At 71.5% G+C, this 57,671-nt stretch carries 40 protein-coding genes and 2 tRNA genes (2 of these 42 only partly in view); 30 read left to right on the top strand and 12 right to left on the bottom strand.

The window, feature by feature from the left end; all coding sequences use genetic code 11:
* The 4 genes from AB0E78_RS04775 to obgE all read left to right on the top strand — a co-directional run.
* Positions 1-160, top strand: the final stretch of a protein-coding gene (locus tag AB0E78_RS04775; RefSeq protein WP_361828235.1) for a phospholipase D-like domain-containing protein. It extends 1,190 nt beyond the left edge of the window; only the last 160 of its 1,350 coding nucleotides appear in the window; its start codon lies beyond the left edge, outside the window; the stop codon is at positions 158-160.
* A 164-nt stretch (positions 161-324) separates the two neighbouring features.
* Entirely contained in the window at positions 325-645 is a 321-nt protein-coding gene (gene rplU / locus AB0E78_RS04770; RefSeq protein WP_361828232.1) for a 50S ribosomal protein L21, read from the top strand.
* A gap of 11 nt (positions 646-656) precedes the next feature.
* Positions 657-911 (top strand): 50S ribosomal protein L27, encoded by a 255-nt coding sequence (gene rpmA, locus AB0E78_RS04765; protein ID WP_160505003.1) that lies wholly within the window; start codon positions 657-659, stop codon positions 909-911.
* 134 nt (positions 912-1,045) lie between these two features.
* The gene (gene obgE, locus AB0E78_RS04760; protein WP_361828229.1) at positions 1,046-2,485 is read left to right on the top strand and encodes a GTPase ObgE; all 1,440 of its coding nucleotides are present in this window, start codon (positions 1,046-1,048) and stop codon (positions 2,483-2,485) included.
* Positions 2,486-2,615: 130 nt separating this feature from the next.
* Here obgE and AB0E78_RS04755 read toward each other — a convergent pair whose 3' ends face one another.
* The gene (locus AB0E78_RS04755) at positions 2,616-4,706 is read right to left on the bottom strand and encodes a hypothetical protein (protein ID WP_361828226.1); all 2,091 of its coding nucleotides are present in this window, start codon (positions 4,704-4,706) and stop codon (positions 2,616-2,618) included.
* A gap of 283 nt (positions 4,707-4,989) precedes the next feature.
* On the opposite strand from AB0E78_RS04755, the gene proB reads away from it, so the two are divergent.
* The 5 genes from proB (at position 4,990) to AB0E78_RS04730 (ending at position 9,941) form a co-directional block, all read left to right on the top strand.
* Positions 4,990-6,117, top strand: a complete 1,128-nt coding sequence (gene proB / locus AB0E78_RS04750; RefSeq protein ID WP_361828223.1) for a glutamate 5-kinase — start codon at positions 4,990-4,992, stop codon at positions 6,115-6,117.
* Positions 6,118-6,288: 171 nt separating this feature from the next.
* The gene (locus AB0E78_RS04745) at positions 6,289-6,771 is read left to right on the top strand and encodes a hypothetical protein (RefSeq protein ID WP_361828221.1); all 483 of its coding nucleotides are present in this window, start codon (positions 6,289-6,291) and stop codon (positions 6,769-6,771) included.
* A 74-nt stretch (positions 6,772-6,845) separates the two neighbouring features.
* Entirely contained in the window at positions 6,846-8,156 is a 1,311-nt protein-coding gene (locus tag AB0E78_RS04740) for a glutamate-5-semialdehyde dehydrogenase (RefSeq protein WP_361828218.1), read from the top strand.
* A gap of 78 nt (positions 8,157-8,234) precedes the next feature.
* Positions 8,235-8,807 (top strand): hypothetical protein, encoded by a 573-nt coding sequence (locus AB0E78_RS04735; RefSeq protein WP_361828215.1) that lies wholly within the window; start codon positions 8,235-8,237, stop codon positions 8,805-8,807.
* Positions 8,808-8,873: 66 nt separating this feature from the next.
* Complete coding sequence (locus AB0E78_RS04730; RefSeq protein ID WP_361828212.1) at positions 8,874-9,941, top strand: hypothetical protein; 1,068 nt, start codon at positions 8,874-8,876, stop codon at positions 9,939-9,941.
* Positions 9,942-10,023: 82 nt separating this feature from the next.
* On the opposite strand, the gene AB0E78_RS04725 is transcribed toward AB0E78_RS04730, so the two are convergent.
* Positions 10,024-11,145 (bottom strand): M48 family metallopeptidase, encoded by a 1,122-nt coding sequence (locus AB0E78_RS04725; RefSeq protein ID WP_361828209.1) that lies wholly within the window; start codon positions 11,143-11,145, stop codon positions 10,024-10,026.
* A 100-nt stretch (positions 11,146-11,245) separates the two neighbouring features.
* On the opposite strand from AB0E78_RS04725, the gene AB0E78_RS04720 reads away from it, so the two are divergent.
* The 7 genes from AB0E78_RS04720 to AB0E78_RS04690 all read left to right on the top strand — a co-directional run bounded on the left by AB0E78_RS04720 (position 11,246) and on the right by AB0E78_RS04690 (position 15,768).
* On the top strand, positions 11,246-11,575 hold the full coding sequence (locus AB0E78_RS04720) for a hypothetical protein (RefSeq protein ID WP_361828574.1): 330 nt from the start codon (positions 11,246-11,248) through the stop codon (positions 11,573-11,575).
* 84 nt (positions 11,576-11,659) lie between these two features.
* Entirely contained in the window at positions 11,660-11,821 is a 162-nt protein-coding gene (locus tag AB0E78_RS04715) for a hypothetical protein (RefSeq protein WP_361828207.1), read from the top strand.
* A gap of 63 nt (positions 11,822-11,884) precedes the next feature.
* Complete coding sequence (nadD, locus tag AB0E78_RS04710; RefSeq protein WP_266867029.1) at positions 11,885-12,523, top strand: nicotinate-nucleotide adenylyltransferase; 639 nt, start codon at positions 11,885-11,887, stop codon at positions 12,521-12,523.
* A gap of 16 nt (positions 12,524-12,539) precedes the next feature.
* Positions 12,540-14,312 carry an LCP family protein gene (locus tag AB0E78_RS04705; protein WP_361828203.1) on the top strand — a complete coding sequence of 591 codons (1,773 nt, stop codon included), beginning with the start codon at positions 12,540-12,542 and terminating at the stop codon, positions 14,310-14,312.
* A 134-nt stretch (positions 14,313-14,446) separates the two neighbouring features.
* Positions 14,447-14,893 (top strand): ribosome silencing factor, encoded by a 447-nt coding sequence (gene rsfS, locus AB0E78_RS04700; RefSeq protein WP_361828200.1) that lies wholly within the window; start codon positions 14,447-14,449, stop codon positions 14,891-14,893.
* Complete coding sequence (locus AB0E78_RS04695) at positions 14,890-15,531, top strand: histidine phosphatase family protein (protein ID WP_361828197.1); 642 nt, start codon at positions 14,890-14,892, stop codon at positions 15,529-15,531. Before rsfS ends, AB0E78_RS04695 begins: the two co-directional genes overlap by 4 nt.
* A 164-nt stretch (positions 15,532-15,695) precedes the next feature.
* A tRNA-Ala gene (locus AB0E78_RS04690) sits at positions 15,696-15,768 on the top strand.
* On the opposite strand, the gene AB0E78_RS04685 is transcribed toward AB0E78_RS04690, so the two are convergent.
* Positions 15,760-16,653 carry a helix-turn-helix transcriptional regulator gene (locus AB0E78_RS04685; protein ID WP_361828194.1) on the bottom strand — a complete coding sequence of 298 codons (894 nt, stop codon included), beginning with the start codon at positions 16,651-16,653 and terminating at the stop codon, positions 15,760-15,762. The two genes, AB0E78_RS04690 and AB0E78_RS04685, sit on opposite strands and share 9 nt — an antisense overlap.
* Before the next feature lie 112 nt (positions 16,654-16,765).
* Between AB0E78_RS04685 and AB0E78_RS04680 the strand changes: the two genes are divergently transcribed.
* The 3 genes from AB0E78_RS04680 (at position 16,766) to AB0E78_RS04670 (ending at position 18,747) form a co-directional block, all read left to right on the top strand.
* Complete coding sequence (locus AB0E78_RS04680; protein WP_361828192.1) at positions 16,766-18,232, top strand: MFS transporter; 1,467 nt, start codon at positions 16,766-16,768, stop codon at positions 18,230-18,232.
* Positions 18,233-18,318: 86 nt separating this feature from the next.
* Complete coding sequence (locus AB0E78_RS04675; protein WP_361828189.1) at positions 18,319-18,510, top strand: hypothetical protein; 192 nt, start codon at positions 18,319-18,321, stop codon at positions 18,508-18,510.
* A 3-nt stretch (positions 18,511-18,513) separates the two neighbouring features.
* Positions 18,514-18,747, top strand: coding sequence for a hypothetical protein (locus AB0E78_RS04670; protein ID WP_016643127.1), 234 nt, complete (start codon positions 18,514-18,516; stop codon positions 18,745-18,747).
* On the opposite strand, the gene AB0E78_RS04665 is transcribed toward AB0E78_RS04670, so the two are convergent.
* Positions 18,716-19,951, bottom strand: a complete 1,236-nt coding sequence (locus AB0E78_RS04665; protein ID WP_361828187.1) for a glycosyltransferase 87 family protein — start codon at positions 19,949-19,951, stop codon at positions 18,716-18,718. The genes AB0E78_RS04670 and AB0E78_RS04665 overlap by 32 nt on opposite strands.
* Positions 19,952-20,062: 111 nt before the next feature.
* Here AB0E78_RS04665 and AB0E78_RS04660 point away from each other — a divergent pair.
* Positions 20,063-20,135 (top strand) — tRNA-Ala (locus tag AB0E78_RS04660).
* 75 nt (positions 20,136-20,210) lie between these two features.
* Here AB0E78_RS04660 and AB0E78_RS04655 read toward each other — a convergent pair.
* The gene (locus AB0E78_RS04655; protein ID WP_361828185.1) at positions 20,211-21,806 is read right to left on the bottom strand and encodes an NADH-ubiquinone oxidoreductase-F iron-sulfur binding region domain-containing protein; all 1,596 of its coding nucleotides are present in this window, start codon (positions 21,804-21,806) and stop codon (positions 20,211-20,213) included.
* On the bottom strand, positions 21,803-23,044 hold the full coding sequence (locus AB0E78_RS04650; protein ID WP_361828182.1) for a ferric reductase-like transmembrane domain-containing protein: 1,242 nt from the start codon (positions 23,042-23,044) through the stop codon (positions 21,803-21,805). Before AB0E78_RS04650 ends, AB0E78_RS04655 begins: the two co-directional genes overlap by 4 nt.
* Before the next feature lie 414 nt (positions 23,045-23,458).
* Between AB0E78_RS04650 and leuS the strand changes: the two genes are divergently transcribed.
* The 6 genes from leuS to AB0E78_RS04620 all read left to right on the top strand — a co-directional run bounded on the left by leuS (position 23,459) and on the right by AB0E78_RS04620 (position 34,127).
* On the top strand, positions 23,459-26,362 hold the full coding sequence (gene leuS / locus AB0E78_RS04645; RefSeq protein WP_361828179.1) for a leucine--tRNA ligase: 2,904 nt from the start codon (positions 23,459-23,461) through the stop codon (positions 26,360-26,362).
* 131 nt (positions 26,363-26,493) lie between these two features.
* Positions 26,494-27,243 (top strand): hypothetical protein, encoded by a 750-nt coding sequence (locus AB0E78_RS04640; RefSeq protein ID WP_361828176.1) that lies wholly within the window; start codon positions 26,494-26,496, stop codon positions 27,241-27,243.
* 99 nt (positions 27,244-27,342) lie between these two features.
* On the top strand, positions 27,343-28,188 hold the full coding sequence (locus AB0E78_RS04635) for a DegV family protein (protein WP_361828173.1): 846 nt from the start codon (positions 27,343-27,345) through the stop codon (positions 28,186-28,188).
* 1,166 nt (positions 28,189-29,354) lie between these two features.
* On the top strand, positions 29,355-30,299 hold the full coding sequence (locus AB0E78_RS04630; RefSeq protein ID WP_361828171.1) for a ComEA family DNA-binding protein: 945 nt from the start codon (positions 29,355-29,357) through the stop codon (positions 30,297-30,299).
* 59 nt (positions 30,300-30,358) lie between these two features.
* Positions 30,359-33,004, top strand: a complete 2,646-nt coding sequence (locus AB0E78_RS04625) for a ComEC/Rec2 family competence protein (protein WP_361828168.1) — start codon at positions 30,359-30,361, stop codon at positions 33,002-33,004.
* A gap of 196 nt (positions 33,005-33,200) precedes the next feature.
* Positions 33,201-34,127, top strand: coding sequence for a YceI family protein (locus AB0E78_RS04620; RefSeq protein WP_361828564.1), 927 nt, complete (start codon positions 33,201-33,203; stop codon positions 34,125-34,127).
* A gap of 23 nt (positions 34,128-34,150) precedes the next feature.
* Here the strand turns inward: AB0E78_RS04620 and AB0E78_RS04615 are convergent, their stop codons facing one another.
* The gene (locus AB0E78_RS04615) at positions 34,151-34,396 is read right to left on the bottom strand and encodes a hypothetical protein (protein ID WP_361828166.1); all 246 of its coding nucleotides are present in this window, start codon (positions 34,394-34,396) and stop codon (positions 34,151-34,153) included.
* Positions 34,397-34,552: 156 nt separating this feature from the next.
* On the opposite strand from AB0E78_RS04615, the gene holA reads away from it, so the two are divergent.
* Positions 34,553-35,539, top strand: coding sequence for a DNA polymerase III subunit delta (holA, locus tag AB0E78_RS04610; RefSeq protein ID WP_361828164.1), 987 nt, complete (start codon positions 34,553-34,555; stop codon positions 35,537-35,539).
* 352 nt (positions 35,540-35,891) lie between these two features.
* Here holA and ccsB read toward each other — a convergent pair whose 3' ends face one another.
* A complete protein-coding gene (gene ccsB / locus AB0E78_RS04605) occupies positions 35,892-36,980 on the bottom strand; it encodes a c-type cytochrome biogenesis protein CcsB (RefSeq protein ID WP_361828161.1) in 1,089 nt (362 codons plus the stop codon).
* Between the two features lie 517 nt (positions 36,981-37,497).
* On the opposite strand from ccsB, the gene AB0E78_RS04600 reads away from it, so the two are divergent.
* The 3 genes from AB0E78_RS04600 to AB0E78_RS04590 all read left to right on the top strand — a co-directional run bounded on the left by AB0E78_RS04600 (position 37,498) and on the right by AB0E78_RS04590 (position 41,134).
* A complete protein-coding gene (locus AB0E78_RS04600; protein ID WP_361828159.1) occupies positions 37,498-38,796 on the top strand; it encodes a PLP-dependent aminotransferase family protein in 1,299 nt (432 codons plus the stop codon).
* Positions 38,797-38,954: 158 nt separating this feature from the next.
* Complete coding sequence (gene hppD, locus AB0E78_RS04595) at positions 38,955-40,061, top strand: 4-hydroxyphenylpyruvate dioxygenase (RefSeq protein ID WP_361828157.1); 1,107 nt, start codon at positions 38,955-38,957, stop codon at positions 40,059-40,061.
* Positions 40,058-41,134 carry an alpha-hydroxy acid oxidase gene (locus AB0E78_RS04590; RefSeq protein ID WP_361828155.1) on the top strand — a complete coding sequence of 359 codons (1,077 nt, stop codon included), beginning with the start codon at positions 40,058-40,060 and terminating at the stop codon, positions 41,132-41,134. The genes hppD and AB0E78_RS04590 overlap by 4 nt, the downstream gene beginning before the upstream one ends.
* Before the next feature lie 203 nt (positions 41,135-41,337).
* Here the strand turns inward: AB0E78_RS04590 and AB0E78_RS04585 are convergent, their stop codons facing one another.
* The 4 genes in view from AB0E78_RS04585 to AB0E78_RS04570 are tightly spaced (at most 47 nt apart) and all read right to left on the bottom strand, a layout consistent with a single transcriptional unit that may run on beyond the window.
* Positions 41,338-42,669: a hypothetical protein gene (locus AB0E78_RS04585; RefSeq protein ID WP_361828153.1), complete on the bottom strand. Its 1,332-nt coding sequence runs from the start codon at positions 42,667-42,669 to the stop codon at positions 41,338-41,340.
* 47 nt (positions 42,670-42,716) lie between these two features.
* Positions 42,717-42,965: an MbtH family protein gene (locus AB0E78_RS04580; protein ID WP_361828150.1), complete on the bottom strand. Its 249-nt coding sequence runs from the start codon at positions 42,963-42,965 to the stop codon at positions 42,717-42,719.
* Positions 42,962-47,035 (bottom strand): amino acid adenylation domain-containing protein, encoded by a 4,074-nt coding sequence (locus tag AB0E78_RS04575; RefSeq protein ID WP_361828148.1) that lies wholly within the window; start codon positions 47,033-47,035, stop codon positions 42,962-42,964. Before AB0E78_RS04575 ends, AB0E78_RS04580 begins: the two co-directional genes overlap by 4 nt.
* A protein-coding gene (locus AB0E78_RS04570; protein WP_361828146.1) for a non-ribosomal peptide synthase/polyketide synthase crosses the window boundary here: on the bottom strand, positions 47,032-57,671 show its 3' portion. 6,820 nt of this gene lie beyond the right edge of the window; only the last 10,640 of its 17,460 coding nucleotides appear in the window; its start codon lies off the right edge, out of view — the gene reads right to left on this strand; it ends in the stop codon at positions 47,032-47,034. Before AB0E78_RS04570 ends, AB0E78_RS04575 begins: the two co-directional genes overlap by 4 nt.

The following is a 57,671-nucleotide window of genomic DNA, read 5'->3' as shown; positions in this document are numbered from 1 at the left end:
CGACGAGGCGATCGTGAAGGTCGACGACGACTCGGTGCACGACGCGTACCGCGGTCACTTCGACCGGATGCGGACCATCGCCTGGCCGGGCAAGGCCGACAGCACCGATCTGTGCAAGGGCGTCAAGCCGCTGCCGCCGGACGGTGAGAAGCCGGTTTGACCCTTGTGGCCCAGCCCCGTAATCTTGAGCGTCGGCGTGTCAATAGACACGCTCAACCCCTGTAAACCTAATTTCCTTCCGGCGCCTGGCGCCCGGGAGAGGCCGACCGTGCAAACGGCCGGCTGGACTGCGGGGGTCCCGTTCCGAGCGAGAGAGAGTTCCGCGTGTACGCCATCGTGCGCAGCGGTGGTCGCCAGCACAAGGTTGCTGTCGACGACATCGTTGAGGTTGACAAGATTCCCACCGCCAAGGTTGGCGACACGGTCGAGCTCTCGACCCTGCTCGTTGTCGACGGCGAAGCCGTCACCAGCGACCCGTGGGTGCTTGCCGGCATCAAGGTCACGGCCGAGGTCGTGGACCACCACAAGGGCGTCAAGATCGACATCCTTCGGTACAAGAACAAGACCGGCTACCGCCGTCGCCAGGGTCACCGCCAGCAGTACACGGCGATCAAGGTCACCGGTATCCCCACGGCTGCGAAGTAAGGGACTGAGACATGGCACACAAGAAGGGCGCATCGTCCACTCGGAACGGGCGCGACTCCAATGCTCAGCGGCTCGGCGTGAAGCGCTTCGGCGGTCAGACCGTCAACGCCGGTGAGATCCTGGTCCGCCAGCGTGGCACCCACTTCCACCCCGGCTCGAGCGTCGGCCGTGGCAAGGACGACACGCTGTTCGCGCTGGCTGCCGGTGCGGTCGAGTTCGGCACCCACCGCGGCCGCAAGGTCGTGAACATCGTTCCGGTCGCCTGAATCAGGCTTCCGTAGAACAGGTTCTTCGCGAGGGCGGACCTCACTTCCCTGTCGGGAAGCGGGTCCGCCCTTCGCGTGTTACACCTAGGGGCATTTCGCCCCTGACATCCCGTAAGTTTCTGGAGGCACATCCCATGACCACCTTCGTGGACCGCGTCGAGCTGCACGTCGCCGCGGGTGCCGGAGGCCACGGCTGTGCCTCCGTCCACCGTGAGAAGTTCAAGCCGCTCGGCGGCCCCGACGGCGGCAACGGCGGCCGTGGCGGTGACGTGATCCTGGTGGTCGACCAGTCGGTCACGACGCTGCTCGACTACCACCACTCCCCGCACCGCAAGGCCACCAACGGCGCCCCCGGCGCCGGTGACAACCGCTCCGGCAAGGACGGCCAGGACCTCGTCCTGCCCGTGCCGGACGGCACCGTCATCCTCGACAAGCAGGGCAACGTCCTCGCCGACCTCGTCGGCCAGGGCACGACCTACGTCGCCTCGCAGGGCGGCCGTGGCGGCCTCGGCAACGCGGCGCTCGCCTCGGCCCGCCGCAAGGCGCCCGGCTTCGCGCTGCTCGGTGAGCCGGGCGATGCCGGCGACGTCGTCCTGGAGCTCAAGACCGTCGCGGACGTCGCGCTCGTCGGCTACCCGAGTGCGGGCAAGTCCTCGCTGATCTCGGTTCTCAGCGCCGCCAAGCCGAAGATCGCGGACTACCCCTTCACGACGCTCGTCCCCAACCTCGGTGTGGTGACGGCCGGTTCGACCGTCTACACCATCGCCGACGTGCCCGGTCTGATCCCGGGCGCGAGCCAGGGCAAGGGCCTCGGCCTGGAGTTCCTGCGGCACGTCGAGCGCTGCAGCGTCCTGGTGCACGTCCTGGACACGGCGACGCTGGAGTCCGACCGCGACCCCGTCTCCGACCTCGACATCATCGAGGACGAGCTGCGGGAGTACGGCGCGGGCCTGGAGAACCGTCCGCGCGTCGTCGTCCTCAACAAGATCGACGTACCGGACGGACAGGACCTCGCGGACCTCGTCCGGCCCGACCTGGAGGCCCGCGGCTACCGCGTCTTCGAGGTGTCGGCCGTGGCGCACAAGGGCCTCAAGGAGCTGTCCTTCGCGCTCGCCGAGGTAGTGGGCGCCGCGCGTGCCGCGAAGCCGAAGGAAGAGGCGACCCGCGTCGTCATCCGTCCCAAGGCCGTGGACGACGCGGGCTTCACCGTCAAGCTCGGCGACGACGGCATCTACCGCGTGCGCGGCGAGAAGCCGGAGCGCTGGGTCCGTCAGACGGACTTCAACAACGACGAGGCCGTCGGCTACCTCGCGGACCGTCTCAACCGCCTCGGCGTCGAGGACGCGCTCATGAAGGCGGGCGCGGGCAGCGGCGACGGCGTCGCCATCGGCCCCGAGGAGAACGCGGTCGTCTTCGACTGGGAGCCCTCGGTGATGGCCGGTGCGGAGATGCTGGGCCGCCGCGGCGAGGACCACCGCCTGGAGGAGCCCCGTCCCGCGGCTCAGCGTCGCCGGGAGCGGGACAGCGAGCGGGACGAGGCGGAGAAGGCGTACGACGACTTCGAGCCGTTCTAGGCGGGGGCGCCCAGAGCAGTGCAGTACTGAGAAGGCCCCCGGAGCTTCGGCTCCGGGGGCCTTCTCTTGTTCGTACGCCGTGCGGGTGCGTGGGGCTTGTCGCGCAGTTCCCCGCGCCCCTTACGGGGCTTTATGCAGTGACCGAGTCCTCTGCGCCGTTCTGTTCGGCCGGGTCGGACTCCATTTCTTCTGCCGCGTCCTCGGCCGCGCGCTGGCCGGGGATTTCCGCGTCGATGCGGGTGGCCATGCGGATGCGGCGTTCGTCGGCCTTGGCCGAGAGCGCGAGGGCCGCCGCGTTGAAGCGGACCAGCGAGGGCGGGTCCGAGGGGCCCAGGAGGTGCTCCTTGAGGGCCGCGCGGGCCTCGGCGTGGGTGTCCTTCTCCGGGGAGCGGACGGCCTCCAGGAGGGCCGGGACGCCGTCGGCGGTCGGGGAGAGGATCGTAGCCGCGCTCACCGTCGGGAAGCCCGCGCGGAAGTCCGCCTCGGACATGCCGGACGTGTTGGCGACCGCGTACGGCTTCTCGCTCGTCAGCCAGTCGGAGACGACCGAGGAGACGTCGCTGATCAGCAGGTCCGCCTGGTTGAAGCAGGAGAAGATCGCGGGGCGCGCGGTGGTGATGATCTGGTGCTCCCACTCGGGGAACGACGCCCAGTACGCGGCCTCCCAGGCCGCCGTCGCCTCGGCGACGGCCGTCTGCTGGTCGCCGTCCGGCGTGCCCTGGAGCATCATGCGCTCCATCTCGTCCACGCTCTTGCGGAACGCCGTCGAGGTCAGCTGGTCCAGCTCGGCGGTGCGGCGCGACAGTTCGGCCAGGGCATCCTGGCCGGGACGCTCGCCCGAACGCTTGACGGCGGCCTCGCGGATCATCGTCTTGATGCGCTCGTTGGCGGCGCCCGCGCGCGGGTCCTGCGAACCGGTCATCGGGTGCGGCTTGTAGATGAGCCGGACGCCGGGGTCGGCGAGGAGGTGCCGGACGATGTTCTCGCCCGCGAGGGTCACCGACGTGTTGCCGGGGTTGCCGTCCCAGCCCTCCCAGGTGGGGGCGTACAGCACGGTCGTGAACGGGCCCGTGGGGGCGCCCGTGGACCGCAGGATCGGGGACAGCTGGGGGCGGCCGACCTCGACCACGTCCTTGTCGTCCACGCCGACGTCGGCGGCCTGGTAGCGGTCGCGCGCCGCGGGGCCCGCCACCCACACCTCGTCGTACGCCTTCGCGTACGGGTTGCAGGAGGACAGCTTGTCGCTCTCGCCGTGGTTGATGAAGGCGTGCTTGATCGTCGGGATGCGCAGGACCTGCGAGGTCTTCGCGGCGTTCGCCGGGTGCAGCATCATCTTCAGCGTCGAGGTCTCCAGGGAGAACATCGTCGCGACCTTCGGGAAGCAGATGATCGGGACGTCCGTCGCGTCGATCTTCTGCACCATGAACCGCTCACGCAGCACGATCAGCGGCTTGCCGTCGAGCTTGGAGAGCGTGGAGAGCCACATGTTCGCCTGGTACGCGGACGTGGCGCCGCCGGAGAAGTACATGGCGACGGACGGCTGGTACTCGGCCAGCCAGTTGTCCAGCCACTCCATGACCTTCTCGTCGTTCTTCGCACGCTTCTTGGGCAGCAGCCACGTGGCGAGGTAGATCGCGCCGAGGCCCATCAGGGCGATGGAGATGCCGAGGCCGATGCCGCCCCAGTACGCGTCCGTGGTGCCCGCGGTGGCCATCAGGCCTGCCGTGGCGGGGATCGAGAACGTGAGCAGGCGGTGGGCCTGGCGGCGCGAGAGGATCCGCGGCGGGGCCTTGGTCAGGTGCAGCGCGGACGTGTCGATGTTGCGCGTGACGATCGGCAGCTGGCGGCGGCGGCGCACCAGTATGGCGGTGGCCTGGCAGCCGAAGTGCAGGAAGTAGAAGGCAAGCAGCGAGATGGTCAGCGGCGACTGCTCGGCGAGCGGCTCGATGCCGTCGATGCGCAGCAGGCCGACCAGGATCAGCATGTCGCGCAGGAGCTGCCTGACGGTGACATCGAACCGGATCTTGCCAAGGAGGGAGAGGAGCCCCGGCTGCTTGTACTGCAGATAGACGTCGAGCGCGAGGTTCGCCGCCGATGCGGCGATGAACACCGGTACGTACGGGACCAGCGCGCTGACGAGCTGGGCCGTGAAGAGCGCGAACATCGCGAACAGCGCGGTGAGCTGCACGATGCGGCGGGGTGCGAGTCCGGCAGAGGGCACGGGCTTGGGCTCCTGGCGGGGGATCGGATGGGGGTGATGGGGGGAAGGCAGGGAAGTCGACCACTGACCGTATGACGTGCGGTGGTCCTGTAGCAATCTTCCGTGACGACAATCACCGGATAAAGGGGCAAAGGTACTGAACCATCGGGCGAGGAATCACCTCGGGGGAGTCTTCGGTCCGTCCCTCGAAATGGATGGGCGGACCACGTGCTCACTCGCGTAGATTGCTGGTCCGGCAGGGATCCGGCAGGGATCGGGATCTTCGGGATCATTGGGGAAGCACGTGGCTGGGGCAAGGCAGGGCATCGCAGAGGCCCACAGGATCGTCGTCAAGGTCGGGTCCTCGTCCCTGACCACCGCGTCCGGGGGCCTGGACGCGGACCGCGTCGACGCCCTCGTCGACGTGCTGGCCAAGAGCCGCAGCGGCGGCGAGCGCGAGGTCGTGCTCGTCTCGTCCGGTGCCATCGCCGCCGGGCTCTCGCCGCTGGGCCTGCGCAGGCGCCCCAAGGACCTGGCGAGGCAGCAGGCGGCCGCCAGCGTCGGCCAGGGGCTTCTGGTGGCCCGCTACACCGCTTCCTTCGCGCGCTACGGCGTACGCGTCGGGCAGGTGCTCCTGACCTCCGACGACATGGCACGGCGTGCCCACCACCGCAACGCCTCCCGCACCCTCGACCAGCTCCTGGCGATGGGCGCGCTGCCCGTCGTGAACGAGAACGACACGGTGGCGACGGACGAGATCCGCTTCGGTGACAACGACCGGCTGGCCGCCCTCGTCGCCCACCTCGTCCACGCCGACCTCCTCGTCCTGCTCTCCGACGTGGACGGCCTCTACGACGGCGACCCGGCCAAGCCCGGCACCTCCCGGATCTCCGAGGTGACGGGCCCCGCCGACATAGCGCACGTCCAGATCGGCAGCGCGGGCAAGGCGGGCGTCGGCACCGGCGGCATGGTCACCAAGGTCGAGGCCGCGCGGATCGCCGCGGCGGCCGGGATCCCGGTGGTCCTGACCTCCGCGAGCCAGGCCGCCGACGCCCTCGCGGGCCGCGACACCGGCACGTACTTCCACCGCACGGGCCGCCGCACCGGCGACCGGCTCCTCTGGCTCCAGCACGCCTCCGAGCCGCAAGGCGCGCTCACGCTCGACGAAGGGGCGGTGCGCGCGGTCGTCGAGGGGCGCAAATCGCTGCTGCCCGCCGGCATCGCGGCGGTCGAGGGCGACTTCGCCGCGGGCGACCCGGTCGAGCTGCGGGACACCGCGGGGCGGGCCGTGGCGCGCGGTCTGGTGAACTTCGACGCCAAGGAGCTCCCGCAGCTCCTCGGCCGTTCCACGCGGGATCTCGCGCGGGAGCTCGGACCGGCGTACGAACGGGAAGTGGTGCACCGGGACGACCTGGCGCTGCTGCACGACTAGCTCCGCGCGCCCCGGCCGAAAACAGCCGCGAACGCCGTGCGACGACCGGCCCCTGCGAGGTGAAACTCCCCAAAACCGCCCCGCGGAGGCGCTTGGCCTGCTCAACTTTGTTCCAGACACTTCCGCACGACCATTGCGTATCCGCACCACCATTGCGTAGAGGAGGCCGTCGTGAGACGAGTGCGCCCGGGGGCTCCGTCCCGCGCGCCGGCCGAGCGGTCCCTGACCAGCGTTGCCGCGGGGGCGACGTACACCGGTGACACGCAAGCGGCGGGCGAGACGGACGAGAGTCAGGAGGGCGAGACGGTGGACGCGCCCCGTCTGTGGCACGTCACCCTGAGTGTCTCGGGGAGCGAAGCCCCGCTGAAAGAGGTCAGGCGTGGCCTCGAACAGCTCGCTCACGACCACCCCTTTCTGCTGACCAGCAGGTATGCGCCCGACCACGCGGAGATCCGGTACTGGGAAGAGGCCCGCGACCTGCACGACGCGGCCGCCGTCGCGCTCCGGCTCTGGGGCGAGCACCGGCAGAGCGCGCAGCTCCCGCCCTGGGAGATCGTGGGGCTCGAGGTCATCGACCGCGACACGTACCACCAGCGCATCGCGGAGGGGTACGGTCCGCTCCCGGCGACCCCGGTGGGCGTGCACCCTTTTTGAGCCGTCGTGAGCACGGTGGTCTCGGCTGCTGAAACAGCGGGTGGACCCCGGCCGCCGCCTATTACGCTGCGGGCATGACGTCCCTCACCCCTCCGTTCTCGGGCCTGCCGTACGACAACCTCTCGCCCGTCGCCCAGGCCGCCTACCGCGCCCGTGGCGCCGCCGCGACGCTCGCGCCGCTGCCGCGTGCCGCCAAGGATGACGCGCTCCTGGCGATCGCCGACGCCCTTGAGGTGCGCACCGCCGAGATCATCGAGGCGAACGGCAAGGACACCGCCCGTGCCCGCGAGGCGGGGACGAGCGAGTCCATCGTCGACCGTCTGACGCTCACCCCGGAGCGGGTCCGCGCCATCGCCGCCGACGTGCGCGAGGTGGCGGGCCTGCCCGACCCCGTCGGCGAGGTCGTCCGCGGCTCGACCCTGCCGAACGGCATCGACCTGCGCCAGGTCCGCGTCCCGCTGGGCGTCGTCGGGATCATCTATGAAGCCCGCCCGAACGTCACCGTGGACGCCGCCGCCCTCTGCCTGAAGTCCGGCAACGCGGTCCTCCTGCGGGGCTCGTCGTCGGCGTACGAATCGAACACCGCGCTCGCCCGGGTCCTTCGCGACGCCGTCCACGGGGCCGGCCTGCCCGCCGACGCCGTCCAGCTCGTGCCGGGCGAGAACCGCGACTCCGTACGCGAGCTGATGCGCGCCCGCGGCCTCGTCGACGTCCTCATCCCGCGCGGCGGCGCCTCGCTGATCAAGACCGTCGTCGAGGAGTCCACCGTCCCGGTCATCGAGACCGGCACCGGCAACTGCCACGTCTACGTGGACGCCGAGGCCGACATCGACATGGCCGTCGACATCCTCATCAACTCCAAGGCCCAGCGCCCCAGCGTCTGCAACGCCGCCGAGACGCTCCTGGTGCACGCGGACATCGCCGACGCCTTCCTGCCGCGCGCCCTGGACGCCCTCGCCGAGGCCGGGGTCACCGTGCACGCCGACGAGCGGGTCATCGGGTACGTAGAGGGCACAGGCGGGTCCAAGGCCACCGTCGTGCCCGCGACCACGGAGGACTGGGAGACCGAGTACCTGTCGTACGACATCGCGGCGGGCATCGTCGACTCCCTGGAGCAGGCCGTCGAGCACATCCGCCTGTGGACCTCCGGTCACACCGAGGCGATCGTCACCACCTCGCAGCGTGCAGCGCGCCGCTTCACCCAGCTCGTGGATTCCACCACGGTAGCCGTGAACGCCTCCACGCGCTTCACGGACGGCAGCCAGTTCGGCTTCGGCGCCGAGATCGGCATCTCCACGCAGAAGCTGCACGCCCGGGGCCCGATGGGGCTTCCCGAGCTGACGTCGACGAAGTACATCGTCACCGGCGACGGCCACACCCGCTGAGGCCGCGGAGTCGGAGAGCGGCGGCCTAATTCCCTTACCGTCTGCCCAGATTGCCCCTTCCGGGGCTACGCTGGAAGGGTGCCGGAGGACGTGGGGGGCACGCCGTCGTTTCCGGACGGCTGGGAGCCCGACGACGACCACGACCGCGGGGGTGCGGACGAAGAGTTCGCCTCCGTGGTCTTCGACGAGGCCTTCGTCAAGGCCGCCGAGATACATGAACCCAGCGCGGTGGAGCGGCTGTTGGCCGCCGCCCAGGCGCGGGCCGAGGCCTCCGAGGCCGAGAGCCGCCGGGCCCGCACCCGGGGCTCGGGCCGTGACGCGGCGGACGACGACTTCTACGACGAGGGCTTCGGCCCGGACGGCGGCGAGTTCGGCCACGACGCGGACCTCGACGACGTGTACGACCGGGAGTTCACCGAGGACGGGTACGGCCGGCAGGGCTATGGCGGCCGCAACCGCTGGCACCGCCCGGTCGCCTGGATGCTCGCCCTACTGATGGGCATCGGCATGGTGGCGCTCGCCTTCACCGCCGTCTACCGCGGTGCGTCGACGGGCCGCCAGGACCCTTCCCCGCCGCCGGCGTCCACGGAGCCGTCCGCGTCCGCCGAGTACGGCCCGCCGCCGGTGTCCGCGACGCCCCGCACCCCGTGAGAAGTTGTCAGAACTTGTCGCGTACCAGGGCGTTTACCTGACCGCGCGGAGACCTACCCTGAAGGTATGGGCGGGCCAGGAGAACCACCTGAGGGGACACCCGAGGGTGCTCCCGCCGGTGGTGAGGACGAGTACCGATCCGTCGTGTTCGACGAGTCGTTCGTCCGCGCCGCGCGGCTCCAGGAGTATTCCGCGCAGGAGCGCATGAGTGACCACACCCATGCGGTGCGCCGCCGTCCGGCGCGCCACCGGCATCTGTCCAAACAGGCCGTGATCCTCGTCGTGCTGATCGCCGTCGCCTTCGGCACCGCGATCTACATGGGCGTACGCCACCCGTACCAGGACCCGGTCGCCCAGCGCCCCGAGCCGCTGCGGATGACGGTCATCCCGCTCGCCCCGCCGGAACCCGTGCCCGGCGCCGAGAAGGCGGCCGAGCTGTACGAGCACAGTCCGGCCGCGCAGTTCCGGGTGGGCGCTTCGGGCATCAGCCTCCCCGCCGCGCACCGGACCTCGCACTTCTCGGACGGTCAGGTGATGACCGCGCTGACCACCGCCAAGGACTACCTCGTCGAGTCGTCGCTCGACCCGGACGTCCTCACCGGCGGTGCTGTGCGTTCCACGAGGATTCTGCTCGATCCGCGGCAGCTCGACCAGTTCGACGAGAGCTTCGCCCACCCGGCGGCCGACGGGCGGCACGCGCCCACCGGCTGGCTGGTGCGGTTCGACCCGACGAGGACGGCCCTCGCCTCGCCCGGCATCCGCGTCCACGGCACGCTGCACGCCACCGAGACGGACAAGAACACCCTTGAGGTGTCCTCGGACCACACCTTCGTCTACGCGCTGCGGCCGGCCGGCAAGGGCGAGCACGTCAAGGCCTCGCTGTTCACCGTCCGCCGCGAGCTGCAGTTCCGCTTCGACCGCGACGACCTGCGGATGCGCCAGGCCGAGCTGCTCGTCTCGTACACGCAGGCAGGCCCGCTCGCCTGCTCCGCCGACGCCGCCAACCAGCTGCGGCCGCTGCTCGCCGGACAGAAGGCGAAGGCGGGCGGCCCCGCGGGCACCGACCCGTACGCGACGGGCGATGCCACGGCGCTCTGTGGCTCGCTCTCGGCGGCCGCCCAGCCTTCGCTCTGATCCTGCGGGTCCTGCGGGTCCTGCGGGTCCTGCGGGTCCTGCGGGTCCTGCGGGTCCCAGGGGCCCTGACCGGCTTCGGGGGTTACCCGGCCTCGTCGGTCGGCGGGTCGTCGTTCCGGCCGCCGCCCTGCTTCCCGCCCTGTCCGCCCTGCTGACCGCCCTGCCCGGTGAACTTTCCGCGCAGCTTGCCGCCCAGGTCGCCCGCGCCGCCCGCGATGTCGGTGACCAGCTTCATCAGCGGGTCCTTGCTGTTGCGGACGTCGTCCGTGTAGCTGGAGGCCGACTGGCGGAAGGAGTCCGACACCGAGGTGTCCTTGTCCTCGTCGCGGCGGGGGTAGTGGCCATCCATGATCCGCTGGTAGTCGCGGGTCTCGGCCCACTTCTTCAGCTCGGCCGCGCGCACGGTGGTGAAGGGGTGCGTACGCGGCAGGACGTTCAGGATCTTCAGGACCGAGTCGCGCAGGTCGCCCCCGGCCTCGTACTCCTTGGCCTGCTCCAGGAACGCGTCCACGTTCATCTCGTGCAGGTGGTTGCCGCCCGCGATCTTCATCAGGCCGCGCATCGACGCCTTGAGGTCCTGGCCCACCAGGAGCCCCGCCCGGTCCGCCGACAGCTCGGACTTGCGGAACCACTCGCGCAGGGCGGTCACGATCGCCATGATCGCCACGTTGCCGAGGGGGATCCAGGCGACCTTGAGCGCGAGGTTGGTGAGGAAGAGCAATATCGTCCGGTACACCGAATGGCCGGAGAGGGCGTGGCCCACCTCGTGACCGACGACCGCGCGCATCTCCTCCTCGTCGAGCAGCTCGACGAGACCCGTGGTCACCACGATGATCGGCTCGTCCAGGCCGATGCACATCGCGTTCGGGTTCGGGTCCTGGTTCACATACATCGGCGGGACCTTCTCCAGGTCCAGGATGTAACAGGCGTCGCGCAGCATGGTGTTGAGGTGCGCGAACTGTGCGTCGGAGACCCGTACGGAGTCCGAGAGGAACAGGAGACGCAGGCTCCGCTCGGGGAGCAGCCCGCTGAGTGCCTTGAAGACGGTGTCGAAGCCGCTGAGCCTGCGCAGGGCCACCAGGGCCGAGCGGTCGGCCGGGTGTTCGTACGCCCGTGACGAGATGCCGGGGAAGCGCCTGCGCTGCCTGCCCGGCACGTTCTCGTGGCCACCGCCCTGCCGGCCGTGGTCGTTGTCGTCGGTCATTGCCCCATCCCCCATGCTCGTCCAGTCATGCCCCCGAGGTGGGCCCCAGCCTAGGCGGAGATACCGTGACAGGGCAGCACAGCGAATGGAGTCGCCCGTCATGCCCGTCATGGAGCACAGCGCCGCAGCCCACCACTGGGTCACGGAGGCGGCCGCGCTGGCCGCGAAGGAGCAGGGGGCGGGCAATCTGCTCCGCGTCGTGCTGATCGTCATGGTCGTCGGCTGCGTGCTCGTGGCGTGGTTCCTGCTGCGCGGTTACCGCCAGGGTGCGGACGCCGAGCGCGGGAGCGGCGACGCCGAGAGCACCGGCAAGGCTGCCGAGCCGGATGCCGCGCCGGATGCGGCGCCGAATGCCGAGCCGGATGCCGCGCCCCGTGAAGGCCGTGCCGGTGAGGGCGACGAGAACGACCGCGCGGACCGCAACAGCTGAGTCGACGTGAGCTCTGCCGGTGCCCCCGCATACGATGGCCCGGAAGTCTTTGTCCCGCCCACCTCCGGATAGGTCCTGCCGACGATGAGCCTCCACAGCACCGCCTCCCAGCTGGTCACTCTCGCCTCCGAGGGTGAGCACGGCGGCAGGCACGAAAGCCTCAGCCCTCTCATCACCGGTGGTGGCGCGTTCGTCGTGCTGCTGCTGCTCCTGTGGATCACCACCCGCTTCAACCGCGACCGCTGACCGGTCTCACGGAACGGACGGCTGAAACAGAGCCCGTCGACCGGGCCGGTAGGGTCTGCACGCATGGGAGAGCAGGACATGCCTACCGGTCCCGGTACCGGCCCGGCCAGCAAGGGGAAACGCCGCCTGGGCGTCATGGGCGGAACGTTTGACCCGATCCACCACGGACACCTCGTGGCGGCCCAGGAGGTCGCCGCGCAGTTCCACCTCGACGAGGTGGTGTTCGTGCCGACCGGGCAGCCCTGGCAGAAGAGCGACAAGGTGGTGTCCCCGGCCGAGGACCGTTATCTGATGACGGTCATCGCGACGGCCGAGAACCCGCAGTTCTCGGTGAGCCGCATCGACATCGACCGCGGCGGACCGACCTACACGACGGACACGCTGCGCGATCTGCGCACGCTCAATCCCGACACCGACCTCTTCTTCATCACGGGCGCCGACGCCCTCGGCCAGATCCTCACCTGGCGCTACACCGAAGAGCTGTTCTCCCTGGCGCACTTCATCGGGGTCACCCGGCCCGGCCATACGCTGGCCGACCCGGGCCTGCCGGAGGGTGGCGTCTCGCTGGTGGAGGTCCCGGCCCTCGCCATCTCGTCCACGGACTGCCGTGCGCGGGTCGCGAAGGGGGACCCCGTCTGGTACCTGGTGCCGGACGGTGTGGTGCGTTATATCGACAAGCGAGAGCTGTACCGCGGCGATTGAGCCGAGAGGGGCACCGGTGAACGACCGACAGTACGACCCGTATGCGGGCGGCGACCCGTATGCGGGCGAGTACGCGGCTGATCAGTACCAGGTCGTCGGGTACGACGAGTATGGACAGCCGGTGTACCAGCAGGTGCAGCCCTCGGCTTCGTACGACCAGTACGGGGTTCAGGCCCAGCAGCAAGCGCAGCAGCAGCAACAACAGCAGCAACAACAGCAGCAGCCGCAGGGCTACGGGTACGACCCGTACGCGACGGGGCAGCAGGCTCCTGTCCCGGCGTACGACCCCTCGTACGACACCGGCTCGTACGGCTCCGGTTCCTACGACTCCGCTTCGTACGGGACGTACGACCAGCAGCAAGCCCACCAGCAGCCTCAGCAGGCCCACCAGCAGCCCCAGCAGCAGGCAGCCCAGGCCCAGCAGACGCAGACCGGCTGGATCCCGCAGCAGTCGCGGCAGCCGGAACCGGAACCCGAGGCGGAGCCCGAGCTCCGGCGCCCGCAGGAGCGCGAGCGCGATCCCGCGTACGAGACCCAGCAGTTCTCCTTCATCGAGGAGCCGGACGAAGAGTCCGAAGACGTCATCGACTGGCTGAAGTTCACCGAGAGCCGCACCGAGCGGCGCGAGGAGGCCAAGCGGCGCGGGCGTTCGAGGGTCGTCGCCCTCGTCGTGGTGCTCGCGCTCGTGATCGCGGGCGGCGTCGGCTACCTCTGGTACGCGGGCAAGCTGCCGGGCCTCTCGGACGACGCGTCCGGCGGCGGCGACGCGGCGGCCGGCCCGCAGAACCGCGACGTGATCGTCGTCCACCTGCACAACACCAAGGGCGGCGGCACGTCCACCGCGCTCCTGGTGAACAACACCACCACCAAGCGCGGCGCCACCGTCCTGCTGCCCAACTCCCTCTCCGTGACGGACGACGAGGGCGCGGGGACGACGCTCGGCAAGTCGGTCGACGACGACGGTTCGACCGGTACCCGCGAGTCGATCGACAGCCTGCTCGGCACGCAGGTCGAGGGCACCTGGCGCCTCGACACCCCCTACCTGAACAACCTCGTCGAGCTGGTCGGCAACATCGACATCGACACGGACGCCAATGTTCCGGACCCCAAGGCCAAGAAGGGCGAGGCGCCACTCGTCAAGAAGGGCGAGCAGCAGACCCTGAGCGGCCCGATGGCCGTCGCGTACGCCACCTACCGCGCGACCGGCGAGTCCGAGACGGCCCAGCTGGCCCGGTTCGGGCAGGTCATGCAGGGCGTCCTGCGGAAGCTGTCGTCCGACCCGCAGGCCGCGACGACCACCGTGCAGTCGCTGGCCCAGATCCTGGACCCGTCCCTCAAGGAGAAGGACCTCGGCGCCTTCCTCGCCAAGCTCGCCGACCGTGCGAAGGGCGGCGACTACGCCACGCAGCTCCTCCCGGTGCAGCAGGACGGGACGCTGTCGGAGAAGGCCGGCGCGAGCGTGGTCAAGAACGTCCTGGGCGGCGCGGTCAAGAACCCGGACAAGGACGCGGCCGTACGGGTCGGAGTCAAGAACGCGTCCGGCAGCAAGGGCGCCGGGCAGGAAGCGCGCATCTCGCTGGTCAACGGCGGCTACACCTTCGTGGACGGCGGCGCGGGCTCCGGAGCCCAGGCCGCATCGCAGGTCACGTACGCCGACGCGGACAAGAAGACGCAGGCCACCGAGGTCGCCAAGACCCTCGGCCTGCCGGCCGGCGCGGTCCGCAAGGGCAAGACCGCACCGAACGCGGATGTGTCGGTCGTCCTCGGCCAGGACTACAAGGCGGGCTGACGCGCGGGCCCCGGCCGGGAGCCTTTCCGGCCGGGGTGACGCAGCAGACAGGGTGATCGAGCGATCGCCGGGGGTGGTGTCGGCGGTCCGTGAGACCCTTGGGGTGTCTTGACCACCTGAAGGAAAGCTCAACTGTGACCGCCACGGACCGCTCCATCGAGCTCATCAAGGTCGCCGCGCAATCGGCCGCCGACAAGCTCGCGCACGACATCATCGCGTACGACGTCAGTGACGTGCTGTCGATCACCGACGCCTTCCTGCTCGCCTCCGCGCCCAACGACCGCCAGGTCAAGTCGATCGTCGACGAGATCGAGGAGCGGCTCAGCAAGGAGCTCGGCGTCAAGCCGGTGCGCCGCGAGGGCGACCGCGAAGCCCGCTGGGTCCTCCTGGACTACGTGGACATCGTGGTGCACGTCCAGCACAGCGAGGAGCGTGTCTTCTACGCCCTCGAGCGCCTGTGGAAGGACTGCCCCGAGATCGAGCTGCCCGCGGACGCCGTCGCGACCCGCGGCAAGGCCGCCGAGCACGCCGAGCAGCGCGCCGCGGAGGAGGCAGCCGACCTGGACGGTGAGCTTCGGTGACCAGCCCCGGCTGCCGGATCATCCTGTGGCGGCACGGCCAGACGGCCTGGAACCTGGAACGCCGCTTCCAGGGCTCCACGGACATCGAGCTGACCGACACGGGTGTCGCGCAGGCCAGGCGCGCCGCCCGGCTGCTCGCCTCGCTGAAGCCGGACGCCATCGTGGCGTCCGACCTCAAGCGGGCGGCGGCCACCGCGAACGAACTCGCGACCCTCACCGGCCTGCCCGTCCAGCACGAGCAGGGTCTCCAGGAGACATACGCCGGTGAGTGGCAGGGCCTGACGCACGACGAGATCATCGCGCGCTTCGGCGACCAGTACGCCGCGTGGAAGCGCGGCGAACCGGTGCGCCGGGGCGGCGGCGAGCTCGAGACCGAGGTCGCCGACCGGGCCGCGCCGATCGTGCTGCGCCATGCCGAGAAGCTGCCGGAGAACGGCACGCTCGTGGTGGTCAGCCACGGCGGCACGATCCGCACGACCATCGGCCGTCTCCTCGGCCTGGAGTCGTACCACTGGGAGGGCCTCGGCGGGCTCTCCAACTGCTGCTGGTCCGTGCTCGGCCAGGGCGCGCGGGGCTGGCGCCTGCTCGAGCACAACGCCGGCACCCTGCCGGAGCCGGTGCTCGGCGACGACGATTAGCCCTGCACCGGGACGGGTGCGAGAGCGGTGCCAGAGCCGCTGGTGGGAGGGCCCGGAAGGGCCCGTCACCCGGATTTCACATTCCGGCCCGGCGCAGGCTAAAGTTCTTCTTGTTCGCCCGCCGAGCGGGACCGAACATCATGCGGCTCCGCCGCATGGCACACGGGGCTATAGCTCAGTTGGTAGAGCGCCTGCATGGCATGCAGGAGGTCAGGAGTTCAATTCTCCTTAGCTCCACAATCCGGATCCCGTCCTCATCAGAGGGCGGGATCCTTCCGTTTCCGCCGGTCTGAGCGCACGGAGCTCGGCGGCGCGCAGACGGCTCTCCTCGTCGTCCGGGGTATACGCGACGATCCGGCACTCCGGCATGCCGTTGATGGACAGCGAGACCGACGTCATCCGCAGCTCGCCGACCGCCTCGTGCCGGAACGTCTTCACGCGCGGCCCCGGCGGCGCCACGACGCCGCTCTCCCACAGCTCGGCGAAGTGCGCGCTGGCGGCGGACAGGCGGCCTATGAACTCCTCCCAGGCGGGCTCGCCCACATGCCGTCCGTACGAACCGCGCAGCGTGGCCACCATCACCGGCAGCTCCTCGTCGCGGAAGACCAGCGGGCAGACCGGGTCCGGCGCGATGAACAGCGTCCACAACACGTTCGGCACCCCGAAGGCCTCCAGCTGCGGGACGAAGAACAGGTCCCGGTAGGCGGGGTTGGTGGCGAGGATGTCGTACCGCTCGTTGTAGACCACCGCCGGGTGCGGGTCGAGCGCGTCGATAATGCCCTGGATCTCCGGGCCGACGGCCGCGGGGGACGCGGTCCTGCGGTCCGGCTCGTACGGCACCTCGGCCAGGTGGTACAGGTGCTCGCGCTCCGCCTTGTCGAGACGGAGCGTGCGCGCCACGGCGTCCAGGACCTGAGCCGAGGCGTTGATCGGACGGCCCTGCTCCAGCCACGTGTACCAGGTGACGCCGACTCCGGAGAGCTGGGCGACCTCCTCGCGGCGCAGGCCGGGCGTGCGGCGGCGCAGGCCCGGCGGCATGCCTACGTCGGCCGGTGTCACCCTGGCCCTGCGGCCGCGCAGGAAGGCGGCGAGCTCCGGCCGCCGTCGCTGAGTCGTCCCCATCGTCGTCACATCCCCCATCGTCGGCCCTCGCCCCGAGCCTTGCCAGGTGCTGCCAGTACCAGCATCAGCGGGCTCTCGTTACCCGTACCAACTCGCCGCCACGCTCGGTGTCATGACAACCACCACCCCGTCCACCGCGGCGGATCCCGCCGGTTCGAGTCCCACAACCAGTAAAGCCCCCGGCACTGACAATCGCCCCGGGCGGCTGCTCGCCGTCGTCATCGCCGCGCAGTTCATGGCGCTGCTGGACGTCTTCATCGTCAATGTCGCCGCGCCGACCATCCGCACCGAACTGCACGCGTCGGGCGCCGGGTTGCAGTTGGTGATCGCCGGTTACACCATCACGTACGCCGTGCTCCTGATCACCGGTGCGCGGCTCGGTGACCGCCTCGGGCACCGTCGCGTCTACCTCATGGGCCTCGCGGTGTTCACCGTCGCCTCGCTCGCCTGCGGACTCAGCCAGGGCACGGGCGAGTTGATCGCCTTCCGGCTGTTGCAGGGCGCGGGTTCGGCGCTGCTCATCCCGCAGGTGCTCAGCCTGATCCAGCGCAACTTCACCGGCGAGGAGCGCACGAAGGCGCTCGGCGCGTACGCGGCCGTGCTCGCCGTCGGTGCCGCCGCGGGGCAGGTGCTCGGCGGGGTCCTGGTCAGCGCCGACCTCTTCGGCACGGGATGGCGTCCGGTGTTCCTGGTGAACGTGCCGGTGGGCGTGGTCCTGCTGATCATGGCGCGGCGCGTGCTGCCGCGTGACGCCGGGAAGCCGGGAGCCGGGCGTGGGCTCGATCTGCCGGGGCTCGTCCTGCTCGGTGCCGCTGTGTCGCTGCTCACCGTGCCGCTGGTGCTCGGCCAGCAGGAGGACTGGCCGCTGTGGTCCTGGCTCTCGCTGGCTTCCGCCGCGGTGTTCTTCGCCGTCTTCTGCGCGTACGAGTCCCGGCTCGCCCGCGGCGGCGGTGCCCCGCTCATCGCGCCGAGGGTCCTGCGCATCCCCGGCATGGGCCTCGCGGTCTTCCGGATCGCCGCGGTGATGGGGGTCAACGCGGGCTTCCTGTTCGTGCTCACGCTGCACATCCAGGGCGGACTCGGCTACAGCGCGCTGCGGGCCGGTCTGACGTTCGCGCCGACCGCGGTGGTCTTCGGCGTGGTCGGCCTGACGTGGCGCCGCTGGCCCGCGGCGCTCCAACGGGCGCTGATCCCCGGTGGGTTCGCGCTCACCGCCGTCGCGTCGGCCTGCGTGGGCCTGCTGCTCCGGGACGGCGGAGAAGGCGGACCGTGGCTGTATGTGGCCTTCGTGGCCATCGGTGCGGGTCTCTCCCTGGGGTTCAGCCCGACCCTCACCCGGGCGCTCTCCACGGTGCGTCCCGAGGACGCGGCGGACGCCAGCGGCCTCCTGTCGACGGTCGCTCAGCTCGGCCAGCTGATCGGCGTCGCCTGTTATGGCGCACTTTTTCTCAACCGGCTTGAGTCACAAGGGGCTCCGGGGGCGTATTCATCCGCAGACGCCCTTCTGGTGTGCACATACGCCCTGGCCGGGGCGGCCGCACTGGGCGCCGTGTCCGGACTGGTACGAGTGCGTCGCTGACCGGGTCGCTCAGGCCGTGGCAGAATCGGACAGCCGGAAGGGGACCGCACCAGACCACCGAATGTGACCCGACGGGAGGGAGAGCGATGCCTGCGAGCATCCTCGATGGGGCCGACGGCCCCATCGCCGTGGCCGCGTCGCGACGCGCTGCCTCTCCCTTCGCGGCGATCGCCGACCTCACCTGTCCGTCCTGCGGTTCGTCCCATGTCGCCCAAGTGCTCGGCGACAACGGCGGTGTCTCGTACGTGTGCACGGCCTGCGGCCGCAGCTGGAGCTGATCGATGGGTGCACACAGGCGGAAGTGCGACTGGTGCGGCAGTGGTACGCCGATCGTCCGCGACATGGAACCGGTCAACCCGGACTATCAGTACTGGTGCGAGGAGTGTGCGCGGGCGCTGATCATAAAGGGCGACCCCATCGAGACGTACCGCGAACTCGAAGGGGAGCCGATCTATGGCCGGCTGCTCGACGAACACTGCACGCTCAAGCGCTTCTATTCCTTCGCCACGGCTTGATCCACTGCCCTGCTCCTTGCGCCAGGAACGCGAAAGCGGTCCCTACGTAGAGGGCGGACAGCGTCATCTCGCCATAATTCTGGCCGAGTTCCAGCCGTCCCACCCCATGGGGAACCCACCACAGAGCGTACGAACAGAAGACGAGGACCACGGCGCCGGTGGCCGCCCACCGGGCCCGGCCGCCCCGGCGCACCGCCTCCGTCCACACGAGCAGAGCCATCGGCACGCACCACACCCAGTGGTGCGACCACGACACCGGGCTGACCAGCAGCGCCGTCGCCGCGCAGCTCACCGCCGCCCGTGCGCGCTCCCCGCGCAGCGCCGCGCGCACCGCGACCGCGAGGCCGAGCACGCCGGCCGCCGTCGCGGTCACCGCCCACCAGACGCCGGGCTCCGCGGTGTGCAGGAGCCGGGCGAGCACCCCGCGCAGTGACTGGTTCGCGGTGTCCTCGGGGAGCCCGACACGGCCCGCCTCGAAGACCATCCGGCTCCAGAAGCGCCGGGAGTCGTACGGCAGGAGGGCCGCCGCGAGCAGCGTCGCACCGGCGAACGAGACGGCCGCCACGCACGCGTGGCGCACGGGTTCCTGCCAGCGCCCGCGCCGGACGGCCTCGGCGGCACCGGTGAGCAGCAAGAACACCGCGAAGAGCGCGGGAGTGAGCTTGATCGCCGCCGCGATGCCGATGCCCAGGCCCGACCAACGCCGGCCGGGGTGCCGGGACAGATCCCACAGGACCAGGACGGCGAGCAGCAGATTGATCTGGCCGTACCGCAGGGTCGTCCACACCGGTTCCGCCCAGACCGCGAGCGCGGACACCCACAGTGCGGTCTCCACGCGCGCGTGCCCCGCGCCCGGGACGGGCCCGACGAGCCGGAGGGAGAGGTGCGCGAAGGCCACCAGGAGGAGCAGGTTTCCCAGCGTCGCCAGCGTGCGCATGTCCGCCGTGTCCAGGAGCGTCAGCGGCGTGAACAGGAGGGCGGCGAACGGCGGGTACGTGGTGGGCAGATGAGCCTCGGTGGTGCGCAGCGCGTAGAGGTCGCCGCCCGCGCGCACGGTCTCGCCCTCGGCGCGGTAGACCATCAAGTCGATCATCGAGACGTCCGCGGCACGCTGCGCGAGCCAGAAGGCCGTGAAGGAGAGCAGGCACGCTGCGGCGGCGAGGGGCACGCGGCGGCGGGCGCCGACAAGCGCGATCACGGTCACGAAGGCTGACAGTACCGCCCGTATCCGTACAGACCGGAAACGATTTGGTGGAGCACGGGGATGACCGTGTAATGTTTACGAAGTCGCCGGGGGAACCGGGCGGACAAGCAAGGGGCTATAGCTCAGTTGGTAGAGCGCCTGCATGGCATGCAGGAGGTCAGGAGTTCAATTCTCCTTAGCTCCACAGCAGATGAGAGCGGGCCACCCGGATCGGGTGGCCCGCTTTCGTGTGTCCTCTAGGCGACTGTTTCCGGGCGGCTCACTGTCGTCCGCTGCCGAGCGCCCTGCGGCCACGGCCGCGGCCCGGCGGCAGCGCGAGCGGCAGTGCCGTGCGCGGCGAGGGCACGGACGGGTCCTCCTCGACGCGCAGCGCGAGCGCGGGGCAGCGGCGTACGGCACGTGCGGCACGCGCTTCGGAGTACCGCGGTACGGACGCTTCCGCCACACCGGGGAAGCCGTCGGGGCCCAGCTGGATCAGCTCGGGGATGATGTCCGCGCACAGCCCGTGGCCCTGGCAGAGCGTCCAGTCGACGGCGAGCCTGCGGCCACTGGGGGCCTCCGCCTGCGGCAGCTCCTCCTGGAGGGGCAGCACGCCCTCCACGGGACGGCCGCAGCCGCCGCCGAGGACGTGCGCGGCGAGGTCGTCCGTGAACGCCGAGATGGTGGACTCGATGAACGCCGCCGTGCCGTCCGGGTGCTTGCAGGCGCCGCGTCGCTTCACGGCCCGTGTCACCTCGCGCAGCGCCTCCAGGGCGGTGGGTCCGCCACCGTCCAGGACGTCCGCGAGGCCGCGGGCCGCCGCGGGGAGGCCCAGGTAGCAGGGGCCGCACTGACCGGCGCTCTCGGAGGCCAGCCAGTTCGCCACGTGCAGCGCCTCACCGAGCGGGCAGGTGCCGGGGCCGATCGGCAGGATCGCGCCCGCGCCCAGCGCGCCGCCGCAGGCCTCCAGGGAGGCGCGTGAGACGACCGCGTCATGAGCGGTGACCGCGTCGAGCCACTTGCCGTGATAGCCGCCCGTCAGGACGCCCTGGGGGAGCGGCGGGGCACCGGCCAGCTGCAGGACGTACCGCAGGGGCACCCCCGTGGGGACCTCGACCACCATGGGTCTGGCGACGGCTCCGGAGACGGTGAGCAGCACCGTGCCCGGCTCCTCCCGCAGACCGGTGCGGCAGTAGCGGTCGGGGCCGATCCGGGCGGCGACCGCGAGCTGGGCGAAGGTCTCCGCGTTGGACAGCAGGGTGGGCGCGCCGCCCACCCCGGACTCGGAGGTGCGCACCTTGCGTCCCGGCGGCATGGGCGGGCCGCCGTCCGCCGAGCGCACCAGGGCCGACGACTCACCGGTCACCATGCGCACCGGATTGCGCTGCACGCGCGCGCGGATGCTCGATCCGCGACGGTTGGTCAGGCCGCGCTCGGCGAGCGCCGCGAGCATCGAGGACTCCGTGGAGTCCCGGGTCACGCCCACGACGAGCGTGCGGGCGCCCAGGGCCTCGGCGGCAAGGAGCGCGCCGTCGAGGATGAGGTGCGGGGCCCGGTTGATCAGGACGGTGTCCTTGCGGCAGGCGGGTTCGTCCTCGCTGCCGTTGACGACGACCACGGGGCGCACCCCGCGGCGTATCGCCGCGTCGGCGACCGAGCGCAGCTTCTTGGCGAAGGGGAAGCCCGCGCCGCCCCTGCCGCGCAGCGAGATCGCCTCGGAGAGGGTGGCGAGGGACTCGCCCGCCATGGGTTCGAGCGGGCCGTGCACCTTCAGGTGCATCGCCAGATCGAGGCGCTCGACCAGGTCGAAGCCCGAGGTCAGGAGCGGAAGCCCGACGACACGGACTTCGGGGACGTCGGGCAGCGACGCGTTCACTTGGGTCCTCCGGTGGCGGCGTTCCAGGGCTCGCCCGAACTCGGCGCCTGGAAGGTGTGGGGCAGCGGCTCAGTGGCGGGGCCGCTGTCGTACGGGGCTTGGTACGGGGCCTCGTACGGGGGATGAGGGACCTCGCCGTACGGCGGGTCGTACGCGGTGTCGTGGGAGCGGTAGGCGGTGTCCTCGGAGCCGTACGCCTGGGAGTGGGTGTCGTACGAGGTGTCCCTGTGGTACGAGGCGTCGTACGGGATGTGAGGAGCCTCGGCCGGGGGCGGCGGGGACGGGGCCGGCCAGCGGGGCGGCGGTGGGTCGGTGCTGGACACGACCTCCGTGGGCTGGTTGGTGGAGGCGAGGACGCGGTAGGCCGCCGCGATGCCGACCACCGGGGCGGCGGGGTCGGACTCGGATTCGGGGGCACGGCCGGGAGCGGCGGCCGTGCCGGGGAGCGGCGATTCGGCGGTGTCCCGGCGGGCGGGCTCCCTGCCGCCCAGCCTGCGCTCCGGTTCGAGGACGGCCAGGATCCGGGCGGCCACCTTTCGCTTGATCGGGAGAGGGGAGGCGCGCAGCGCGACCGCACCCGCGACGGCGACCAGGCAGAGGCTGTACAGGACGATCACGTACGGCTTCGGGGCGCGTCCCGCGTACAGGCCGTGGATCAGTGCCGAACACCAGGCGGGGTAGGCGAGCATGTGCAGCGCCCGCCAGCGCGACGCGACCTGGGCCGGGGAGGCGAAGGCGCTGCGCAGGGCCCCGGTGACGCCGGTGACCACCATGAGGAGCCCGGCGAGCGAACCGAGGCCGATCAGCCCGTCGCTGCCCGAGAAGCCGAGCCCGAAGGGGATGAGGGCGCCGACCGGCGACACGTGGTCGAGCGTGAGCTTGACGGTGACGTGGAGCAGCAGGAAACCGATGGAGGCGACGGCGGTGGCCCGGTGCACGGCCTGGGCGAGCAGTCGCTGACGGGAGTGCAGGAAGATCCGGTCGGTGGCGACCAGGCCCCAGACGACGGCGGCGGTCAGGGAGACCAGGGACAGGACGCCGGTGGTGAAGTCGAGCGCGGCGCGGAAGGCGTCGCTCCCGAGGATCACGAGCAGGGGTATGAGCAGCAGTGCGGCGGTCGTCAGGACTCCGCGCGTGGTTCTGCTCGGTTCGGGGAAGGCTGCGAACGAACGGCTCTTGCGGCTTGAACGGTTGGAGCGGTTGGTGCGGCTCTGACGATGCGGATTCAGAGGGTTCATGGGGGCGACTCCGAAATGGCTCGATCGCCGCATGCTAAGTGGCCGCATACCAGTGAGTACGAGGTTTGAGTTATTGCGTCGTTATCTAAAAGCGATGCGATCTTGGTGTTGCCCCGATAGAGGTCGGTACGCGGGGTAACCCTTGGCCAAAGGTCAGGTTCCGCGTCTCCGGGAGACTCCGGAGCGGCCGTGGGCGGCACGGTGGAACCTCGTCGCGGGCCGCGCGGGCGCTGCGGTACCCTGACGCCATGCGTGCCGTACGCCTTCTGCTTAGCGGGCCGCGCTGATCAGTCCCGACCGCCGGAAAATCGCGGTCGGCATCGGCGCGGCGTCCCCTCCTGTGTGAGGGGCTTTTTCATTTGGCCAGGACGGTCATTTCCGCAGGCAGAGACGATCGATGGAGCTTTGAGAATCATGAGCGAGACGAATTCTGCTGCCGCCTCCGAGGTGGCCGCACCGCACCGCTACACGGCCGCCCTGGCCGCCGAGATCGAGGCACGCTGGCAGGACTTCTGGGACGCCGACGGCACGTACGAGGCGCCCAACCCGAGCGGTGACCTGGCGGCGGACGGCGACGCGCAGGCCGCGCTGGTCGCCAAGCCCAAGCAGTTCATCATGGACATGTTCCCGTACCCCTCCGGCGCGGGCCTGCACGTCGGCCACCCGCTGGGATACATCGCCACCGACGTCTACGCGCGCTTCCGGCGCATGACGGGCCACAACGTCCTGCACACCCTGGGCTTCGACGCCTTCGGCCTGCCCGCCGAGCAGTACGCCGTACAGACGGGCACGCACCCCCGGGTCTCCACCGAGGCCAACATCGAGAACATGAAGTCGCAGCTGCGCGGTCTGGGCCTGGGCCACGACAAGCGCCGCTCCTTCGCGACGATCGACCCGGACTACTACAAGTGGACCCAGTGGATCTTCGTACAGATCTTCAACTCCTGGTATGACGCCGACGCCCAGAAGGCCCGCCCCATCGCCGACCTGGTCGCCCAGTTCGACAGCGGTGAGCGCGCCGTTCCCGGCACCACGCGCGCGTGGAGCGAACTGGACGCCGCCGAGCGCGCGGAGGTCCTGAGCCAGTACCGCCTGGCGTACGCCTCCGACGCCCCCGTCAACTGGTGTCCCGGCCTGGGCACCGTCCTGGCGAACGAGGAGGTCACCGCCGACGGACGCTCCGAGCGCGGCAACTTCCCCGTCTTCAAGGCCAAGCTGCGCCAGTGGAACATGCGCATCACCGCCTACGCGGACCGCCTGCTCGACGACCTGGACGCACTGGACTGGCCCGAGGCCATCAAGCTGCAGCAGCGCAACTGGATCGGCCGCTCCGAGGGCGCCCGCGTCGACTTCCCCGTCGGCTCCGAGGACGGCGACGCGATCACCGTCTTCACCACCCGCCAGGACACCCTGTTCGGCGCCACCTACATGGTCCTGGCGCCCGAGCACGAACTGGTCGACAAGCTCGTCCCCGACGCCTGGCCCGAGGGCACCCACGAGACGTGGACCGGCGGGCACGCCACCCCGGCCGAGGCCGTCGCCAAGTACCGCGCGTTCGCCGCTTCCAAGTCCGACGTGGAGCGCCAGGCCGACGCCAAGGAGAAGACCGGCGTCTTCACCGGCGTCTACGCCACCAACCCGGTCAGCGGCGAGCAGGTCCCGGTCTTCATCGCCGACTACGTACTGATGGGCTACGGCACCGGCGCGATCATGGCCGTCCCGGCGCACGACAGCCGTGACTTCGCCTTCGCGCGCGCCTTCCACCTGCCGATGCGCTGCGTGGTCGAGCCGTCCGACGGCCGCGGCACCGACACGTCGACGTGGGACGACGCCTTCTCCTCCTACGAGGCGAAGCTGGTCAACTCCGCGAACGCGGAGATCTCGCTGGACGGCATGGATGTCGCCGGCGCCAAGGCCCGCATCACCGGCTGGCTGGCCACGCGCGGCATCGGCGAGGGCACCGTCAACTTCCGCCTGCGCGACTGGCTGTTCAGCCGCCAGCGCTACTGGGGCGAGCCCTTCCCGATCGTCTACGACGAGGACGGCATCGCCCACTCGCTGCCCGAGTCGATGCTGCCCCTGGAACTGCCGGAGGTCGACGACTACTCCCCGCGCACCTTCGAGCCGGACGACGCGGACACCTCCCCGGAGACGCCGCTGTCCCGCAACGAGGACTGGGTCAACGTCACCCTGGACCTGGGCGACGGCCCCAAGAAGTACCGCCGCGAGACCAACACCATGCCCAACTGGGCCGGTTCCTGCTGGTACGAGCTGCGCTACCTGGACCCGCACAACGACCGGCAACTGGTCGACCCCGCCGTCGAGCAGTACTGGATGGGCCCGCGCGAGGGCCAGCCGACCGGCGGCGTCGACCTGTACGTGGGCGGCGCCGAGCACGCCGTGCTGCACCTGCTGTACGCCCGCTTCTGGTCGAAGGTGCTGTTCGACCTGGGGCACATCTCGTCCGCCGAGCCGTTCCACAAGCTGTTCAACCAGGGCATGATCCAGGCCTACGTCTACCGCGACAGCCGTGGCTTCCCGGTCCAGGCGACCGAGGTCGAGGAGCGCGACGGCCAGTACTTCTTCGAGGGCGAGCCGGTCAAGCGCGAGCTGGGCAAGATGGGCAAGTCCCTGAAGAACGCCGTCACTCCGGACGAGATCTGCGAGGAGTACGGCGCGGACACCCTGCGCCTGTACGAGATGGCGATGGGCCCGCTGGACGTCTCGCGCCCGTGGGACACGCGCGCGGTGGTCGGCCAGTACCGCCTGCTGCAGCGGATGTGGCGGCTGATCGTCGACGAGTCGACCGGTGAGGTCACCGTCACGGACGTCGCGGAGTCCGACATCGCCGAGGGCACGCTGCGCGCCCTGCACAAGGCGATCGACGGCGTCCGCCAGGACCTGGACGGCATGCGGTTCAACACCGCCATCGCCAAGATCACCGAGCTGAACAACTACCTGACCAAGGAAGGCGGCACGCTGCCGCGCTCGGTCGCCGAGCGCCTGGTGCTGCTGATCGCTCCGCTGGCCCCGCACGTCGGCGAGGAGCTGTGGCGCAAGCTGGGCCACACCGACTCGGTCGTCCACCGGGACTTCCCCGTGGCCGACCCGGCGTACGTCGTCGACGAGACCGTGACCTGCGTCGTGCAGATCAAGGGCAAGGTCAGGGCGCGTCTGGAGGTCTCCCCGTCGATCTCGGACGAGGAGCTGGAGAAGGTGGCCATGGGTGACGAGAGGGTGCTGACCGCGCTGGACGGCGCCGGCATCCGCAAGATCATCGTGCGGGCGCCGAAGCTGGTGAACATCGTTCCGGCCTAGAGCCGCGCAGGGGGCATGAGGGTAGTCCCCTACGGGCAGGTTGGGGGTTCCGCTGGAACCCTCCGCCTGCCCTTTGCGTTTACCGTGGAAGGGCCGGTGCGGAACTCGCCGCAGGACCTGGGAGGAGCGTCATGGAAGCCGTGATCGCGATCGTGGCGCTGCTCGTGCTGTTCGTCGCCTTTGGTGCGTACATGACGGTGAAGGCGATCGGCGCCGCCAAGCGCGGAGTGGACCGCACGATCTCGCAGGCCCGCCGGACGGTGGAGGACACGACGCTCCGGGCCAAGAGCTTCGGACAGATCGGCGCCGCGGGCGAACTGGCCCAGCTGCGGCTCTCGTTGCGCACGTCGATGCGGGCCACGCAGGAGACGCTGCAGGCCGGTGTCGCCGAGGACGCCTCGTTGAAGGAGTCCCTGGGGCTCTTCGAGCGGCTGAGCGCGCACGGGCACGAGCTGGACGACGAACTCCGGCGCCTCGAGCGCGAGCCGGACAAGGCGGCCATGGCCGGGCGGCTCCCCGCGCTGCGGGAGCGCACCGAGCAGGTCATCAAGGCGGCGGACTCACTGCGGTGGAGTGCGCGGGACCGGGCCCGCCGGTTCGCGGACGACGACCTGGACTCGCTGAGCACCCAGATCGACATCGAGGCGGGCGCCCTGCGGCACTGGACGAAGGAGCCGTCGCCCACGCAGACACCCGCCGCGTGGCCCGAGCCCGAGCCGGCGGCGGACGCGGCGGGCGGGAGTGCCGAGCAGACGTGGAGGGAACCCTCGGAACCGTCGGAGACCTCGGGCCCGGAGTCGGCGAGGCCCGCCATAACGCCGCCGACGCCGCGGCCCGCTTATCCCTGGGAGAAGCAGGCCAGGCCCGAGAGCACGACGTGACGGCACGGGTGACCTGGCACGGCCGGGAGCGCGACTGGCAGACTGACCCGCTGGGGGCCGGGCTGCCGTCGTCGGGTCCAGGCAGGTAATCTCCACCGCATGTCCCGTCATGTCGCGATCGTCACGGATTCAACGGCCTATCTGCCGCAGCGGACGATGGAACGGCACGGCATCACGTCGGTACCCCTGACCGTGGTCCTCGGTGACCAGGCGCTCGAAGAGGGCACGGAGATCTCCGCCCGCTCGCTGGCCCTGGCACTGCAGAAACGGCGTTCCGTCACCACGTCGCGGCCCAGCCCGGAAGTCTTCGCGGAGACCTACCGCAAGGTCGCCGAATCGGGTGCGACGGCCATCGTCTCGCTGCATCTGTCCGCCGAGTTCTCGGGCACGTACGACGCAGCGGCCCTCGCCGCGAAGGACGCGCCGGTGCCGGTGCGGGTGGTGGACACCGGAATGGTCGCGATGGCCCTCGGCTTCTGCGCGCTCGCGGCGGCCGAGGCCGCCGAGTCGGGTGGCTCGGTGGACGAGGCGGTGACCGCGGCGGAGAAGAGAGCCGCGAACACATCCGCGTACTTCTACGTCGACACCCTGGACTATCTGCGCCGTGGCGGCCGGATCGGCGCCGCGCAGGCCTTGCTGGGCTCGGCCCTTGCCGTGAAGCCGCTGCTCCAACTGGACGGCGGGCGCATCGAGATGCTGGAGAAGGTGCGGACGGCGTCCAAGGCGATCGCCCGCCTCGAGGAGATCGTGGTCGAGCGCGCCGGGTCGCACCGCGTCGACATCGCGGTGCATCACCTGGCGGCCCCGGAACGCGCGACCACCCTCGCGGACCGCCTCAGGGACCGGGTGCCGGGCCTCGCGGAGCTGCACGTCAGCGAGGTCGGCGCGGTGATCGGGGCGCATACGGGGCCGGGGTTGTTGGGGGCTGTGGTTTCGCCCTGGTGATGTGCGGGGCGGGGCGGTGAGGTGTGGGGCCGGTGGGGCGGGCGGTTGCGGGGTGGGGTGTGTGGGTGACGGAGTTATCCACAACTGCCGGGTAATCCACGGGAATTGACCAAGATCAACACGGTGGGGCCGCAGTGCCTAGCGTCGTTGGCATGGCACTTCGATCACTTTCAAGGACACCTGCCGCGACGAGCGGACCGGGCCGAGCCCCCGCGTCCGACGGCCGCGCTCCGGCTGGCCGCCGCGCTTCGGGCGGCCCTACTTCTCCTGCTCCTGACGGCCGTGCGCGATACCGCCGGACCCGAAGGCGAGCGGTGTCCCGGCGGGGACATGCTTCGGCGGAGGCGCGGGCACGGGCGTTGCGGCAACGCGCGGAGTCACTTTTTGCTGCGGGGGAGGTTCCGGGCGCTGGGGTTGGCCCGGGTCCGGTCCCTGGCCTCGGCCCCGGTCCAAGCACTGGCCCAGAACCTGGTCCAAGCGCCGGCCCAGAACCTGAACCAAGCGCCGGCCCAGACCCCGGGCAACGCTCTGGTCCAGAGCCTGGACCAGACCCCGGCCCAAGAGCCAGCCCAGAGCCAAGCCCACCGCGGCGGGGAGTGCGGGGGCAGTTGGAGGCCTCGCGGCGTTCACAGGGTGTGCGCGAGCGTGGGCGTGGGCGTGAGCCCGAGTGTGGGCCTGGGCGCGGGCCCGAGCCTGGGCCGATGCGGAAGCCGGGGTGGGCGTCGGAGCCGAGGTTGCAGCCGCATGCCACGCCGCAGTTGCAGACCCAGGCCCTGCGGTGGCGGCAGCCGGTGCTGGAGGGCCTGGGGCGACAGCAGCCGGAGGCCGCGGCGGCGCCGCAGGCGGGGCGGCAGGGTGTGGGCCGGCGTGAGTCGGTGCCGGGGAGTGTGGGGTGGCCGCAGGGTGTGTCGGTGCCGGAGGGGGTGCGGTCGTCTCGGTCGGCCTTGCGGCAGCCGGAGGCGGTAACGCTTCCGCAAGCCGTGCGGCAACCTCGGGCGGTGTCGGCGCCGGAAGGGGTGCAGTCCTCCCGGCCCGTGTCGCGGCAGCCGGGAGTGGTGACGCTTTCGGAGGCTGTGCGGGAGTCTCGGTCCGGGGCGGGGCCCGAGGTTGAGAGGGCGCCGCAGGCGGGGCGGCAGTCTCGGTCCGGGGCGGGGCCCGGGGTTGGGATGGTGCCGCAGGAAGAGCGCCAAGGTGGGCCGGGGCGTCCGGCGGTGGGGCGAGGGCGGGGTGTATGGGAGCCGGGGGGTACGGGGTCGGCCTGGGCGGGGGCGCGGCAGGCGGAGGCTGTGGCGGTGCGGGGACTGTCGGAGGCTCGGGCGGGCGCACCGGGTGATGGTCAGGCACAGCCGTCGGGCGGGGGTGCGTTGGTGTCGCCCCTGCGAGGGCGGGTGGGGCTGGCTTTGCGGGAGCGGTTGCCGGTGTGGCTGCAGCTGCGGTGCGGGCTCGAGCGGCGGAGTCTCGTGGCGCTCCTCGTGGTCCTTGCCGTCGCGGCGGTGTTCGCCGCCCAGCACTTCTGGGCCGGGCGGGCACAGCCGGTGCGGGCGCCGGACGTGGTCGGGGCGGCGCCCGATCGGGGCGGGGAGCCGTCTCCGTCGCCGGGGGCCCCGCCTCCTCCGGAGGGTGGTGGCAGACCGGTCGCCGGTGCGGGCGGCGGTGAGATCGTCGTGGACATCAGCGGCAAGGTCCGCAGCCCCGGAATTCTGCGGATGCCCGCAGGTTCCAGGGTCGCCGACGCGCTGAAGGCCGCAGGGGGAGTACGCCGCGGTGCTGACACGGACGGCCTCAACCGTGCCCGTCTGCTCATCGACGGCGAGCAGGTGGTCGTGGGCGCTCCGGTGACGGAACCGGCAGCACCGGCGGCGCCTGGCGTGGGGGCGGCCGAGGGAGCGGCCGAGGGGGCGACAGGAGCGGGCCCCGCCGCGCCAATCGGCCTCAGCACGGCTACTGCCGAGCAACTCGACGAACTGCCGGGCGTCGGCCCCGTGCTGGCCCAGCACATCATCGACTACCGCACGGAGCACGGCGGTTTCCGCTCGGTGGATGAACTCCGCGAGGTCAATGGCATCGGCGACAAACGCTATGCCGACCTGCAGAATCTCGTGCGGCCATGAGGGCGCGGAGTGAGCCGGTCGACGGGCGAGGAGCTCCAACGGCCCCGGGGCACCCCGCCGTGCACGTCCCGCCCGGCCTTCGGTCAGCGGAAGGCGAGCCTCGCCCGGAGGGTCCGCTGGACCTGCGGCTCGTGCCGCCCGCCCTCGCGGCGTGGGGGACCGCGGCCGTGGCGCTGGATGCTCCGCCCCGGTGGGTGATCGCGGCCGTGGTGGTCTGCGTGACGGTGGCCGGTGCCCTGTTGGTGACATGGACGGTGCGGGGGCGACCGGCAGGTGAGGGCCCTAGGAATGCCGAGGCGCCCCCGGAGCATGGAGGGTGGCGGCGGGACGCGGCAGCGCCAGGTGATGGCGGAAGGCGGCGGCAGCCCTGGCGGCGGGTCTCCGCGGCGGCCATCCTCCTCTGCGCCGCGGCGGGCGCTACCTCCGCGGCACTGCACGGGGCAGACCTGCACCGGGGCCCCGTCCCTGCCCTGGCACGTCAGTACGCCGAAGCAGAGGTCGAGTTGGAGGTCACGTCCGATCCCCGGCTGACGCGGCCCCGCGTCTCGGGGGCTCATGCCGTGCCGCCTTCCGTCATGGTGGACGCGGAGATCGTCCGGGTCAGGTCGGCGGACGGAAGTATCTCCGTGACCCGCACCCCGGTCCTGGTCTTCGCCGATAGCGGGGGCGGGGAGGGGAGCGGCGAGGGTGGGAGCTCCGCCGGGCACTGGTCCAGAGGCCGGTGGCTCGCGCTTCTGCCGTCGACCAGGCTTCGCGTGCAGGCGAGCCTCGCGCCGCCCTTGCCACGGGGCGACCGCGTCGCGGCGGTGCTGCGGGTCTCCGGAGAGCCGGCGCCCCGGGTGATCGAGGGGCCGTCGGGGCCGCAGCGCCTGGCGGGGCGGCTGCGGGGCGGGTTGCGGGAGGCCACGGACGGTTCGCCGCCCGATGCCCGGGAGTTGCTGCCCGGGCTGGTGGTCGGGGACACCTCGCGCGTGCGGCCCGAGCTGGAAGAGGCCTTCAAAGCGACCGACCTGACACACCTCCTTGCCGTGAGCGGTGCCAACCTCACGATCGTGCTCGCCCTGCTCATCGGCCCACCGGGCCTTGCTCAGCGTGCCGAACGGCGGGGTATCGCGCCGCGGTTGGGGATCCCGCTGCGGGCGACGGCGTTGATCGGCGGGGCGCTCACCCTCGGCTTCGTCATCGTGTGCCGACCGGACCCGAGCGTGCTGCGGGCAGCGGCCTGCGGGGCGATCGCGCTGCTGGCCATCGGCACCGGGCGGCGCCGGTCGCTGATCCCGGCGCTGGCCGCCGCCGTACTGCTGCTGGTTCTGTACGACCCGTGGCTGGCCCGTAGCCCCGGCTTCCTGCTCTCCGTGCTCGCCACTGGAGCTCTGCTCACCCTCGCCCCGAGGTGGAGTGCCGCCCTGCAAAGACGCCGGGTTCCGCCGCGCCTGGCCGAGGCGTTGGCCGCCGCGGCTGCCGCGCAGGCGGTGTGCGCGCCGGTCGTTGTCGTCCTTGCGGCACGGGTGAGCCTGGTGGCGGTGCCGTGCAACCTCCTCGCGGAGGTGGCCGTCGCGCCCGCCACGGTCCTCGGCTTCGCCACGCTTGCGACCGCGCCGTGGGCGATGCCGGTCGCCAAGGCTCTGGCATGGTGCGCGAGTTGGCCGGCCGGGTGGATCGCGGACATCGCCCGCGCGGGCGCGGCCCTGCCCGGCAGTGGGGTCGACTGGCCCGGCGGTTGGCGTGGGGGTCTGCTGCTGGCCCTCGCCACGGTCGGCGTGGTGCTGGTCGGCCGCAGGCTTGTCAGACATCCCTGGCTCAGCGCGGCCTGCGCCCTGCTGCTCCTCCTCGCGGTCGTGCAGCCGCCGCCCCTCACCCGGGTGATCGCGGGCTGGCCTCCGCCGGGGTGGCGGTTCGCGATGTGTGACGTGGGCCAGGGGGACGCCACGGTGCTCGCTGCCGGTGAGGGGGCGGGAGTGGTCGTCGACGCGGGGCCCGACCCGGTGCTCGTGGACCGCTGTCTGAGCTCGCTCGGCGTGACTCGCGTACCGCTGGTGCTGCTGACCCACTTCCATGCCGATCACGTGGCGGGCCTGCCGGGTGTGCTGCGGGGGCGTTCGGGCGGGGCGATCCAGACGACGGGGTTTCAAGAGCCCTACGAGCAGGCTCGCTTCGTACGGGAGCAGGCGGCAGCCCACGGGATCCCGGTGAGCCGTGCCGTGGCGGGGGAGCGGCGCCGTGCGAGTGCCGGAGCCCTCGACTGGCAGGTGCTCTGGCCCACGGCGGACGGCTCGGGCCTGCTGCCGACCCCCGATGGTCCGAACGACGCCAGCGTGACCCTGCTCGTCCGGGCCATGGGGGTGACCCTGCTCCTGCTCGGTGATCTCGAACCGCCCGCGCAACGGGCCCTGGCGCGCACCCCGGCCGTGGCGGCGCTGCCACCCGTGGACGTGCTCAAGGTCGCTCACCACGGCTCGGCATATCAGGACCCCGGCCTGCTGCGCCGGGCCGCACCTCGCCTAGCTCTCATCAGCTGCGGTCGGGACAACACATATGGCCACCCGGCACCCCGCACGGTCGCGGCGCTGCGGGCCGGGGGAGCGGAGGTCCTTCGGACGGATACGGACGGCTCGATCGCGGTCGTGGGCCCGCCGGACGAATCGGCGACCAGACCACCGAGCGGGGCGGCTCCGGCTTTGCAGGTAGCCACGCGACCGCCGTAGGGGCCGGGGGCCGGTTCTCCCCGAAGTCCTTCAGGTGTCAAAACGCCACCCAGGGTGACCAATTCGGGTAGTCGCGACAGTTCAAGTGCTAACGCAGGATTTCAGTGAAGTGGGTTCGTGTTGCATCGAATGCCGCAACGGTGATCGAATGCCTCTTCGGTACAGGAGTTGTCAAGGTGCACGGGGGTTGTCGCAGATGTTCGGCCGTTGGCTGGGAGACCGTACGAACCGAGGCGGTGGGGCCGGGCGGATCGCGGTCGGCCAAGCGGCACGGGCCGGGCGGGGCGGAGGGCCCATGTCCGCCGTGGCCGTTCCGCCCAGTGCGGGAGTGCTCAGCTGCCGGGTGCTCGACCCGGTCAATGAGCCCGTGCGGCACGCGGAATTCGCGGTCAGTGACGCCATGGGGCGCAAGGTCGTCGGTGGGGGACTGGATCCGTACGGTTCGTTCGTCGCGACCGTTCCGGCCGGTGACTACCGCCTGGCGGTCTCGGCGGAAGGGTTCACTCCGTACCGGGCGAACGCCACGGTCGGGGAGAGCGCGCACGCCTCGCTCGGCGACGTCATGCTCCAGATAGCCCCGCCCCCGGCGCTGCCCGAGCCCGGTGACTGGGAGCTCGATCCGCTGCACTCCTCGGTCGCCTTCACCGCGAGGCACATCGGTCTTGCGCGTATTCATGGGCGGTTCAACAGTTTCGCGGGCGCCATACGGCTGGGGGAGCGCATGGAGGAGTCCGCGATGCACGTCGTCATCGACGCGGCCTCCATCGACACCGCCGTGAAGATGCGCGACGACCATCTGCGGTCCGGGGACTTCCTCGACGTGGAGCGCTTCCCGACGATGGAGTTCTACAGCGACCGCTTCGTACACAAGGGCGGCAGCCGCTGGGCGATCTCGGGCGGTCTGACGCTGCACGGGGTGACGCGCACGGTGACGCTGGAGACGGAGTACCTCGGGGTGGGCCACGGTCTGGAGGGGGAGACCCGTGTGGCCTGCCGCGCCTCCACCGAGCTGCATCGTGACGACTTCACGATCAACTGGCAGACGATGCTCGCCCGCGGCATCGCGGCGGTCGGACCCAGCATCTCGATCGACCTCGACATCCAGGTCCTGCCCAAGAGCTGACTCCGGCCCCGTCGAGGCGCGGCCTAGGGAGCCTCCAGCCAGCCCTCGTGCTCCGCCGCGAGTTCGTCGAGCGCCGCCCGGTCCAGGCGCCGCTCGGGGTCCTCGACCACGACCAGCCACTGGGCGTCCTCGGCGTCGTCCTCGCCGGCCAGGGCGTCACGGACGAGCTGGGGCTGCTCGCGCACGCCGAAACGGTCGGGGAGTTCTTCGGCCACTTCCTCCGCGGCATCGCGGTCGGGCAGCACCAGGACATGTCGTACGTCGGTCACCCGGCCATTCTCCGATACGGGGCGAGCCGCTCGGGAACCGGCTGCGGTGGAGGGCGTGGGTGGACGGGCAGCGGGTGGAGGGGCCGCGGTGGACCTGTCGCACCGGACGGGCTGTACGGGGTCGGCTGTCAGTGGCGCGTGGGATGCTTGACCGCGATGGCCAGGAAGACAGATACCGCCGACCCGCTCGCCCCTCTCACGCTCGCCGTGGGCCAGGAGGACCTCCTCCTGGACCGCGCCGTGCAGCAGGTGGTGGCCGCCGCACGTGCCTCGGACGCCGACACGGACGTGCGCGACCTCACCTCCGACCAGTTGCAGCCCGGCACGCTCGCCGAGCTGACCAGCCCCTCGCTCTTCGCCGAGCGCAAGGTCGTGATCGTACGCAACGCGCAGGATCTGTCGGCCGACACGATCAAGGACGTGAAGGGGTATCTCGCGTCGCCGGCCGAGGAGATCACCCTCGTCCTGCTGCACGCGGGCGGCGCCAAGGGCAAGGGGCTGCTCGACGCCGCCCGCAAGGCGGGGGCCCGTGAGGTCGCCTGCCCCAAGATGACCAAGGCCGCGGACCGGCTCTCGTTCGTGCGGAGCGAGTTCCGCGCCCTGGGCCGTTCGGCCACGCCCGAGGCGTGCCAGGCCCTCGTCGACTCGATCGGCAGCGATCTGCGGGAGCTCGCGTCGGCGGTGTCCCAGCTGGTGGCGGACGTCGAGGGCACGATCGACGAGGCCGTCGTCGGCCGCTATTACACGGGCCGCGCCGAGGCCTCCAGCTTCACCGTGGCCGACCGTGCGGTGGAGGGGCGGGCCGCCGAAGCGCTTGAGGCGTTGCGCTGGTCCCTGTCGACCGGTGTCGCTCCCGTCCTGCTGACCAGCGCCCTCGCGCAGGCCGTCCGGGCGATCGGCAAGCTCTCCTCCGCGCGGGGCGGGCGGCCCGCCGACCTCGCCCGCGAACTGGGCATGCCGCCCTGGAAGATCGACCGGGTCCGGCAGCAGATGCGGGGATGGACGCCGGACGGCGTGGCCGCCGCGCTCACCGCTGTCGCGGCGGCCGACGCCGGGGTCAAGGGAGGCGGAGATGACCCGGAGTACGCCTTGGAGAAGGCCGTGGTCGCCGTCGCCCGCGCGGCAAGGGCCCGCCGAGGCTGACCTGAGCAACGGCTCGAACCGGCGTCTGGTCTGACCGTCTGGTCTGGCCGCCCGGGATGGGTGTCTGTGCCGGGGATGGCTGCTGCGGGAGGGGCGGCGCGGGATTCCCGTGCCGGCCGCGAGTGCTGGCCGCCTGCGCGGGACGCGTCGGCCGCCGGTGCCGGAGCCTGTGCCAGACACCTGCGCTGGGGCACCCGCGCCGGAGTCCGTGCCGGACGCCCAGGCCAGAGCACCCGCCCCGGCCGCCTGCGCTGGTCGCGTCGGCTGCCCGCGCCGGACGCCCCCGCAGGAGCGCCAGCGCCGAGGGAAACCTCTGCCGCTACCCCCGGGGGGGGCGTCGCCCAGACTCAGCTCAGACGCCCGAGTAGGAGTGTTTGCCGCCGAAGAGGAAGTTCACGCCGTAGTAGTTGAACAGGTAGCAGCTGAAGGCGATCAGGGCGAGGTAGGCGGCCTTGCGGCCCTTCCAGCCTGCCGTCGCGCGGGCGTGGAGGTAGCAGGCGTAGGCGACCCAGGTGATGAAGGACCAGACCTCCTTGGGGTCCCAGCCCCAGTAGCGGCCCCACGCGTCGCCCGCCCAGATCGCGCCCGCGACGATCGCGAACGTCCACAGGGGGAAGACGGCGGCGTTCACGCGGTAGGCGAACCGGTCGAGGCTGACCGCGGCGGGCAGCCGCTCCATGACGGAGGTCGCGAAGCGGCCGGGCCGGCCGCCCCCGGCGAGCTTGCTCTCGTACGAGTCGCGGAAGAGGAAGACGAGGTTGGACACCGCGCCGAGGTAGAGGACCGCGCCGCAGAAGATCGCGGTGGAGACGTGGATCCACAGCCAGTAGGAGTGCAGGGCCGGGACCAGGGGGGCGCTGTCGGTGTAGAGCCAGGTGACCGCGATACCCAGGTCGAGCAGGACGGTCGTGACCAGGGGCAGGCCGATCCACCGCACGTCCTTCTTCGCCAGGAGCAGGGCGAGGTAGACGCCGACGGCCACGGTGGAGAACGTGATGCTGAACTCGTACATGTTGCCCCACGGCGCCCGCTGCACCGAGAGGGCGCGGCTGAGCACGCCGCCGACCTCGGTGAGGAAGGCGAGCACGGTGAGGGACACGGCGATCCGGCCGTAGAGGTCGCCCTTCTCGTCCCCGCCGTGCGCACCGGGCCCGTCCTCGACGTCGCGCGCGTCGGTCGTGGAGCGCCCGATCACCTTCGGCCGGTCCAGTACGGCCGTACCACCGCTCGCCTGCGCCTGGCCCGCCCCCGCGGTCCCACGTCCGGCCCCCGCCCCGTTGTCGGCGACGAGCGCGGCGGCCGTGCGGCCGACCTTGCTGCGGCTGCCGAAAATCCATTCGGTGATATGGGCGAGGAAGGCCAACGTGTAGACAGCCATTGACGAATAGATCAGCACATTGCTGATGTGCGCCAAGTTCTCGTTGGCGGCGGCCAGATTCACTTCTCTGCCCCTTTGAAGGATTCAGACTGCGAGCCGGGCGCGGTCCACGCCCGGGAAGCAGCCTAGCCGCCGCGCCCTTCCCGACGGCATCCGGGGCCCGTGGCCGCAAAGGGCAATGTCACCCCGCCTTGGGCCAGTTGGCCCGCCACAGAGACCAGGGCGCAACACGATGCGGGCGTAGGGGGCTAGGGGACCAGGTCGCTTGTGGGCTTGGGGTGGAACTCTTGGGTGGGGCCGCTGCCTTCGGGTGTCGGGGGAGTCGAAGCCGTTGGTTTGGGCGGAGGTTGACGGCCACTCAGGGGCCATGATTGAATCGATCAAGTTGTATTCCGTACCCATTGATTTCTGCCTGATTCTGCGGATCTCCTCTTGATTTCCGTGTGATTCAAGCCACTTCAGGGGTGCCATTCACAGGGAACCCTCAAAGCGGGGGCCGGGGTTCCGTGTTCGCATGGTGAGAAGCAGGGGGCCTCCGTTCTGTCTCGGAGGGGATTCGGCCGCGTACGGCCGTCACTTTATGCACGCAGAACTGATCCTGGCGGATCTGCACACGTCTCTCGACTCTCCGGTCATCGAATCGATGAACTTCCTCAACGAGATCGCGCAGCGTTTCCCCGAGGCACTCTCGATGGCGGCGGGGCGGCCGTACGAAGGATTCTTCGACACCGCGGACATGCACCGTCATCTCCGCGTCTTCGAGGAGCATCTCCTTGCGGAGAATGACGGGGACGTGCCCCGGACGCGCCGCACCCTCCTGCAGTACGGCAGGACCAAGGGGATCATTCACGGCCTCATCGCCAAGAATCTCTCCGTCGACGAGAACATCGACGTCGACCCGGAGAGCGTGGTCGTCACGGTCGGCTGCCAGGAGGCACTCTTCCTCACGCTGCGCGCGCTGCGCCGCGGCGAGGAGGACGTCCTGCTGGCCCCGATGCCCTGTTATGTGGGGGCGACGGGGGCGGCCGAACTGGCGGATATGCGGGTACTTCCCGTCAAGGAGAGCGCCGACGGCATCGACCTGGACGATCTCGTCCGGGTCGCCGAGGAGGCCAAGGCGGCCGGATTGCGGCCGCGTGCCTGTTATGTCGTGGCCGATTTCGCCAATCCCTCCGGCGCCAGTCTCAGCCGTGACACCAGGGAGGCCTTGCTCCGGCTGGCCGCCGAGCATGACTTCCTCATCCTGGAGGACAATCCCTACGGGATATTTCAGGCCACCGGCATCGAGCCGCTTCCCACGCTCAAGTCCCTCGACCGGGACAGGCGGGTCGTCTATCTCGGTTCCTTCGCCAAGACGGGCCTTCCGGGTGCGCGGATCGGATTCGTGGTCGCCGACCAGCAGGTGGCGACGGCGGACGGCCGGTCCGTACTCTTCGCCGACCAGCTGGCGAAGATCAAGAGCATGCTCACGGTAAACACCTCACCGGTGGCCCAGGCGGTGATCGGCGGGAAACTCCTGGAGAACGACTACAGCCTGCGTGCGGCGAACGTACGGGAAACGGAGCTGTACCAGGGGAACCTCCGGCATCTGCTCAAGGAACTCGAGCGGAACTTCCCGGCGGGGAGCCGTCCCGAGGTGACCTGGAATACGCCGGCCGGCGGGTTCTTCGTCGTCGTCACGGTTCCTTTCCCGGTCGACGACGAACTCCTCGAGCATTCCGCGCGCCGACACCGGGTCCTGTGGACTCCCATGCACCACTTCTATGGCGACGGTCGGCCGCGCTGGCAGATCCGCCTGTCCTTCAGCTATCTGTCCCCGGCGGACATCACGGTCGGCGTCGACCGTCTCGCGGAGTTCATTCGCGAGCAGGCCGGCTGACGTCTGAGACCGAGAAAGCCCGGTTCGCTTTTCCTGCCCCGTACCACTTGCCTCACTTTTCCCGGAATCCGTCGAAGCCGTCGCATCCGCCGGTCGGATTCCCCTGCCCGAAAACTTGCCCGAAAACTTCCGTTCGGCATGCATGAAGAAAGAAGACCATGAGACCTTTTGATGAACTCGGAATTGACCACGTCGGCTTCTCGGTGGGTGATATCGACGCCGCCACCGCATTCTTCACGGAGAGCTATGGGCTGAGCGTCTACGCCCGCTCCACGTCCCCGGCCGCCGAGACCGGTGCCGCCGAGACCCGCGCCGCCGTGGGCCGGCACGGCATCCGCTTCGTGCTGACCGACGCACAGGGGGCCGACCACGCGGCAGCGGCCTACGTGGAGCGGCATGGTGACGGCGTGTCAGACATCGCGCTGAGCACGCCGGACGCCACGGCCGCCTTCGAGGAGGCGGTGCGCCGGGGTGCCCGGCCGGTCGCCGCCCCGCAGGAGCACGACGGTGTCGTCACCGCGTCCATATCCGCGTTCGGCGACGTGACCCACACGTTCGTGCAGCGCCCCACAGGCGCGCCCACCCACACGCTGCCCGGCCTGACGCCGGTGGACGGAACCCCCGACGCCGACGGGAATCAGTCCGGTTCCACCGCCGCTGGACTGCACACCATCGATCACTTCGCCGTGTGCCTGGAGCCCGGCCAGCTCGTGCCCACGGTCGAGTTCTACGAGAGCGTCCTCGACTTCGAGATGGTCTTCACCGAGCGCATCGTCGTCGGCGGCCAGGCCATGGACTCCAAGGTGGTCCAGAGCCGCTCCGGCGCCGTGACGCTCACCCTGATCGAGCCGGACACCTCCCGCGATCCGGGCCAGATCGACAAGTTCGTCAAGGAGCACGGCGGCGCGGGCGTCCAGCACATCGCGTTCGCGACGGACGACATCGTGCGCGACGTGACCCTGCTCGGCGGTTCCGGTCTCGCCTTCCTCAAGACGCCGTCGACGTACTACGACCTCGTGCCGGAGCGCCTCAGCCTGCTGCGCCACTCGGTCGACCAGCTCCGCTCGCTCAACATCCTGGTCGACGAGGACCAGGACGGGCAGCTGCTGCAGATCTTCACGAAGTCGGTCCACCCGCGCGGCACCCTGTTCTTCGAGGTCATCGAGCGGCTCGGCGCGCGCACGTTCGGCAGCGGCAACATCAAGGCCCTCTACACCGCGGTCGAGATGGAGATGGAGCGGGCGCAGCAGGACGGCGGCCGGTGACTCCGCTCTGCATCGCCGATGTGGCACGCCTCGCGGCCGAACGACTCCCGCAGGGCGTACGGGACTTCGTCGACGGCGGCAGCGGTGACGAGTCCACCCAGGCCACCAACCGGACCGCGCTCGACGGGGTCCGGCTGCTGCCCAGGGTCCTGGGCGGCACGGCCGAGGCCGACACCTCCGCGAAGCTGCTCGCCACCACGGCGGGGATGCCGGTGGCGGTGGCGCCGATGGCGTACCAGCGGCTGCTGCACCCGGAGGGCGAACTCGCGGCGGCGCGTGCCGCCCGGGACGCCCAAGTGCCCTACATCATCAGTACGTTGAGCAGCTTCACGCTGGAGGAGATCGCCTCGGTCGGCGGCCCCGTCTGGTTCCAGCTGTACTGGGTGCACGACCGCGACGTGGTGCTCGACCTGGTCCGCAGGGCGGAGGAAGCGGGGTGCGAGGCACTCGTCGTCACCGTCGACGTGCCGCACATGGGCCGCAGGCTGCGTGACGTGCGCAATGGCTTCTCGCTGCCGTCCGACGTGGTCGCGGCGAACCTCGGCCCGGCCCCGGTCTCCGCCGCGCACACGCGGCAGGCCGGAAGCTCGGCGGTGGCCACCCACACCGCCCTGGCGTTCGATCCGGCGATCGGCTGGGACGACCTGGCGTGGCTGCGGGAACGGACGAAGCTCCCGCTGGTCCTCAAGGGAATCCTGGATCCGCGGGACGCCGAACGCGCCGTGGATCTCGGTGCCGACGGGGTGATCGTCTCCAACCACGGCGGCCGGCAGTTCGCGGCGGCCGTGCCGAGCGTCACCGCGCTGCCCGGGGTGCTTGAAGCGGTCGGCGGCCGGTGCTCGGTGCTGTTCGACAGCGGCGTACGCACCGGCATGGACGTCCTGCGTGCCGTGGCGCTCGGTGCCGACGGGGTGCTGTGCGGCAGGCCCGTGCTCTGGGGTCTTGCCGCCGACGGCGAGGCCGGGGTGCGGCTCGTGCTCGACCTGCTGCGCACCGAACTGCGGGAGGCGCTGCTGCTGTCCGGCTGCCCCGACCTCGCGGCGGCCCGCGAGCTGCGCACCGTTCACCTCTGACACGGCCCGAGTCGCCACTGACGCGGCCCGAGCCTCTGAGACACCCCGAGTCTCTGATGCGGCCCGAGTCTCTGAGACGGCCCGAGCCTCTGAGACGGCCCGAGTCTCTGACGCGGCCCGAGGGCCACGCCCGCCACGGCCTCCCCGGCCCGGCGGACGTGGCCCTCGGTATCAGGCCCGGACGTCCTCAGACCTCCGCACCCTCAAGCCGCAGCAACCAGCGGAAAGAGCCCCATGTCCGCCGCGGCCTTGAGGTAGTCCGCCCCAGCGGTGCCGCCCGTTCCCGGCACCCGCCCGATGATCTTCATCGTGACGCCCCAGTGCGTGCGCTTCATCCCGCGCCAGTTCGTGTCCAGACGCACCATGGCGTCCTGCAGCCGACGCGCGTCCTGCGTGGCCCAGCCCGCCGCCCGGTGCAGGAACTGCTCCTGCAGCGTGGCGTCGAGGGCGAAGAGCGGGCCCTTCTCCGGCCGGTGCGTCTCGCCCTCGCGCTTGGCGCTCACCGTCTCGACCAGCTGGTAGGGCCGCGACTGGATGGCGCTCGCGCCGTGGGTGTGGTCCCGGATCACGGCGAACGACTCCGGAGGCATCGTGGTCAGTACCCGGTAGAGCGGCCCGGTGGAGCCGGAGAGACGGGCCGCCGCCGCCTCCAGGGCGGCTGCCGCGTCGGCCGGGCGGTCCGTGCGGACGGCTTCGACCGCCGTCGTCAGCGCACGGGCCGTCAGCGTGAACAGCCGCTCGAACAACTGGATGGAGCGCAGGAACATCTGCTCGTCGTGCAGCGTCGTGACCGGGAGCAGCGCTATCTCCACGGCCGTGAGCAGCGCGGGCGGCGCCTCGGCCCGGATGGCGGCCACCGCGTCCCGCGCGGCGTCCGCGGCGCGCTCGTCGTCGGGGCCGCCGAGCGCGCCGCGCAGCGTCTCCAGCGGCGCGGTGTCCGACAGGCCCCGCGGGGCGTAGTCGGCGAGCCGTGCCAGGGCCTGCCACACGGCCGTGGTCCGGGTGCGCTGGCGGGGGTCCGTCCCTTCCGCCGCGAGCGCGTCCGTCTCGCGGGTCACGAGATCGGCGAGCAGGACCGCCATCAGCCGGTCGTCCGCCGCGTCGGCCGCCTCCGGTGTGCCGTCCGCCGTCCACTGGGCCACTCCCAGTACGTCGTTCCCGGCGTACGAGACGTAGTTCATCGGCCGGTCGGTGAAGGTCAGCGGCAGCCAGCGGTCGAACACCCAGGCGTCCGGGGACGACCAGGGGCGCGCGCGGCCCGAGCACTCGACGCCGAGCCCGGCCCCGCGCAGGGCGGCGACCAGTTCGGTGGACACGGCGAGCTTGCCCACCCGCCGGTAGTAGTCGACGACCTCGCGGTACGGGAAGCCGCCGAAGTCGGTGCGGCCGGGCCCGAGCGCCCGGTGCGACCAGGCGGTCACCGCGTCGTGGGCCTGCCGCAGGGCCCGGTTGTGATCGCGAACGGTGCCGCGGCCGAGGGCCGCCCCACCGACGCCGGTCTTCTCCTGTTCGAGGTGCTCAGCGGATCCCCCCACCGAAGCCTTCTCGGTCATATACACGCTCTCACCAATTCCCCGGGTCGCTAGACCCGTTCGGCGTTCATGGAGTTCATGGAGTTCACGGACCGCATGTCATCGACCAGGCTCTTGGGACGCATGTCCGTCCAGTTCCGCTCGATGTGGTCCAGGCACGCCTGGCGGGTGTCCTCGCCGTGCACCCGCTCCCAGCCGGCCGGTACGTCGGCGAAGGCCGGCCACAGGGAGTGCTGGCCCTCGGAGTTGACCAGGACCAGGTAGCTGCCGTTGTCGTCCTCGAAGGGGTTGGTCGTCATGCTGTTTCTTCTCCTTGTCGTCGACCGGACATCCGGTCGTTGAGTACCTGGGCGATCACGTCCAGCGCGGCCGGGGTGGTCATCTCCAGGTGTGTGCAGTCCACTTCGTACTCGTGGATCTCTCCCGTCACATGGGAGTCCCACGCCTTGACGGCGTAGGGGTGCGACCCGTCCGCCCGTCCGGAGCGGAAGGCCAGGACGTCGCCCCGGAACACGCCGGGCTCGAACTCCCCGGCGATCCGACGGTTGTTGGCGGCGACTCGGCTGAAGGCCGCGATCCCGGCTTCTCCGATGCCGGCCAGCGGGCTGTCCTGCTCGCGCAGCAGCTCGGCGATCTCCGCCGCGGTCAGGGTCCTGTCAGGGACGCCCCCCACAGCGGCCGGGCCGAGCGCGGCCGTGAGCACGGCGAGGATCTCCTGCTCCAGGTCGCTCTCCAGCTCGCTCCCCAGGTCGCTCTCCCGGTCGCCCTGCGTCCCGAACGTCTCCTCCGCCCGCGCGGGGTAGGAGTCGAGCAGCGCGAGCAGTTCGACCTCCTCGCCCTCGCCCTGCAGCCGGGTGGCGATCTCGTGGGCGACCAGGCCGCCGAACGACCAGCCGGCCAGGCGGTACGGGCCCTTCGGGCGGACCGCGCGGATCTGGGCCACGTAGTCCGCGGCCATCTCCGGCAGGTCGGCCGCGCACTGCTCGTCGGCGTTCAGGCCGCGGGCCTGGAGCGCGTACACGGGGGTGTCCCGGCCCAGGCGCGTGATGAACCCGGAGTAGCACCAGCCGATGCCGACCACCGGGTGCACGAGGAAGTACGGGGTGCTGCCGCGCTGCCCGGCACGCAGCCGCAGCGGGGTGGCGAACGGGTCGTCGGCCTCGTGCAGCCGCCGGGTGAGTCCGGCGACGGTCGGCGCCTCGAAGATGCTGCGGATCGAAGTGGCGGTGCCCAGCTCGGCACGGACGCGGTTGACCAGCCGGGTGGCGAGCAGCGAGTGGCCGCCGAGCTCGAAGAAGTCGTCGTCGATGCCGACGGACTCCAGGCCGAGCACCTCCGCGAACAGCCCGCACAGCACCTCTTCCTGCGGGGTGCGTGCCGCGCGCCCGCCGGTCCCGCGGCCCGCCGTCACGTCGGGTGCGGGGAGCGCCTTGCGGTCCAGCTTGGCGTTCGGGGTGAGCGGCAGGGCGGGCAGCGTGACGACGACCGAGGGGACCATGTAGTCCGGCAGCCGGCCACGGACGTGCGCCCGCAGCGACTCGGAAAGCCCCTCGGAGGCGTCCGGGGCGTCCGAGGCCTCCGAGGCCTCGGGCTCCACGCCCGGCGCGGACTCCCCGGCAGAGGCCCGCACCACGTACCCGACGAGCCGCTTGTCACCGGGCCGGTCCTCGCGGACCACCACCGCGGCCTGGGCCACCCGCGCGTCGGCGACCAGCGCCGTCTCGATCTCGCCCAGCTCGATGCGGTGTCCGCGTACCTTCACCTGGTGGTCGGTGCGGCCGAGGTACTCCAGGTCGCCGTCCGGGGTCCAGCGAGCCAGGTCACCGGTGCGGTACATCCGCGCCCCGGGGGCCCCGTGCGGGTCCGCCACGAAGCGTCCCGCGGTGAGCGCGGGACGGTCCAGATAGCCCCGGGCAAGCCCCTCGCCCGCCAGATACAGCTCCCCGGCCACGCCGGGAAGGACGGGGCGCAGGGCGCCGTCGAGCACGTAGGCCCGGGTGTTGAGGATCGGGCGGCCGATACGGGGCGCACCCTGTACGGGGCCTTCGATCGCGGCGGACGTCGACCACACCGTGGTCTCGGTGGGCCCGTAGAGGTTGGTGACCTCCGCGCCGGTCTCCCGCATCCGCGCGGCGAGTGTCGCGGGCAGCGCCTCGCCGCCCACCAGCATGCGCAGGCCCGCGACGGCGTCCGCCTGCTCGGACAGCAGGGAGTGCCAGAGCGTCGGCGTCGCCTGCATGATCGTCGCCCCGCTGCGCCGGACCAGGCCGGCGAGCTCGGCGGGGTCGAGCACCGCGTCCCGGTCGGCCACGACCACGCTCGCCCCGGTGAGCAGCGGCAGCTGGAGCTCCAGTACGTGGATGTCGAACGCGACCGTGGTCACCGCGAGCATCCGGTCCGCGGTGCCCAGCGGGAACGTGCCGCCCATCGCGGTGAGGAAGTTGAGCAGCGCCCGGTGCGGTACCACGACGCCCTTGGGCGCGCCCGTGGAACCCGAGGTGAAGATCGCGTACGCCGGGTGCGCGGGCCGCAGCGGCGCGGTGCGTTCGGCGTCGGTCAGGTCATGCTCGTCCCGCGCCGCCAGGTCCGCACGCAGCTCCGGGTCGTCGAGGCAGAGCGTCACCTGCCCCTCGGGCAGCCGGTGCCGGTCGACCAGCGTGGTCAGGACGGCGGGCGGACCGGCCTCGGCGAGGATCGCCGCGACCCGCTCGCGCGGATGCCCGAGGTCCACCGGGAGGTAGGCGGCGCCCGCCTTCTGGACGGCCAGCAGGGCGACGACCAGCTGCGGGGAGCGGGGCAGCGCGAGGGCGACGAGCGTCTCGGGGCCCGCGCCACGCTCCACCAGGAGGCGCGCCAGACGGTTGGCCCGCGCGTTCAGTCCGGCGTACGTGATGACCTCGCCGTCCTGCCACAGTGCCGCCGCGTCGGGCGTACGCCGCACCTGCTCCTCGAAGAGCCGGGGCCAGCACCGCTCGTCGAGCACGGCCGCGGTGTCGTTCCACTCCTCGACGACGCGCTGCCGCTCGGCGGCTTCGAGCACGTCCACGCGGCCGACCGGCAGTCCGGGCGTGGCCACGGCGGCCCGCAGCACCCGGCGCAGCCGCCCGGCCCAGCCGAGCACCGCCTCGCGGGTGAACAGGTCGGGCCGGTAGGTGAGCCGGAACCGGAGCCGGTCGCCGGGCAGCACGGTGAGCGTCAGCGGGTAGTGGGCGGCGCCCTGGCCCTCCGTGCCGGCGATCTCCAGGCCCTGGTAGGCGGGCTTGCCGTCGCCGGAAGGGGCGGGGTAGTTCTCGAAGACGTAGAGCGTGTCGAAGAGTTCGCCGCCCGTCCCGGCGAGCTGCTGGATCTCGCCGAGCCCCATGTACTCGTACGCGGCGAGGGACGAACGCTCGGTCTGCAGGCCCGCCATCGTGTCCGCGAGGGACCGACCCGGGGCGAGACGCACCCGTACCGGCACGGTGTTGGCGAAGAGACCGATCATCGACTCGACGCCGGGAAGCTCCGGCGGCCGGCCCGACACCGTCGCGCCGAAGACGACGTCGTCGCTGCCGGTGAGCGCGCCGAGCACCTGCGCCCAGGCGCCCTGCACCACCGAGTTGAGGGTGAGGCCGCCGCGCCGGGCGAACTCGGCGAGCACCGCGGTCAGTTCCGCGTCCAGCTCGGCCTCGGCCTCCTCGGGCAGCACGGTCTCGCGGCCCGCGCCGGGCGGGCCGAGCAGGGTCGGGCCCGCCAGGTCCGCGAGGTGCCGCTGCCAGGCCGCGGTGGCCTCCGTGCGGTCGCGGCCCGCCAGCCAGCGCAGATAGTCGCGGTAGGGCTGGACGGGCGGCAGGGTGTGGTCGCCGCCGTCCTGGGCGTACATGGTGAACAGTTCGTGCAGCATCAGCGGCACCGACCAGCCGTCGAGCAGGATGTGATGGCTCGTCAGTACGAACCGGTGCTCGGCCGGGCCGAGCCGGATCAGGCGGCAGCGGATCAGCGGGGGCTTCTTGAGGTCGAAGCGGGTCGCGCGGTCGTCGGCGAGGGCTTCGGCGAGCCGTTCCGCCCGGTCGGCCGCGGGCAGCTCCGTGAGGTCGAGCTCGCTCCACGGCACCGGCACCCGTTCGAGGACGACCTGCACCGATTCGCCGTTGCGGCGCTGGCGGAACGCGCCGCGCAGGTTGCCGTGCCGGCGCAGCAGTCCGTCGGCGGCCCGGCGCAGGGCCCCGGCGTCCAGGTCCCCGCGCAGGTCGAAGACGAACTGCAAGTGGTAGACGTCCGCGCCCTGTTCGTCGTACATCGCGTGGAACAGGAAGCCCTCCTGGAGGGCCGTCAGCGGCAGCACGTCCTCAATGCGTGCCGGAGCGCGCCTCGCACCCGATTCGCGCTTCATCCCTGGTCCCCGTCCTCGTCGATGTCACTGGAGTCGTCGAAATCGAAGAAATCGTCGAAGGCGAACTCGTCCTCGAACGCCTCGATCTCGTCCTGGTCGAGGCTGACCAGGTCGAAGTCGGATGCCGTCGCGCCACCCGCGTCGGCCCGCTCCACATGCCGGGCCATCGCGGTCAGCGCACGCACCCAGGCGTCCGCGAACGCGGCCACCTCCGCCTCGGTCAGCAGACCTTCCGGCCAGGTCCACGTGGCGCGCAGCTCGGGTCCTTCCGGTCCGGGCCGCGTCATGGCGTTGACCGCGAGCGGGTTGCGCAGCGGCATCGCCGTGCCCGGCGGGATGCCCGCGCCGTCGTCCCGCGTGGCCTCGGGCGCCAGACCCCAGTCGGCGGCCTGTCCCGAACCGTCGAACCGGCCCAGGTAGTTGAAGCCGACCTGCGGGGCGGGCAGGGCAGCCATCGCCGGTGCCGTCTCCGCGTTCAGATACCGCAGGAGGCCGTGGCCGAGACCCTGTGAGGGCACGGTCCGCAGCTGCTCCTTGGCGCGCTTGAGCACGTCCGACACGGCTGACCCCGCCTGCCACAGGTCGTCCCAGTCGACGGTGCCCGGCTCGATGCGTACGGGGTGGACGCTCGTGAACCAGCCGAGGGTGCGGGACAGGTCGAGCCCGTCCATCAGGTCCTCGTGCCGGCCGTGACCCTCGACCTCCACGAGCACCGCACCGCCGCCGGAGCCGCCGGACCCGCCGGAGCCGTCAGCGCCATCGGAGCCGTCAGTGCCGTCGCGGTCGGCCAGCAACGCCAGGGCCAGGGCGGTCAGGAGCACGTCGTTGACGCCCGCGTTGTAGGCGGCGGGCACCCGGGTCAGCACGGCGTCCGTCACCGACGCGGGCACCGCGACCGTGAGCGCACGCGCCGTGGCGGTGGTGTCCCGCGCCGGGTCGAGCTCCCGTGAGCCGATGCGCCGCTCCGGCCGGTCGTACAGCCCCGTCCAGTAGGCGAGCTCGGCGGTGCGGGACGGCTTCGCCGACTCCTCCGTCAGGAGGTTCGCCCAGCGTCGGAACGACGTGCCGACCCCTTCGAGCCGAGGCGCCGCCCCGGCCGCGACGGCAGCCCATGCCGTGCTCAGGTCGTGCAGCAGCACCCGCCAGGACACACCGTCAACCGCGAGGTGATGCAACGTCAGAAGCAGTCGCCCTGAAGCCGTTTCGCCCGCGTCGAACCAGACGGCCTGGAACAGCACGCCGTCCTCCGGCGAGAGCCGCTCACCCGCGGCGGTCGCCTCCTTGGCCATCAGCGCACGGGCCGACTCCTCGTCCATGCCCGTCGTGTCGACACGGCGCAACTGCTCGGCCGCCGACACCGCGCCCGTGGGCCGCACCCGCAGGCGCCAGTCGGCGTCCATGACTTCCAGGCGCAGGACGTCGTGCCGGTCCACCGCCGCCTGAAGAGTCGCGGCCAGGCCCGTCTCGGTCAGGTCGGCAGGGACCTGGAGGAGCACCGACTGGAGCAGTCCGTCCAGGCCGCCGCCGCGTGCGCGCAGATCGTGCATGACCGGGGTGAGCGGCACATCGCCGACACCGTCGTCGGCGGCCACCGCGGTGTCCGTCTCCGTCAACTCACCCGCCACCGACGCGAGTTCCGCCAGTGTTCGGGTGCGGAAGACGTCCTTCGGGGCCAGGGCGAGACCCGCCGAGCGGGCCCGGCTCGCCAGCTGGATGGAGCCGATGCTGTCCCCGCCGAGCTCGAAGAAGTTGTCCTGGACGCCCACCTGCTCCAGACCGAGCACCTCGGCGACCAGGCGGCACACCAGGACCTCCCGCTCCGTGCGCGGGGCGGCGGCGGACCCGGTCCGGTACACGGGAGCGGGCAGCGCGGCCCGGTCCAGCTTCCCGTTGGGGGTCAGCGGCAGCTCGTCCAGGGGCACCACGGCCGAAGGGACCATGTAGTCGGGCAGCAAGTCCCCTACGTGGGCTCGCAGTTCCGCCGGGTCGACGCTCTGGTCCGCCGCGACGACGTAGGCGACGAGTCGCTTGTCCCCTGGGCGGTCCTCGCGGACGACGACGGCGCTCTGCGCGACCGAGGGGTGGCGGGTGAGCGCCGCCTCGACCTCGCCCGGCTCGATGCGGAACCCGCGCACCTTGACCTGGTCGTCGGCACGGCCCGCGAATTCGAGCGTGCCGTCGTGCAGCCAGCGCGCCAGGTCGCCCGTCCGGTACATGCGGCCACCCGCCGGACCGTACGGATCGGCGACGAACCGCTCGCCGGTGAGCGCGGCGCGGTCGAGATACCCGCGCGCCAGGCCCGCGCCCGCGATGTACAGCTCACCGACGGCACCCACCGGAACCGGCGCGAGCGACGCGTCGAGCACGTACGTACGGGTGTTGGCCATCGGGCGGCCGATCGGCAGCCGGTCGCCGAGAGCGTCCGCGGCGGTCACCAGATGCGTCGTGGCGCACAGGGTGATCTCCGTGGGCCCGTACAGATGGCGCACGGCCACGTGCGGGGCGGCGCGCAGCACGCTCTCGACCGCCGCGACCGACACCACGTCGCCGCCGGTGAGGATCTCCCTGACGCCGCCGAGCGCGTCGCCCAGATCGTCCGCGACGACCCGGAAGAGCCCCGCCGTGAAGTGGACACCGGTGATGCCCTCCTCGACGATCAGCCGCTTGAGCTCGGCGACGTCCGGCTCGCCCGGGGGCGCGAGGACGACCCGTGCGCCGGACAGGAGCGGCACCCACAGCTCGTAGTCGGAGATGTCGAAGGCGTACGGGGCGTGCATCAGCACGTGCTCGTGACGGCCCCCCTCCGCCCAGGACGGGTCAAGGGCGAGCTCCAGGAGCGAGCGGTGGGAGATCGCGATGCCCTTGGGCTCCCCGGTGGAACCGGAGGTGTGCATGACGTACGCGAGCGCGTCCGTCCGCCCCGGGATCCGGGGCGCGTGCTCCGCGACCCCGCCCTCCTCGGCGAGCACGACGCGCGCCGCGTTCTCCGGCACGCCCCGCTCCCGCCACGCACGGTCGGTGACCAGGACCCGGGCGCCGGAGCCGCGCAGCACGTCACGCATGCGCTCGTCCGGGTAGCTCTCGTGCAGCGGGGCGTAGGCCGCGCCCGCCTTGAGCACGGCGAGCAGGGCGACCACGAGGTCCGCGGACCGCTCCATGAGCACGGCGACGCGGTCCTCGGGGCGCACACCGAGGTCCACCAGGTGGTGGGCGAGGCCGTTGGCCCGCCGGTCCAGTTCGGCGTACGTCAGTTGCCGGGCGCCGGAGGTGATCGCCACGGCGTCCGGCCGCAGCCGGGCCTGCTCGGCGAACGTCTCGTGGGCCGTCGAGCCGAGCCCCGGAACGGCCACCTGGGTGTCGTTCCACTCGACCACGGTCCGGTGCCGCTCCTCCGGGCCGAGGATGTCGACAAGACCGACCGGGACGTCCGGGTCGGCGACGACCGCCCGCAGCAGCCGCTCAAGACGGCCCGCGATCAGGCCCGCGCTCTCGTGGTCGAAGAGATCGGTGCTGTATTCGAGCATCCCGCGGACTCCGGCGGCGCTCTGTCCGTCCGTGCCCTCCCGCAGGCTCAGCGACAGGTCGAACTTGGCGACGCCGATGTCGACCGGCTCGGCCCCGATGGTGAGGCCGGGCAGTTCGAGGGCTGTCTCCGGGGTGTTCTGGAAGGCGAGGAGCACCTGGAAGAGGGGGTGGCGGGAGCGGGAGCGTGTGGGGTTGACGAGTTCGACGAGGCGCTCGAAGGGGATGTCCTGGTGGGCGTAGGCGTCGAGGTCGGTGGTGCGGACGCGGGAGACGAGGTCCCGGAAGGTGGGCTGTCCGGAGACGTCGGTGCGCAGGACGAGGGTGTTGGTGAAGAAGCCGATGAGGTGATCAAGCGCCTCATCGGTGCGTCCGGCGATGGGGCTGCCGATGGGGATGTCGTCTCCGGCGCCGAGCCGGTTGAGCAGGGCGGCGAGCGCGGCCTGTACGACCATGAAGACGGATGAGGAGGACTCGCGCGCGAACTCCACCAGCCGCTGGTGCAGTTCGGCGTCCCACTCCACCGCCACGCGGCCACCTCGGTGGCTCGACTCGGTGGGGCGCGGCCGGTCCGTCGGCAGCTCCAGTTCTTCGGGTAGGGCGGCGAGGTTGTTGCGCCAGTAGTCGAGCTGGGCGTGCGCCAGGCTGCCGGACTCGTCCTCGTCGCCGAGGAGTTGGCGCTGCCAGAGGGCGTAGTCGGCGTACTGGACGGGCAGCGGCTGCCAACCGGGTTCGCCACCTTCGAGGCGGGCGGCGTAGGCCGTGCCGAGGTCGGCGGCCAGCGGGCCCATGGACCAGCCGTCGCCCGCGATGTGGTGCAGCGAGATGAGCAGTACGTGATCGGCCTCGTCCAGCGTGAACAGGCTCGCCCGCACCGGTATCTCGGAGGACAGGTCGAAGCCCGCCCCCGCCGCCGCGTGCAGCAGACCCGGGAGCTCCCGCTCGTCGGTGCGCGTGACGGACAGGGTGAAGTCCGCCTCCGCCGGAGCGAGGATCCGCTGCTCCGCGTGCCCGTCGGACTCGGTGAAGACCGTGCGCAGGGATTCGTGCCGGGCGACCACATCGCCGAGCGCGGCCTGGAGAGCTTCGCGGTCCACGGTGCCGGTGAGGCGCAGCACCACAGGCATGTTGTAGAGGGCGTCCGCGTCGTGCAGTCGGCTCAGCATCCACAGGCGGTGCTGGGCGAAGGACAGCGGCAGCGGCTCCGGGCGCTCCTGCGGCTCCAGCGCGGGGCGGGCCGCCTCGGCGCCGGTCGACACGGCGGCGAGACCCACCACTGTCGGCGCCTCGAACAGGGTGGCGAGCGGCAGCTCGATGCCCAGGACGGAGCGGACCCGGCTGACCAGTCGCGTGGCGAGCAGCGAATGGCCGCCCAGCTCGAAGAAGTTGTCGTCGATGCCGACCCTGGTGAGACCGAGGACCTCGGCGAAGAGCCCGCAGAGGACCTCCTCACGCGGGGTTCGCGGAGCGCGGCCCGAGATCACCGCGTCGTAGTCCGGGGCAGGCAGCGCCTCGCGGTGCACCTTGCCGGTGGGGGAGAGCGGGATCGCGTCCATGGTGACGACGGCGGCCGGGACCATGTATTCGGGCAGGGTGGCGGCTACGTGGGCGCGGAGTTCGGCGGGGTCGATGTCCTGGCCGGGGTCCGTGGGAACCACGTATGCGACGAGGCGTTTGTCGCCGGGGCGGTCTTCGCGTACGACGACGGCGGCGTGGGAGACCGTGGCGTGGCGGTCGAGGACGGCGGCTATCTCGCCGGGTTCGATGCGGAAGCCGCGGACCTTGACCTGGTCGTCCGCGCGGCCCAGGTATTCGAGTTCGCCGTCCGTGTTCCAGCGCACGAGGTCGCCGGTGCGGTACATGCGCTCGCCGGGCTCCCCGAACGGGCAGGCCACGAAACGCTCACCCGTCAGGCCCGGACGGCCCAGATAACCGCGGGCGAGACCGTCGCCCGCCAGATACAGCTCACCCACGACCCCGGCGGGCACCGGGCGCAGACCCGAACCCAGCACGTACACGCGGGTGTTGGCGATGGGCCGGCCGATCGGCGCGGACACGGCTCCCGTCAGCGGGGCGCTCAGCGTGGCGCACACGGTCGACTCGGTCGGGCCGTACGCGTTGAGCATCCGCCGCCCGGCCGACCAGCGGGCCGTCACCTCGGGCGGGCAGGCCTCGCCGCCGGTGATCAGACCGCGCAGCGTGGGTACGCGCTCCGGGTCCAGGGTGGCGACGAAGGCGGGCGGCAGCATGGCGTGCGTGACGCGTTCCTCTGCCATGAGTCGCACCACGGCGTCCCCGATGACCTGCTCGGGGCGCGGCACGACCAGAGCCGCACCGCCCAGCAGCGTCATGGCCAGCTCGCACGCCGAAGCGTCGAAGCTGAGCGAGGCGAACTGCAGCACCCTCGACGCGCCGTCCACGCCGAGCGACTCCTGGTGGGAGAGCGCGAGGCTCGCCAGGCCGTGGTGCGTGACCAGGACACCCTTGGGCGTACCGGTGGAGCCCGACGTGTACACGATGTACGCCGGGTGGTCGGTCCGCAGCGTGAACTTCCGCTCGGCATCGGCCAGGGCGACCGCGGGGAAGGCGGCGAGCCGGGCGGCGGCCTCGGGCCCGTCGAGGTGCCAGCGCGGCACGGAGTCCGGGACGCGCCGACCGGCGTCGCCCACGGTCAGCAGGCCCATGGGCGCGGCATCCGCGCACATGTAGGCGGCGCGCTCGGCCGGGTAGTCCGGGTCGATGTTCAGGTACGCGGCGCCCGCCTTGACCACTGCGAGGACGGCCACGACGAGGTCCGCCGAGCGCGGGATGGCGAGGGCCACCACCGATTCGGGCCCGACGCCACGGCTGACCAGCAGCCGGGCCAGTCGGTTCGCCCGTGCGTCGAGTTCGGCGTAGCTGAGGGTGGTGCCGTCGTGGATGACGGCGGCGGCGTCCGGGGTGCGGGCCACCTGGGCCTCGAACAGGGCCGGCAGGGTGCCGTGCTCGACCGGGGTCGCGGTGTCGTTCCACCCGGCGAGGACCTGCTGCCGCTCGTCGGCGCCGAGCAGCTCGACCCGGCTGACCGGGACGTCCGGCTCGGTGACCACGGCACGCAGGAGGGTTTCCAGGCGGCGCGCGAGACCGGCGGCGGTGATGGCGTCAAAGAGGTCACCGCTGAACTCAAGGAGCCCGTGCAGGCCACCGGTCTCCGCACGCTCGCGCAAGCTGAACACCAGGTCGAACTTGGCGACACCGGTGTCCACCGGCTCGGCCCCGATGGTGAGGCCGGGCAGTTCGACGACCGTCTCCGAGGTGTTCTGGAAAGCCAGCATCACCTGGAAGAGGGGGTGGCGGGAGCGGGAGCGTGTGGGGTTGACGAGTTCGACGAGGCGCTCGAAGGGGATGTCTTGGTGGGCGTAGGCGTCGAGGTCGGTGGTGCGGACGCGGGAGACGAGGTCCCGGAAGGTGGGCTGTCCCGAGACGTCGGTGCGCAGGACGAGGGTGTTGGTGAAGAACCCGATGAGGTCGTCGAGGGCTTCGTCGGTACGTCCGGCGATGGGGCTGCCGATGGGGATGTCGTCCCCGGCGCCGAGTCGGTTGAGCAGGGCGGCGAGTGCGGCCTGTACGACCATGAAGACCGACGAGGAGGACTCGCGCGCGAACTCCACGACCCGCTGGTGCAGTTCGGCGTCCCAGTCGAGCGGAATCATGCCGCCGTCGTGGCTGGCCACCGCGGGACGGGGCCGGTCGGTGGGCAGGTCGAGCTCTTCGGGGAGGGCGGCGAGGTTCGTGCGCCAGTAGTCGAGCTGGGCGTGCGCCAGGCTGCCGGACTCGTCCTCGTCGCCGAGGAGTTGGCGCTGCCAGAGGGCGTAGTCGGCGTACTGGACGGGCAGCGGCTGCCAGGCAGGGCCTTCGCCTTCGGCGCGGGCGGCGTAGGCCGTGCCGAGGTCGGCGGCCAGCGGGCCCATGGACCAGCCGTCGCCCGCGATGTGATGCAGGACCAGCGAGAGCACGTGCTCGTCCTCGCCCGCCGCGAACAGGGCCGCACGCACCGGCAGTTCGCGCGACAGGTCGAAGCCCGCCGTCATCTCCTGGCGCAGCGCGGAACGCAGCTCCGCCTCATCGGAGACGGTGACCTGCTGGATGGGAACGTACGCGGCTTCGACGCCGAGGACGGTCTGGTGGGCTTCGCCGTCGGTGTCCGGGAAGACCGTGCGCAGGGATTCATGCCGGGCGACGACGTCGCCGAGCGCGGCCTGCAGCGCCTCGCGGTCGAGCCGGCCGGTGAGACGCAGGGCGAGCGGCATGTTGTAGAGCGCGCCCGCGCTCTCCAGGCGGTTGAGGAACCACAGGCGGCGCTGGGCGAACGACAGCGGTACGGCTTCGGGGCGCGGCTGGCGGGTGAGCGCCGGTCGTGCCGCATCCGCCTGAGTGGCCGCCGTGGCGAGTCCGGCGACGGTGGGGGTCTCGAAGAGTGCGCCCAGGGAGAGTTCGATGCCCAGGACGGAGCGGACCCGGCTGACCAGTCGCGTGGCGAGCAGCGAATGGCCGCCCAGGTCGAAGAAGTTGTCGTCGATGCCGACGTGCTGGATGCCCAGGACTTCGGCGAAGAGTCCGCAGAGGACTTCCTCGCGGGGGGTGCGCGGGGCACGGCCCGCCACTACCGCTCCGAAGTCGGGGGCGGGCAGGGCACGCCGGTCCAGCTTCCCGTTCGGGGTCAGCGGCAGGGCATCCATGGTGACGACGGCGGCCGGGACCATGTATTCGGGCAGGGTGGCGGCTACGTGGGCGCGGAGTTCGGCGGGGTCGATGTCCTGGCCGGGGTGCGCCGGGACCACGTATGCGACGAGGCGTTTGTCGCCGGGGCGGTCTTCGCGTACGACGACGGCGGCGTGGGAGACCGTGGCGTGGCGGTCGAGGACGGCGGCTATCTCGCCGGGTTCGATGCGGAAGCCGCGGACCTTGACCTGGTCGTCCGCGCGGCCCAGGTATTCGAGTTCGCCGTCCGTGTTCCAGCGCACGAGGTCGCCGGTGCGGTACATGCGCTCGCCGGGCTCCCCGAACGGGCAGGCCACGAAACGCTCACCGGTCAGACCCGGACGCCCCAGATAACCGCGCGCCACACCGTGTCCGGCGACGTACAGCTCGCCGGGCACTCCGGCCGGTACGGGCAGCAGGCCCGAACCGAGCACGTACAGACGGGTGTTGGCGAGCGGGCGGCCGATCGGCAGCGGGCCGGAAGCAAGGCCGGATGTGAGGCCGGATGCCGGATCCGTGCCGGGGGCGATCCGGTGCTCGGTGCAGCTCACGGTCGTCTCGGTCGGACCGTAGACGTTCCGCACGGTCACCTCGGGGTGCGCGGAGCGCCAGCTGTCCAGGGCCTCGGCGGTCAGCGCCTCACCCGCCAGCAGCAGGTCGCCGGTCGGTGACGCGTGCCCGGGGAGGGCTTCGAGCAGCGGCAGGTGGCTGGGCGTGCCCTTGAGCAGGGTCGGCGCGGTGGCCGGGAGACCGGCCTCGTCGAGACTGCCCACGCACACGGAGCCGCCGACGGTCAGCGGCGTCAGGAGCGCGGTGACCGTCATGTCGAAGGACACCGAGGAGTGCAGCAGCGCGGATCCGCCCGCGCTCGGGTAGCTGCGGCCCGCCCACTCCAGGTAGTCGACGAGGTTGCGCTGCTCCACGACGACGCCCTTGGGGACGCCGGTGGACCCCGAGGTGTAGATGACGTACGCGGGGTGGTGCGGCCGCAGCGGACGGGTCCGCCGCTCGTCGTCCGGGTTCTCGGCCACGGGCGGCACGAGGTCGCAGAAGAGCCGCGGCAGCCCGGACGATTCAACGCCGAGCTCTGCATCCGCGGCGAACTCCGCGCGCCCCGCGACCGTTTCCTCCGTCGTCAGGAGCAGCGCGGGAGCGGAGTCCCGCAGCATGTGCGCGATGCGGTCGGCCGGGTAGTCGCAGTCGACCGGCAGATAGGCGGCACCGGCCTTGAGCACGCCGAGCAGCCCGGCGAGAAGCCGCGGCGACGGGCGCATGGCCACCGCCACCAGGTCCTCGGGGCCCACGCCCCGCTCGGTGAGCTGCCGGGCCACACCGTTGGCGAGCGCGTTGAGCCCGGCGTAGCTGAGAGTGGTGCCGTCGTGGATGACGGCGGCGGCGTCCGGGGTGCGGGCGGCCTGGGCCTCGAAGAGGGCCGGGAGGGTGTCGTGCGCGACCGGGGCGGCGGTGTCGTTCCAGTCGGTCAGGATGCGGTGCCGCTCGTCGGCGTCGAGGAGTTCGACCCGGCTGACCGGGCGGTCCGGGTCCGTCAGGAGGGCGCGCAGGACGTGATCGAGGCGTGCGGTGAGCGCGGCCGCGGTCTCGTGGTCGAAGAGATCGCCGTTGTACTCCAGCGTGCCGCCGATGCCCGCAGGGCCCTGCTCCCCGTGCCGTTCCTGCACGTTGATCGACAGGTCGAACTTGGCGACACCGACGTCGACCCCCTCGATCCCGACTGCGAGACCGGGCAGTTCGAGGGACGCCTCAGGAGTGTTCTGGAAGGCGAGGAGCACCTGGAAGAGGGGGTGGCGGGAGCGGGAGCGTGTGGGGTTGACGAGTTCGACGAGGCGCTCGAAGGGGATGTCCTGGTGGGCATAGGCGTCGAGGTCGGTGGACCGGACGCGGGAGACCAGCTCCCGGAAGGTGGGCTGACCGGAGACGTCGGTGCGCAGGACGAGGGTGTTGGTGAAGAAGCCGATGAGGTGATCAAGCGCCTCGTCGGTGCGTCCGGCGATGGGGCTGCCGATCGGAATGTCGTCCCCGGCGCCGAGCCGGTTCAACAGTGTCGCGAGCGCGGCCTGCACCACCATGAAGACCGACGAGGAGGACTCGCGCGCGAACGCCACCAGCCGCTGGTGCAGTTCGGCGTCCCACTCCACCGCCACGCGGCCACCTCGGTGGCTCGACTCGGTGGGGCGCGGCCGGTCCGTCGGGAGGTTCAGCTCGTCCGGAAGCCCCGCGAGCCGGTCACGCCAGTAGTCGAGTTGGGCGTGCGCCAGGCTGCCGGACTCGTCCTCGTCGCCGAGGAGTTGGCGCTGCCAGAGGGCGTAGTCGGCGTACTGGACGGGCAGCGGCTGCCAACCCGGTTCGCCACCTT

The organism is Streptomyces sp. NPDC032198, from assembly GCF_040636975.1.
Classification (GTDB): Bacteria; Actinomycetota; Actinomycetes; order Streptomycetales; family Streptomycetaceae; genus Streptomyces.
Note: the sequence above shows the minus strand (reverse complement) of the source record. Positions and strands in the feature narration are given on the sequence as shown.

Bases quoted from the DNA above. Each gene is read 5' to 3' on its own strand.
- AB0E78_RS04575 (WP_361828148.1), bottom strand. From the start codon at position 47,035: ATGAAGCGCGAATCGGGTGCGAGGCGCGCTCCGGCACGCATTGAGGAC.
- holA (WP_361828164.1), top strand. From the start codon at position 34,553: ATGGCCAGGAAGACAGATACCGCCGACCCGCTCGCCCCTCTCACGCTC.
- AB0E78_RS04620 (WP_361828564.1), top strand. From the start codon at position 33,201: ATGTTCGGCCGTTGGCTGGGAGACCGTACGAACCGAGGCGGTGGGGCC.
- AB0E78_RS04600 (WP_361828159.1), top strand. From the start codon at position 37,498: ATGCACGCAGAACTGATCCTGGCGGATCTGCACACGTCTCTCGACTCT.
- AB0E78_RS04635 (WP_361828173.1), top strand. From the start codon at position 27,343: ATGTCCCGTCATGTCGCGATCGTCACGGATTCAACGGCCTATCTGCCG.
- AB0E78_RS04740 (WP_361828218.1), top strand. From the start codon at position 6,846: ATGACGTCCCTCACCCCTCCGTTCTCGGGCCTGCCGTACGACAACCTC.
- AB0E78_RS04640 (WP_361828176.1), top strand. From the start codon at position 26,494: ATGGAAGCCGTGATCGCGATCGTGGCGCTGCTCGTGCTGTTCGTCGCC.
- leuS (WP_361828179.1), top strand. From the start codon at position 23,459: ATGAGCGAGACGAATTCTGCTGCCGCCTCCGAGGTGGCCGCACCGCAC.
- AB0E78_RS04670 (WP_016643127.1), top strand. From the start codon at position 18,514: ATGGGTGCACACAGGCGGAAGTGCGACTGGTGCGGCAGTGGTACGCCG.
- AB0E78_RS04730 (WP_361828212.1), top strand. From the start codon at position 8,874: ATGGGCGGGCCAGGAGAACCACCTGAGGGGACACCCGAGGGTGCTCCC.
- AB0E78_RS04675 (WP_361828189.1), top strand. From the start codon at position 18,319: ATGCCTGCGAGCATCCTCGATGGGGCCGACGGCCCCATCGCCGTGGCC.
- hppD (WP_361828157.1), top strand. From the start codon at position 38,955: ATGAGACCTTTTGATGAACTCGGAATTGACCACGTCGGCTTCTCGGTG.
- AB0E78_RS04650 (WP_361828182.1), bottom strand. From the start codon at position 23,044: ATGAACCCTCTGAATCCGCATCGTCAGAGCCGCACCAACCGCTCCAAC.
- nadD (WP_266867029.1), top strand. From the start codon at position 11,885: ATGGGAGAGCAGGACATGCCTACCGGTCCCGGTACCGGCCCGGCCAGC.
- obgE (WP_361828229.1), top strand. From the start codon at position 1,046: ATGACCACCTTCGTGGACCGCGTCGAGCTGCACGTCGCCGCGGGTGCC.
- AB0E78_RS04580 (WP_361828150.1), bottom strand. From the start codon at position 42,965: ATGACGACCAACCCCTTCGAGGACGACAACGGCAGCTACCTGGTCCTG.
- AB0E78_RS04680 (WP_361828192.1), top strand. From the start codon at position 16,766: ATGACAACCACCACCCCGTCCACCGCGGCGGATCCCGCCGGTTCGAGT.
- AB0E78_RS04630 (WP_361828171.1), top strand. From the start codon at position 29,355: ATGGTGCCGCAGGAAGAGCGCCAAGGTGGGCCGGGGCGTCCGGCGGTG.
- rpmA (WP_160505003.1), top strand. From the start codon at position 657: ATGGCACACAAGAAGGGCGCATCGTCCACTCGGAACGGGCGCGACTCC.
- AB0E78_RS04725 (WP_361828209.1), bottom strand. From the start codon at position 11,145: ATGACCGACGACAACGACCACGGCCGGCAGGGCGGTGGCCACGAGAAC.
- AB0E78_RS04685 (WP_361828194.1), bottom strand. From the start codon at position 16,653: ATGGGGACGACTCAGCGACGGCGGCCGGAGCTCGCCGCCTTCCTGCGC.
- AB0E78_RS04715 (WP_361828207.1), top strand. From the start codon at position 11,660: ATGAGCCTCCACAGCACCGCCTCCCAGCTGGTCACTCTCGCCTCCGAG.
- AB0E78_RS04720 (WP_361828574.1), top strand. From the start codon at position 11,246: ATGCCCGTCATGGAGCACAGCGCCGCAGCCCACCACTGGGTCACGGAG.